This window comes from Burkholderia sp. BCC0322 (assembly GCF_902833045.1).
Taxonomy (GTDB): Bacteria; Pseudomonadota; Gammaproteobacteria; order Burkholderiales; family Burkholderiaceae; genus Burkholderia.
Genome location: NZ_CADFDU010000003.1, coordinates 570,466 through 627,386 on the forward strand (window position 1 = coordinate 570,466; position 56,921 = coordinate 627,386).

A 56,921-nucleotide genomic window follows, 5' to 3' on the forward strand; every position below is an offset into this window, starting at 1 on the left:
ATGCACCCTTTTCAGCCGAGCTCCACCCGCGTGAATCGCCGAAACGTGCCGTCAGTGCGTGACTTCTGTGCCAGATGGGTCGCGCGCGCCCAACCCGTCGCGGCTGCCGCCGTCGCGCGGGTCAAGCCTCTCGCCGCCACCGCGTGGCACCATGTCCGTCACCCGACGCGCCGCGGCGTGCTGCTCGCCGGCGCCGCCGTGCCGGCGCTGTTCGTGGTGTACGTGGTCGTGCTGATCCCGTTCACGCCGGGCATCGGCGACATCCGCAAGGCGCGCGTCGACCAGCCGGCGCAGGTGCTGTCCGCCGACGGCAAGGTGCTCGCCGAATTCAAGCCGTCGAACCGGGAGTGGGTGCCGCTCAAGCAGATCTCGCCGCACATGGTCGACGCGCTGATCGCGACCGAGGATCACCGCTTCTACGAACACCACGGCCTCGACTGGAAGCGCACGGCGTCGGCCGCGCTCCATACGTTCTCGGGCAGCCGCCAGGGCGGCTCGACGATCACGCAGCAGCTCGCGCGCAACCTGTATCCGGACGAGATCGGCCGTGCGCCGACGCTCACGCGCAAGGTGAAGGAGGCGATCACCGCGCTGAAGATCGAGGCGGTCTACAGCAAGGACCAGATCCTCGAGACCTACCTGAACACGGTGCCGTTCCTGTACAACGCGTACGGCGTCGAGATGGCCGCGCGTACCTATTTCGACAAGTCGGCCGACGAGCTCGACGTGCTCGACAGCGCGACGCTCGTCGGGATGCTGAAGGGCAACAGCTACTACAACCCGGTGCTGAATCCCGAGCGGGCGCTGCAGCGACGCAATACGGTGCTCGGCCAGATGGTGAAGTACGGCAAGCTGTCGCCGGCGCAATTCGCGCAGTTGCAGCGCCGGCCGCTGCGGATCGACTTCGAGCGCCAGAAGGAGCCGCCGGGGCCGGCGCCGCATTTCGCGCAGCAGTTGCGCAAATGGCTGATCGCGTGGGCCGACCGCAACGACTACAACATCTACTCGGACGGGCTGATCGTGCGCACGACGATCGACTCGCGGCTGCAGCAGATGGCGACCCAGGCGCTCATGCTGCAGGGCAACCAGTTGCAGGGCATCGCGAACAACGCATGGAGCGGCCGCGACGGCTGCGGCACCGACAACGAGGTGTTCCGCACCTTCATGCGCGAGTCGCCCGAGTACAAGGCCGCGCAGGACGCCGGCAAGGACGACGCGGCCGCGATGAAGCTGCTCGCGGCCGACCGCGGCTTCATGCGCGCGCTGTGCAAGACGAAGACCGACGTCCAGGCCGGCTTCCTCGCGATCGATCCGCGCAATGGGCAGATCCGCGCGTGGGTCGGCAGCCGCGACTTCACCAGCGAGCCGTTCGACCACGTTGCACAGGCGCGGCGCCAGCCGGGCTCGACGTTCAAGCCGTTCGTGTATGGCGTCGCGTTCGCGAACGGGATGAAGCCCGACGACACCTTCATCGACCAGCCGGTCGAGATCCCGTTGAAGGGCGGCGAGATCTGGCGGCCGAACGACGATGTGCCGCCGACCGGCAAACCGATGACGCTGCGCGACGCGGTTGCGCTGTCGCGCAACCGGATCACCGCGCAGGTGATGGAAAAGGTCGGGCCGGCTGCCGTGGCAAGGCTCGCACGCGACATGGGCGTGCGCGAAAGCCCGCTCGAGCGCGTGCCGTCGCTCGCGCTCGGCACGAGCCCGGTCACGCTGAAGGAGATGGTCGCGTCGTACGCGACGATCGCGAACGGCGGGCTGTATGTCGAGCCGCAGATGGTGACGCGCATCGAGAACCGCCAGGGCGACGTGCTCGCCGAATACGCGCCGGCGCCGCCCGAGCGCGCGCTCGACGCCGAAACCGACAAGACGTTGCTCAGCGTGATGCGCGATGTCGTGACGCGGGGCACGGGAAGCAGCATCCGCACGCGCTTCGGGATCCGCGGCGACGTGGCCGGCAAGACGGGCACGACGCAGGACAACACGGACGGCTGGTTCATCCTGATGCAGCCGGGCCTCGTCGCCGGTGCGTGGGTCGGTTTCGACGACGGGCGCGTGACGTTGCGCAGCGACTACTGGGGGCAGGGCGCACACAGTGCGCTGCCGATCGTCGGCGATTTCTACCAGCGTGCGCAGCGCGCCCGGATCGTCGACACGAAGGCGAAATTCGATACCGAGCCGTCGCCGGGCTGGTTCGCGTCGCTGCGTGAGCGCGTGACGGACCTGTTCGACACGTGGTTCCCGCCCGAGGCGAAGAAAGCGCCCGTGCCGGCCAGGACGCAGCGGGTGGAGCGTGCGCCCGAGGCTGATAGCGGCGCGGCCTCGGCCGGTTCGGCTGCATCGGCGCCCGAAGCGGCATCGGGCGGCATCGTCGAGGAATGGGTGCCGGCGTCCGAAGTGGCCGCGTCGGCCGCCGCGCTGTCGGCGGGCGCATCGCAGCCGCAACTCGCACAGCCGCCGGCGGGGGCGAGCACGGCGGGCGGAGGCAGCGCGGGCCTCGGTGCCGCACCGGCTGCCGCCCCTTCGGCCGTACCGTCCCAGGCGCCCGTGCCGGCCGCACCCGACGCACCCGGCGCGTCGCAGTAACGGAGCTGTTCAGATTTCGCGCGAAGCTGCCGTAATCATGTTGTCATGTCAGCTCGCGCGGTCGCTCCGCGCTGCCCCGATGAGGCTATCTATCGACTACGTCTCGCTCACGCGCGACGATCTTGCCGCCGGCGTCCCGCTCGGCTTCGATCTCTACGATGCCGACGGCGCCGCGCTGCTGCCGGCGGGCACGACGCTGCGCGATGCCGCGCAGCATGCATTCTTGTTCGACCATTTCCGGCCGGTACGGCGGCGCGACGACGCCGCAGCCGAGCCGCGCGTGCCTGACGCGGTGCCTCACGCGCCGCGGATGGGGTTGTCGGCGGGGGCTTCGATCGGCATCCGCCGGCGGGTCGGCACGACGCGCGGGCTGCAGCGCTATCGTCTGATCGGCATCGCCGCATCGGGCGCGCTGTTCGTCGAGCCGCAACCGGCGACCGCGATCGACTTCACGCCTGGCGACGACATCGAGGCCGTGGCGATCGGCCGTGCCGCGGTGTCGCGTTTCGGCGCGACGGTCGAGTTGGTGCAGGCGGCGGGTGCCGCGCGGTTCCTGGTGCTGTCGCCGCCCGGCTTCGTCGACCGGCTGCGTACGCGCGCCGAGCCGCGCGTGGCGGTGCGGATCGCGGCATGCTGTGCGGGCGGGTCGGAGGGCGCGGAAGGGATCGGGATGGTGCACGACATCAGTGTCAGCGGGCTGTCGATTGCCGTCGACCGGCCGATCGCCGCAATCGGCGAAACCTTGCGCGTGCAGCTTCCGTATGCGGCCGGCGACCGGGTCGAACTGCTGGCGCTCGACGGCACGGTGCGGGCTGTTCATGCCGATCCGGCGGCGCCCGCGCTGACGCTGCATCACGCGGCGTTCGGCGAGACCGGCGCCGACGACCTGATCCGCCTCAAGGCGCTGCTGTTCGACCGGCTGATGGCGTCGTCGGGTACCGATCGGCGGCGCTGATGCGCGGCCAGGCGCGCCGGGTGCCGTGTCAGGGAATTCAGTTCCTGAATGACGACAATCGTCTGATGGTTTCGGCGATTCCGTGGCGATTGTATGTTTTCCGTCAACAGTGAATTCGCGATTTAAGTATTTACCCTGATAGGGTGGCCTCCTAGACTTCATCTCATGCGCAACGACCCCGAGTCCGAAGCGCCTGACAAAACAATCCTGGAGGTAACGCATCATGAAATCGCTGATCAAGGCAGTTGCACTGGCCGCCCTGGTGGCCGCACCGGTTGTCTCGTTTGCCCAGAGCCAGCAGCCGCTGACGCGCGCGCAAGTGCGCGCCGAGCTGGTCCAGCTCGAAAAGGCCGGCTACAACCCGAACGACTGGATGAACTACCCGGAAAACATCCAGGCCGCACAGGCAAAGATCGCCGCCGCGCAAAACACCGGCGCGCAAGCCGATGCAACGGGCTACGGCGCGAACGCCGCGGCGACGTCGCAATCGGGTCAGCGCGTGGTCGTGCCGGCCGCAACCGACCGTTCGTCGGTGTACTTCGGTCACTAAGCCCTTCGGCCACTGAGCCGATTGCCATGAGGCGGCTTTCGCCGCCGCTGGGCGTGTCACACTGAAATGAGCCCGCACTCGGTTGGAGTGCGGGCTCATTTTATTGGCATGCGGCGGAGCGATGCCTTCTGCCGTGAGGAAAGCGCAGGACATGCGAAAACATGCGACATGAACCCGTGCCGATAATCGTGTCGCCTGCCACGTATGGGCGATATTCGGCCGCGTTGCATCGTTCGAGTAAGATCGCCGGACACGTGGAATTGCGGTTTCAATCAATGGGGAAGCGATGCGCCTTTATTCGGTCAGCGGAACAGTGTCAAATTTGAGCTACTCTCGCGAGGCGTATTCGGCATCCAGATTTGAACAATTCGAGGGAATGGCAGCGGAGTTCGCGCCTTTATTGCTTGAGGCCGTGGGTGAAAATGACAGGGCGACGCTGAACGATCCCGACAGAGTCCGCCCCCAACCAGCCAAAGGTTACTGGATCCAGATGGAGGTGGCGGGGCAAACGCTCAAAGGCTGGTTCGGCAGTATCTCGATCGAGAATGGCGGGCACGTCGACGCCGTCTGTGACAAAAATGGATTGTTGATAGCGATTCACAACCCGTATGCGAGGCTGATTGTATTCAGGCCGCCTTGCCCTGGTGGCCTGAAGCCCGTTTTCAACAGATCCTTGCTTTACGCCTACCTCGCCGTGACGTCGATTCTATTTTTTGGCCAGGCTGTATTCTTTGCGTTCCTGATACCTACATGGGGCCAATTTTTTGAGTGGATGCCGATCCCGCTGGCGATAACGGCGGCTGTTGTGGCGCTCTTCGTGCTATTGGCTTTTCGCGATGAATTGATCAATGGGCGGCGAACCAGAAAGATTCTCAAGTTGCTCGGTTTGTCGGATACGGCGAACAAACTGACGGCGGAATACATCGGCACCGGCTATGCGTATCGCTACTGACGGTTTGGGCCAGCCCCTCCGGCTCCCTTGAGCCGGTGATTGGGGTAGCTGCACCATCCTTCCGTCAGGTGAATCCGGGGCTTCGGCCGCGCGCTAACCGGCAAAAACGTGCGTTGCCGGTATCCCATGAAATGCATGCGACGGGTCCACGCATGGGCTCAATTCCACCCGCCATCACCGCGCAGTACTCGCCTGCCGTGCCCGCGTCGCGAGCACGGCCGCGACCCCGCCGAGGATCGCGGCCGATGCGAGCGCGAGCCGCCATGTCGGCTGTTCCGACAGGAACAGCACGGCGCCGCACGCGGCGACGGGCGGAACGGAGAGCTGAACCGCCGCAGCGCGCATCGCGGTGAGGTGTCGCAGCGCGGCATACCAGACCACGTAGCCGAGGCCCGACGTCAGCGCGCCGGAAAGCGCGGCGAGCGCGACGCCGGCCGGCGTGACGTGAACGCGGGTGGCAAGTACGGCGCTCAGCGCGAGCGCCAGCGGCGCGGCACGCAGGAAGTTGCCGGCGGTTGCCGCGACCGGATCGACGGGCCGACGGCCACGTATCGAATAGATGCCCCATGCAATGCCGGCGGCGGTCATCAGCGCGGCGCCGCGCGGCGTAGGCGCGGCGAGCCCGGGTGACACGAGATACACCAGTCCGCCGAGCGCCGCGCCGAACCCGGCCCATCCGGTCGCGGCAAACCGTTCGCCGGCGTGCCATCCTGCCGCAAACATCGTCAGTTGCACCGCGCCGAACAGGATCAGCGCGCCGGTGGCCGCGCTGACGGTCAGGTACGCAAACGAGAAGCACGTGACGTACACGAACAGCATCGCCGCGGCCAGCCAGTCGGCTCGCGGGGCGGATTGTCGTGCCCCCGCACGTGCGACGATCGCGAGCATCAGCGCGCCGGATACGAGGCGCAGGCTGCCGAAGCTGGCCGCGTCGATCCGGCCGGCCTGCAGCGCGAGCCGGCACAGCAGCGAATTCGACGCGAAGGCGAGCATCGCGATCGACGTCAGCGCGGCGACGCGCACGCCCGGCCGGACATGCAGCGCGAAGGTGGAGGCGGGCGGTCGCATCGCGGGCCTCACGCGTGACTGGCGACGATCAGCACGGCCGCGCCGAACAACGCGGCGCCGAGCGGCGCGGTGAGCGCCTGCCCCCACGACGCATTCTTCTCGAGCGCCATCAACGCGGCGAGCGCCAGCATCCAGCCGAGACTGCCGGCGCCGACGACGAACATCAGCAACATCAGCGCCCAGCAGCAGCCGACGCAGAAGAGCCCGTGGCTCACGCCGAGCGCAAACGCGTGACGCATCGGCGCACGGCCGCGCCAGCGGCTGATCACGAAACTGTAGGGCGTGCGGCACCGGTCGAGGCAGTGCGTCTTCAGTCCGCTGAACTGGAACGCGCCGGCGAGCGCGAAGACGGCCGCGCCGATCAGCCAGCCACGCCACGCGAGCGCCGGCACCCGCGCGACACCGGTCAGCAGCAACCCGTGCAGGGCATGCGCGACGAGCCCAAAGCCGCTCCACGTGGCGACGTAGCCGACGCCGACGAGCGCCAGCAGCCGCGTCCGGTCGGGGCGGCTTGCGACGACGCGGGCGAACGCATCGAACAGCGACAGCGTCGTCGGCAGCATCATGGCGAGGATCATCAGCGTCCAGCCGGCCGCGGCGAACGCGGCCGGCAGCCACAGCGCGCCACCGGGCAGCGCGCGGCACAGCGCGCTGAACGGTTCGGTCAATGCGCGGTCGCCGTGGTCGAGGTACCGCCCGTAAGGACTGCGCGTCCACGCCCACAGGGTGAGCCAGGCGAACGCGACGAGACTCGCGAGCACGAGCGGGAACAGGCGCCGGTGCAGCGACGCAGCCATGACCGTCGGCGCGCGATCGCGCTTCACGCGTCGAACAGGAACGTGCTCTGCAGCGCGTTGTGATTCTTCAGATCGACGTCGATCCCGATCGCCGCATTCTTCGACCGATAGACGGGCGCCTTGCCGACGAACACCGGCGCGCCGGGCACCGTCGAGAACACGGTGTCGGTCAGCGTCGTCTGCGCGCCGCTCGGGCCGAGGTACGGCTCGAGTTCCGCGTGGTAGTCGGTGCCGATCGACAGCGTGCCGCGCGCCCCTTCGACATTGAACGTGATGGGGGCGCGTTCGATCGACACGACCGTGCCGATCAGTTTCGCGAGCTCGGCGATCGGGCCGCCGGCCTGGCCCGTGTAGACCTTGAGGAGCGCCTGCTCCTGCGCGTCGGACGCCGTGTCGCTGAGATAGATCGCGGCGGTCCAGTTGCCTTGCAGGATGTTGCCCGGCACGCGGCACACCGCGGCGATCGTGTTGCCGCCCACATCGATACCGTCGACGGTGCCCTTGTCGACATGCCAGGCGACGATCGTGTCGCAGACCCCGAAATCCGGATCCTCGCCGATCCAGCACGGGCAGAGTACGCGACAGTTGCAGACCTCGAGCAGACGGCCTTCAAGGTGATAGCTCATGATTCCCTCCAGGGAGCGACGGCGATGGCACGTTGGGCTGGGGGAGGAAGCTGACCGACGAATCGTCACCCCGCTCGGCGATGCGAACGCGAAATGCGCTGAGGAATGCGCGGAAGCGGAGACGGGATGGATGCGATAGCGCGGGCCTGAAGCGGCGTATCGATTTTCAAGTGTAGGTGCGGAGGGCCGATATGCAAGCCGTCGCATGCTGCGACGCCGGCTGACAAGCCGGCGCGCGTGCGCTAGCATCGCGATCGGTGTCGCCGCGAGACGGCCGCCGATGCGCGACAGCGCGGCAGGCGCGGCACCGGGTTCCACGACTTCAACGAACAACAAGGAGCATCCATGCGTGTCTTGACCGGTCTGCTGTGCTCGCTGGCGCTGGCGGCGAACCTCGCCCATGCGCAGGCGAATTGTGCCGACGCGACGGATCAGGCGGCGATGACGGCATGCGCCGATCGCGCGTACAAGAAATCCGACGGGGAACTGAACCGGACCTACCAGGCCGTCACCGCGCGCCTGCGCGATGCGCGGCCGTTGGCCGACAAACTCGTGAATGCGCAGCGTGCCTGGATCGCGTACCGCGATGCCGAATGCAACTTCTCCAGCGCGAACGCCGAGGGCGGCAGTGCGTACCCGATGGTCGTGTCGACCTGTCTGGACGATCTGACGAAAGCGCGCACCGAAACGCTGAAGGGTTATCTGTCGTGCGAGGAAGGCGATCTCGCGTGCCCGGTGCCGGCCAAGTAAGCGTCGTGCGCCGCCCGGTCCAACGCGTGCCGCGCGGCCGGGCGACACGCGCCATCCGCTGCCGGACGTCGTCCGTTACACGTCGTCCGTTTCGTCGAGCAGCTTGTGCCGCATCGCGTAACGCACCAGCGCCGCTTCGTGCGGCATCTGCATCTTTTCCAGAATCCGCGTCTTGTACGTGCTGACCGTCTTCGCGCTCACGCACAGCGCGTTCGCGATCTCGGTCAGCGTCTGGCCGGCGGCGATCCGCCGGAACACGTCGAATTCGCGGTCGGAAAGCCGCTGGTGCGGCAGCGTCTCGGCCGGCTCGTTCAGGCTCTGTGCGAACTGCTCGGCCATCGCGAGGCTCACGTAGACGCCGCCCGACGCCACCTTCGTGACCGCGCCGACCAGCTCGGCGCTCGCGCTTTCCTTCGTCAGATACCCCGACGCACCGGCGCGGAACGCGCGCACCGCGTATTGCTGCTCCGCGTGCATGGTCAGCACGAGGACGCGCAACGCGGGCTTCTCGTCCTTGATTTGCTTGATCAGCTCGACGCCGTTGCGGCCCGGCATCGACAGGTCGAGCACGAGCACCTGCGCGGGCGTGGCGCGCACGAGCGCGATCGTCGACGGGCCGTCGCAGGCTTCGCCGGCCACCTCGAATCCGGTGGCGTTCTGGAGAATGTGCCGCAGACCGTCGCGTACGAGCGTATGGTCGTCGGCGATGAGCACCTTGATCATGTGATGAGCGTTTCCTGTTGTACGGTACTGAGCGGGAAGGCGACGGTGATCGAGAAGCCGCGCGCGAGCGCGGTGTCGATCGTCACGGTGCCGCCCAGCATGTGGGCGCGTTCGCGAATGCCGATCAGGCCGAACGATTTGTCTTCGTGGGCCGGGCCGCCGGGCGCCGAGCCGCGGCCGTTGTCCGCGACGCGCAATACGCAGAAGCCGTCCTCGACGTCGAGCCGCAGCGCGACCCGCGTCGCATCCGCGTGGCGCGCGACGTTCGTCAGCGCTTCCTGGACGATCCGGAACAACGTGGTCGCGCCCGCGCTGGTGAACGTGAGGCCGCCGGTTTCGATGTGCCGTTCGACATCGATCCCGTAGCGGTTCGTGAAATCGTTCGCAAGCCATTCGATCGCGGGCACGAGGCCGAGATCGTCGAGCATCACGGGCCGCAGGTCGGCCGCGATGCGCCGCACCGACGCGACCGTCGCGTCGATCAGCCGCCGCATGCCCTGCAGGTGCGACTGCACGACTTCGTCGGGTTGCGTGCGACCGGGCACGCGCAGTTGCTGTTCGACCACCGACAGATCCATCTTCAGCGCGGTGAGCTGCTGGCCGAGGTCGTCGTGCAGCTCGCGCGCAATGCGGGTCTTTTCCTCTTCGCGCACGTTCTGCAGGTTCGCCGACAGTTCGCGCAATTCCTCGCGCGACTGCTTCAGTGCCGTGTCGGCGCGCTGCCGCTCGGTGATGTCGCGCAGCATCACCGTATAAAGCTTGCCGGACGCGTCGCGGATCTGCGAGATCGAGGCCTCGATCGGAAACTCCTCGCCGTTGGCGCGCAGCCCGAACAGCACCCGCTGGCGGCCCATCTGCCGCTCGGACACGCCCGTCACGCCGAACTGGTCGACGTGCTTCGCGTGCGCGGCGCGGAACCGCTCGGGGATGAAGCGCGACAGCGGCGCACCGATCGCCTCCATCGCGGACACGCCGAACACCTGCTCGGCCATCGGATTGAAGATCACGACCGTCTGCTTCTCGTCGATCGTGATGATCGCTTCCATCGACGAACGGATGATGCCCATCATCCGCGCCTCGTTGAGGATGCCGCGGCTGCTCGCGCCGGAATCGGCGGCGCCGGAGCGGCCGCGCAGCAGCGCATGGACGAGCACCGCGAACGCGATCGACGCGATCAGCCCTGCAGCGAGCACGGTGCCGGCCGCGCGTTGCGCGCCGGTCGCGCTCGGGCGGCCATCCGCGGAATACGCGAGCGTCAGCACGGTGCCGCCGAAATTCAGCTCGTCGGTGCGCCGCATCAGGTCGGGCGATGCCGAGGCCTCGTCGGTCGTCGTTTCGACGCTGACGATCGCGCGCCGATCGCCGCCGGCGGTGATCCACACGTCGATCCCGCGTTCCGCGTCGAGCGCGCGCTCGACCAGGCGCCGCGGGCTCAACGCCGCGAACAGCACGCCGTCGGCGCCGGCTTCGCGCAGGCCCGGCGGCGTGGCGGCCGCATGCGGCGGCGACGCGGCAACCGGCAGGAACAGCGTGAAGGTGCGGGCGTCGCGGGACGTGTCGTCGTCGGCAGGGTGGACGCCGAGCGCGACGTCGCCGGTCTGCAGCGCGTGCGCAAGCGGCGCGGCGTCGGACGCGACGAAGCGCACGACCGGCGAATTCGACGCCGGTGCGCTGAGCGCGGCGGTCGCGAGCGTGCCGGCCGGCATCGGCTTCGCGCCGGCGAGGGCGATGCGCGTCGCCGGCGGCAGCGGGGCATAACCGATCTGGCGGACCGGCGAGCGGCCGCTGTCGAGGTCGAGCGTGTCCGCATACCGGCGCCATTGCTCGGGCGTCATGCCCGGGACGAGGCTGAACGCGCCGCGCGCGCCTTCGAGCACGGCCGCGCCGGATTGCAGCTCGTGGCGAAGCATCGCCGTCACGTGCGTCGTGCGGCGTTCGAAACGCGTATGGACGGCGCCTTGCCACTGCTCGCGCACGAGTAGCGCGACGCCGAGCGACAGCGCGGCGCCGGCGCACAGTGCAACGACGCCGGCCGCGAGCGGCTGGCGTAACATGATCTGGAGGCGCGTGGGCCCTCGGGCGTCACGCGTCGGGGTTCCACTTGCGGTCATTCGATGGCCATTCTGTTGTCGGGGGCCGCCCCGTGGCACGAGGGCAGCGCAGCAAAACCGGGCAAAACTCGCACCGGCCGCACGGAACGTCTATTTTCAAAATGAAATTGTGCGCGATTTACATGTTTTTTGTAATGGGGCACTGGAAATTGAGGCAACCGGCGTGAAGCAGTGGGCGCGCCCGCCGCGCTTGACGCGCATCAACGGGCGCGTCGGCACGTGGGGCAGACTGTTCGGCAGGCCACCGGGCACCGGGCCGGGTGGCGATTACGGGCCGCCGTCGCGCAACGCGCGATGCGTGCCCGGTCGGAGGGACGGACCATGTACAAGCGGATTTTCGTCGGGCTGGACGGCAGCCCGAGTGCGCGTCTCGCGCTGAACGAGGCGATCCGGATCGCGGTGGCGTCCGGCGGCGAAGTGACCTGCGCGTACGTCGTCGAGCACCGGCCGCAGCTCGTCGACGTCGACGCGGGCTTCGCGGGCGAGCGCGACGGCGATGCGGCCGCGATCGAAGCCGCGACGCCGGTGCTCGACGATGCGAAAGCGGCGCTCGCGCAGGAGCATGTATCGGGCACCGTGCGCGCGCTCGACGCCTATGGCGAGGATGTCGCCACGGTGCTGATGCGCACCGCGGCCGAAGCCGACGCCGACCTGATCGTGATGGGCACGAGCGGGCGGCATGGCCTGCGCCGGCTGCTGCTCGGCAGCGTCGCCGAGTCGCTGCTGCGCGCGGCCGACCGGCCCGTGCTGCTGGTGCGGCACAGCGAGCCCGGCGCGCCGGCGGCTAAGTGACGCGCGCGGCAAGGCGCTGACGCTGACGCACGGGCGGGCGCGGGCGGCGACTGTCTCGCCCATTCGCCGGATGACGTCCTGACGAAACGGAAACCCACGACGCACGGCGCGTGAGCACGGCCGTCGCGTCCGTCACATCGGCCGGGCGAGGGCGGCACGCGCGCTGCACCCGACGGGCGCGTTTCGCGTGCCCGCAGTTGCATCCCGACACGCAGTTCTGGCAGCATCGACCGGTGTCCGCTTGTTCGCCGCGCGCATGGCCGCGGCGATCGACGCAGCAGCATCCGGCGGCATGCGGCGCGCGTTCGCGATGAGCGAAGCGTGGCCGTGCGCCGGATGCCCGGCTCCTTACCTTACCGACGTCATCCGCCATGCCGATCTCCGCCACCGACCTGATTCGCCAGTTCGACCTGCAGCCGCATCCCGAAGGCGGCTATTTCCGCGAAACCTACCGTGCGACCGATTCGGTCGTGCGTCCGGCCGACGGCGCGTCACGTGCCGCGTCGACCGCGATCTACTACCTGTTGTGCGACGGCGCGTACTCATCGTGGCACCGGATCCGTTCCGACGAAGTCTGGCATTTCTACGTGGGCGACCCGATCGAAGTGTGGGTGCTCGACGAGCGCGACGGGCTGACGATCCATCGGCTCGGCAACCCGCTCACGCATCCGGGCACCGTGTTTCAGGCGGTCGTGCCGGCCGGGAGCTGGTTCGGCGCCCGCTGCGCGGCGCCGGAGCACGTCGCGCTCGTCGGCTGCACGGTCGCGCCCGGCTTCGAGTTCGCGGAATTCGAACTGGCCGACGCAGCCGCGCTGGCCGCCGCGTTTCCCGACTACGCGGAACACGTCGTGCAGCTTGCTCAGCGTCAGCGCACGGATAGGTGACTGTCACGGCGGTGCAACCCGTGGCGCGAAGCCGGTGCAGATGGCACGTGCTCCGCGCGATCGCCGCCAAACCCGTTTAGAATGCCGTGATGCATCAGGTCGGCTGCGGACGTGCCGCGGCGCCCGTTGCGCAGCCGTACCGGCGGGCACCGTCGCGCGGCTGCATGCCTTCCAGGAGCGCCGCCGTGTGGCACTTTCCCATCGCTATTCCGTCATCGCTCGGCCCGTGGGCCGTGTTCGCGAGCGTGTTGATCACGCAGCTCGGCGTGCCGGTGCCGGCCGTCCCGATGCTGATTCTCGGCGGGACCATGGCGGCAATGGGGCAGGCGTCCTGGGTCAGCATGTTCGCAGCGGCGATCGGCGCGACGATGCTGGCCGATTCGATATGGTTCTTCATGGGCCGCACGCGCGGCCGGCGCCTGCTGAACGGCCTCGTGCGCTTCTCGCTGTCGCTCGACACGACGCTGCGTTTCGCACGTAACGTATTCGAAAGATACGGCGCGCCGCTGCTCGTGCTGTCCAAATTCCTGCCGGGCCTCGGCCTCGTATCGGCGCCGCTGCTCGGCACGACGGCGATCGGCGTCGGCGTGTTCCTGTTCTGGGATTTGGCCGGCGCGTCGCTGTGGGCCGCGTTCTGGCTGGTCGGCGGTGCGGCCGTTCACGATCAGATCATCCAGTTCGTGCTGTGGGTGCGTGCGAGCGGCGGCACGATCCTCGATGCGTTCCTCGCGATCTTCATCACGTTCCTGCTGTACCGCTGGGTGCGTCGCGTGCAGTTCCGCCGCTATCTCGCGCAGGTGCGCATCTCGCCGCCGCAGCTCGTCGAGATGATGACGTCGGACGAGCCGCCGCTGATCTTCGACGCGCGGCCGAAAGCGATCCGCGAGCGCGAGCCGTACCGGATCGCCGGCGCGGTGCCGGTCGATCTCGATTCGCCGGATTTGCTCGACCCGGAAATGCTGAAACGGCCGATCGTCGTCTATTGCGTGTGCCCGAACGAGGCCACCGCGAAACGCCTGATCGCGAAGATGCAGCGCAAGAAGATGATCCACAACATCCGCGCGCTGAAGGGCGGGCTCGACGCGTGGGAAAAGCACGGCTATCCGGTCGAGCCGCTGCCGGCCGATCTCGATGCCTCGCGTTATTTCGTGCGGCCGGAACACGGCGCGCTCGAAGGCGAATATACGGTAAGGGCGACGTTGTCCAAATAAATGCGCGCGCGATGTCGCGCGCATTCGAATTCCGCCTCCGGTTTCACGCACCGCGATTTTTACGAAAATCGGCTGGCGCGAAACGTCTGATCATTCTTATAATCCCGCCTGCCTATTGCGTGCGCCTGATAGTGCACACTCGACGCGCGTTCGTTCGCGCCGAAAGCGACTGATCCCGTCGCCGTCCAGCCGCGTCGCACCGGCCGCACGGGCGTATTCCGTGAAAGTCCCGATCCGTTTTCCGGATTGTTCCGGAAAATATCGATAATCCGCGGCGATTCCAATCGGATTGACGCAGCATCCGTGTCGTTTCTTATTCAAGAAGCGACGGCGGAGATTATTTCGTTTTCGGCATGAACGGTCGCGCATTGATATCGACAATGACGGCGGCCCGTTCGCGGCTGCCAGGAGACGGACTTGAAACAACCAGAAGACCAGTTGCACCGCGGGCTGGAAGAGCGGCACATCAACCTGATGGCGCTCGGCGCGACGATCGGCGTCGGCCTGTTCCTCGGCTCGGCCACCGCGATTCGCGTCGCCGGCCCGGCCATCCTGCTGACCTACCTGCTGGGCGGCATCGCGATTTTCCTGATCATGCGCGCACTCGGCGAGATGGCGATCGCCAATCCCGTGGCCGGCGCGTTCAGCCGCTACGCGCGCGACTACCTCGGGCCGCTGGCCGGCTACCTGACCGGCTGGACCTACTGGTTCGTGTGGATCGTCACCTGCATGGCGGAAATCACGGCGGTCGGCGTCTACATGCACATGTGGTTCCCCGGCGTGCCGAACTGGATCTGGGCGCTCGCGGCGCTCATGGCGATGGGCTCGGTGAACTTCATCGCGGTCAAGCTGTACGGTGAATTCGAATTCTGGTTCGCGCTGATCAAGATAGTCACGATCGTGCTGATGATCATCGGCGGCGGGTTGATGATCGCGTTCGGCATCGGCAACGGCGGTGTCGCGATCGGCCTGTCGAACCTGTGGGCGCACGGCGGTTTCATGCCGAACGGCATCGACGGCGTGATCGCCGCGTTGCCGATCGTGATGTTCGCGTATCTCGGAGTCGAGATGCTCGGCCTTACCGCCGGCGAGGCGCGCAACCCGGAGAAGTCGCTGACGAAGGCCGTGAACTCGGTGTTCTGGCGCGTGCTGATCTTCTACATCGGTGCGTTGTTCGTGATCATGTCGCTGTATCCGTGGGACCAGATCGGCACGCAGGGCAGCCCGTTCGTGATGACGTTCTCGCGGCTCGGCATCCCGGCGGCTGCCGGCATCATCAACTTCGTCGTGCTGACCGCGGCGCTGTCGTCGTGCAACAGCGGCCTGTTCAGCACCGCGCGGATGCTCTACAACCTCGCGCAGCAGGGCCACGCGCCGAGCAAGCTCGGCAAGGTCAATCGCAACGGCGTGCCGGTGTACGGCGTGATCGTGTCGGTCGCGCTGCTGCTGATCGGCGTGCTGCTCAACTATCTCGCGCCGCAGCACGTGTTCACGTGGCTCACGTCGGTGTCGACGTTCGGTGCGATCTGGACGTGGTGCGTGATCCTGATCGCACAGATGCGCTTTCGCCGCACGCTGTCGGCTGACAAGATCGCGCGCCTGCCGATCCGCGTGCCGTTCTATCCGCTCGGTTCGTTCGTCGCGCTCGGCTTTCTCGTGCTGGTCGTCGTGCTGATGGCGTTCACGCCCGACACGCGCGTCGCGCTCGTGATCGGGCCGGTATGGATCGTGCTGCTCGGTATCGCGTATGCGCTGTTCTACGCGAACCGTCCGGCGGTATCGGTGCCGACGAAGTCGTAAGCAGCACGGGCAGGGGCCCGAGCGCCCCTTGATCGCGATCATGCACGTGCGGGCCGGACGGCCTATGCTGAACGAATCGATTGTCCGCGCTTCGCGTGGCAACCCGCCGATCCCCGTGACCGCCGCGATCGCGGCGGCTGTGCGGCCGCCGTGCGCCGCTTCCGCGCGAAGCTCCCGTCGTCGTTCCGCGACGACGCGCACGCACGGAGGTCTTCGCCATGCAGCCTGCCCAGCCCATCCCGACGCTTGCGCGAATCGCGCTGGCCGTCGATCCGACGCCCGAATCGCTGTCCGCCGCGCGTTATGCGCGCACGCTGCTGCGTCCCGGGATGCGATTGCGCATCGTCTGCGCGATCGACAACCCGCGCCTCGTGCTGCCCGACATCCCGCGCATCGACGCACTGCTGACGTCCGCGCGCGAGGACCTGATGCGCGAGGCGCAAGCCATCAACGAACGGATCGCGGCGTTGTTCGCCGATAGCGGCATCGAGGTCGAGCAGGTCATCGTCGATACGTCGGTGACGGGCGGCTCGGTGGCCGATGCACTGGTGAGCGACACGTCGGCATGGGGCGCGGACGTGCTGGTGGTCGGCGCGAATCCGCATCACGGGCTGCTGCGGCTCGTCGAAGGCGCGATGTCGGACACGCTGACGTCGCGCGCGCGCTGCGCGCTGCTGATCGTGCCGGCCGCGTATGCGCGGCCGTCGGACGGCGGCCTGCAGCGGCTGATGTTCGCGGTCGACGGCAGCGAGCCGTCGCTGCACGCGGTGCGCGTCGGGCTCGGCTTCGCGACGCCGACGACGTTGCTGTACGCGGCCTATGTGATCGATCGTGCGGTTCGTCTGACGGATATCGTGCCGGTGCGCGCGCTGGAGGATGCCTATCGCGCGGAGGGCGAGGACGCGCTCGCGAAGGTCGGCCCGCTGTTCCATGCGACCGGGAACCCGACCAAGCGCGGCGTCGTCGAGACCCGCCCGACCAGCGACGACGTGGCCCATGCGCTGATGCGCGACGCCGTGCACTGGCGTGCGGAATTGCTGGTGGTCGGCACGCACGGCCGGCGCGGTATCGCCGCCTGGCTGATCGGCAGCGTCGCGCGCCGCGTTGCGCATCTCGCACAGGTGCCCGTGCTGCTCGTGCGCGGTGCCGAATAAATCGTGCGATGTCGAGAGCGAAGCGGGGTTGGGTTGACCTGCATCAGAAACGGTGCGCGTAGCGCGTGAGACATTGACTGACGGAACATCCGGCAACGCGGGCGGTCTGTCGTGCATTGCGCAGCCACGTCGCAGCGTGCATCAAAGGCTGCGATCGACGGTGCATTCACAGCCGTGACATCCATTTCCAGAGCCGCAACGTGCAATGCACGGCGCGTCATCTGATCAAGCACTCTCTGGCACGAGGGTAGGCAGCCGATGGTTGCCTTGGAGGGCGGGCGGGGTGCAAGCCACCCCGCCCGCTTTCCTCGTTCGTGTTGTAGTTGGCCCCGTCTGGTTTGCTTTCCTCGCAGGAATCGTTGTCGTTGCGGCCGTGTGGAACGGCGCGTCATGTTGCGTGATGGCGCGCGGCGGCGCCAATGCGAATCGTCGATGGTTACGACATCCGCGCCGCTGCCGTGCAGTCACGGCATGTGGCAGGCGCTTCCGGCGTTGCGTGGTGCACTTGCCGTTGCACGACCCCGTGCCATGCAACGGCTGCCGAACGCTCAGGTCGCGCGAAGCATCCAGCGCAGGTCGTGTCGTCGGCCTGCGCCGCGGCGCACCCGCGAGCGCTGGTGCGCGACATGCAGCGGCGCGCACGCGCTGCACGTGCGGTTGCGCAGGCGGTTCGCATGCGGCCAGCCGGGGCGCGCCTTGCGGCGTGGCTCCGCAATGGCCGGCGCGTCGGGTGCGGCCCGCGCGCAGAGTGCCGCGGCGAACCGTTGCAACGCGAGAACCGAGCCCGCGACGCTCTGGTACTTTTCGCGGCCGATCTGCCCGTCGAGCGTGACGAGCAACCCGGCTTCGCGAGCGAGCGCAAGCAAGGTGTCGATATTGTCGGACGGACGATTGCCGGCCGGCACGGCCTTGGCGGGCAGGGCGCGCGCGTTGCCCGACGCGCGCCGCTGGCCGTCCCGGCCCGGTAAGTTGCGATGTCCCATGACTGGTCTCCTGCGCCAGGCCCCGCGTACCGGCTCGACGGCCGGCTGAGCGATGACCCGTATGAACGTTTTGTCCATGCCACCAGTATCGTGTGGCGCCCGTGCGCTGCCAAGCAGCGCGCGCTGAAGTCGCTGTCAGGTAATGCGCGGCGCCTATCGGAATCCGCTGACACGCGGGGCGGCCGATCGGCCGTCCCGGCGGCGATCCGTCGCGTTCATTCCGACGAATGGGCCACGCGCGGCAGACGTCGCTTGACGCATGATTTCGGCCGGTCTAAGTTCGCCAATGCATCGGCGTCGAGCGGCGTTCCATCGTTGGCCAGTCGACCGGTGCCGCGCCCCGGGGTGGCGTGGCAGGGCTTCCAGTCTCGTTCGCGGGCAGTTTGCGCCGCGGATAGTGCGCGGCCGGTTCGGGCACGGACCGGCGCGACGGCACGCAACGTGTCGTTGATCGCGCGCAAACACGTGCCGGCGCATCGCACGCCGCGCTGCCGTTCAGTCTATAAGCTTCCGGTACCTTCTTCTTTTCGTTCCTCGACCGTCAGGAGTCCGTCGATGTCCAAGGACAATTTGCTCGATTCACTCAAGGAAGCCGCCAAACAGCGCGCGATCGGTTCGGATGAATTGCGTGCGATGCTCGACGACGAAGTGCGCGTATTGTCGTCCGGCGCACGGGTGCACGACTACATTCACGTGTTCGCGATCCGGCATCTGCGCGACCGGATGCGCCAGCAGGACGATCTCGACAACGACACGCGGGCCGATGCGCCGCCCGCGGGAGCCGATCCGCGTCCGAGCCATCGGCTGTGACGGACGAGCGCCGCGGCTGACGCCGCGGACGTGACACGATCCGTCGCAAGGCCAGGGCCGGATCCCGGTCGACATTCCTGCATCCGTCGACAGCGAACCGGCCTGTTCAACCTTCCTGTCCCGTCGTTGCGCTGTCGTCGCGCCAGGTGGCGGTGCGCGCGCGATGCGCCGGCCGGCTCATTCATCCCGACAATCTCCTGACAGCCGGCGCTGTCTTTTGTCATATATTTCACTGAATTGTCACGGCGGCCTCAAGTAAGTGGCGCGATTGCCGTTTACCCGGTGAATTCGTCCACCGGGCGTTCGCGCTCCCTTACCGAGTCGTTGCCATGTTCTCCTCCATCCGGGCCCGCATCCTCGCCGCGTGCGTCGCCATCGTCGTATTCGCACTCGTCGCGACCACGCTCATCAACTACTTCATCGCGCGCTCGTACAACGACGACGCGATCGACCGCAACCTGACCTCCGTCGCCAGCGGCCATGTGGTCGGGATCGCCGACTGGGTCGCCACCCGGAGCCGGATGATCGCGTCGCTGCAGGATGCCGCGCTGACGCCCGATCCGCTGCCGGTATTCAAGCAGATGGCCACGGCCGGCGGTTTCACGAACGTCTACGCGGGCTACGCCGACAAGGCGTTCCACTTCTCCGACCCGACCGGCATTCCGCCCGACTACGATCCGACCGGCCGCCCGTGGTACAAGCAGGCCGCGCAAGCCGGCAAGCCGGTCGTCACGCCGCCGTACGTCGACGCCGGTACGGGCAACCTCGTCGTCACGTTCGCGGTGCCGATCCTGCGCGACGGCGCGCTGAAGGGCGTCGTCGCAGCGGACGTCTCGATGGACACCGTGATCGCGAACGTGAAGTCGATCCACCCGACGCCCGCGAGCTTCGGGATGTTGATCGACAGCAACGGCCACGTGGTTGCACACCCGGACGCGAAGCTCACGCTGAAGCCGGTGGCCGACGTGTCGCCCGAACTCGGCGCGATGAACGGCGCGACGATCGCGGCCGCGACCGCCCCCGTCGAGGTGACGGTCGGCGGCGACGCGAAGCTGGTACGCGCGCGCCCCGTGCCGGGCACCGACTGGTACGCGCTGGTGCTGCTCGACAAGAACGAAGCGACGGCCGGGATGCGCTCGCTGCTGACCGCTTCGCTGGTCACGCTGCTCGTGATCGTCGGTGTGGCTTCGCTGATCATCGGCGCGATCACCGCGACCGCGTTCCGCCGTCTGTCGCAAGTGCGCCAGGCGATGGCCGCGATCGGCTCGGGTGCGGGCGACCTGACGCAGCGCCTGCCGGCCGAGGGCCGTGACGAAGTGGCCGACATCGCCCGCTCGTTCAACAGCTTCGTCGACAAGCTGAACGACGTGATGCGCGAGATCCGCGATGCGAGCGAATCGGTGCGCACGGCCGCGAACGAGATCGCGGCGGGCAACCAGGACCTGTCGTCGCGCACCGAATCGGCGGCGGCAAGCCTCGAGGAAACGGCCGCATCGATGGAAGAGATCACCGCGACCGTCGGCCAGTCGGCGGCGGCCGCCGGCCAGGCCGACGAACGCGCGGCGGCCGCGTCGCGGATCGCGTCGCACGGCGGCGTGGTCGTGTCGGACGTCGTCGCGACGATGGAGAAGATCGAGGAAGCATCGGGCCGGATCGGCGACATCATCGGCGTGATCGACGGGATCGCGTTCCAGACCAACATCCTTGCGCTGAACGCGGCCGTCGAAGCGGCGCGGGCGGGCGAGCAGGGGCGCGGCTTCGCGGTCGTCGCGCAGGAAGTGCGCAGCCTCGCGCAACGCAGCGCGCAGGCCGCGCGCGAAGTGAAGGTGCTGGTCGAATCGACGGTCGCGAGCGTGTCGGCCGGGTCCGGCCAGGTGCGTCAGGCCGGCGACACGATGCGCGAGATCGTGTCCAACGTGTCGAACGTGACGACGATCATCTCCGAGATCACGCACGCGGCGAACGAGCAGACGCGCGGCATCCAGGAAGTGAATCGCGCGGTCACGCAACTCGACGAAATGGTGCAGCAGAACGCGGCGCTCGTCGAACAGTCGACCGCCGCCGCGACCGCGCTGCAATCGCAGGCGAACGCGCTGGCGACCACGGTCGGGCGGTTCAAGGTCGCTTGACGCGGCTTGTCGAAAAGACGGCCGCGCCGCTCAGGAGCGGCCGTTGTCGCGCATCAGCGCGAGCCGGTTGTAGAGCGTTTTCAGGCTGATCCCGAGCGCTTTCGCGGCGCGCGGCTTGTTGCCGTCGAAGTGGTGCAGCGTCGCGGCGATGAAGCGCTGCTGCGCATGGTGCAACGTCGCGCCGAGCGGCAGCGCCATCGTGTTCTCCGACAGGCGTTCGGGCGGCATCACCGGCTTCGGCAGCGTGACGTCGATGCCTTCGTCCGCCAGGATGTACGCACGCTCGATCGTGTTGTGCAGCTCGCGGACGTTGCCGGGCCACGAGTACGCGCGCAGCGCCGCGATCGCCGCCCCGGTCAGCCGCTTGTGCGCATGGTGCCGTGCGTTGAGGGCTTCGACGAACTCCAGGGCGATCGTCTCGATGTCGCTGTCGCGCTGGCGCAGCGGCGGGACGTACAGCGCAAACGCGGCGAGGCGGTAGAACAGATCCTCGCGCAACCGGCCGTCGCGCACGGCTTCGGCCGGGTTGTGGCGCGTGGCCGACACGATCCGCACGTCGAGCGGAATCGGCTCGGTGCCGCCCACCCGCACGATCACATTCGATTCGATCGCCCGCAGCAGCTTCACCTGCAGCGGCGCGGGCATTTCCGCGATCTCGTCGAGCAGCAGCGTGCCGCCGCGCGCGGCTTCGAAGAAGCCTTCCCGTTGCGCGATCGCGCCGGTGAAGCTGCCTTTCTCGTGCCCGAACAATTGCGATTCCGCGATATCGGGCGGAATCGCGCCGCAGTTCACGGGGACGAAAGGGCCGTCCCGCCGGGCGCTGAGATCGTGCAGCCGGCGCGCGACGATATCCTTCCCGACCCCGCTTTCACCGGCAATCATCACGGTGGCGCGGGTCGGTGCAATTTTCTCGATGCGACCGAGCAGCGTGCGCATCGCAGAGGACCGGCCGGACAACCGACGGCCGTCGGCCCGCTGCTTCATACGATTTGCGATGTCTCCCATTGGCGTTTCGCGGGCCGTTTTGAAAATCGGCATCACGCGTTCCGTTGATTGCAATATTTTCATCGACAGCGAAACGGCCGTGAAGGTGCCGCAAAATAGAAATTTCCAATGTGCGCCGCGGGGACGGAAGAATCAGGCCATCGCGATTCCCGACACGAATCGCGGTATTTCTGCGCCATCCAGGGTCGTATCGGTGCCTTTTTTCATCATTCCGGTAAAAAAATGAGGCCCGGCCATGGTGCACTGATGCAGCCCGCGACACCGGCCGCCGCAGCGCGGCCCGCACGGCTTCCACGCAGCCGGGCCACCCGGCATCGCGCACTATCCGGCCATCCGTAGCCCGAACCGGGTATGCCGCTTGCTGACCCAACCATGCTCGCCCGGCACGCTCCACGGCAGGCCGGATGGTCGACCCGCGGCGTGACGCCGTGCGACCTGAGCCGGCGCGAGGCAAGGATGCAATGAGAACCCTGACCCGTGAGCTGTTACGGCAGGGTGCATGGATCGTGCTGGCCGTCGGGCTGGCGTCCGCGCTGCAGGCGTGGGCGGTTCGCGCCGGCGGCGAGCACGCGCCATTTGCGCCGCTGCCTTTTTACGCAGGCGTTGCGGCTGCCGCGTGGCTGACGTCGTTCGGCGGCGGCCTGGTTGCCGCCGCGTTCAGCATGGTCGCGATCGGTGCGCTCGGGTGGCGTGACGCGTCGCTGGCCACGCTGCTCGCGCAGGCCGGCGCATTCGCCGCGATCAGCGTCGTCGAGTGCGTGCTCGTGATCGCGGTGAAGCCGCTGCTCGTGAACGATCGTCTGCACAAACCCGGTAACGCCGGCAACGCCGATGCGCACGAGCCGACGCCCGGCTCGCGCATGCCCGTACCGGACGACGGCCTGCTGCGCCGCGTGGTCGATGCTTCGCCTGACGCGATTGTCGGGGTCGATGCCGCACGCCGGGTCACGAGCTGGAATCCGGCGGCGCGAAGGATCTTCGGCCTCGACGCAACGCAGGCCGCCGGCCGCGACATCGCCGCGATGATCGCGCCACGCTGGTTGCGACGCCACCCGTTGCCCGCGTCGTTCGCGGATCTGCATGCGCCGGTCGGTCCGTTCGACGTGCTGTGCGTGCGTCGCGACGGCGGCCGTTTTCGCGCGACCTTCGCCGCGTCGCCGATCGTCGATGCGCGGGGCAACTGCACGGGTCTGTCGATGACGCTGCGCGACGCGCACGAACGACGCCGCGACGAGCGGCGCACCATGCGCTCGCTACGCGGCGCGCACGACGCACGCGTGCAGGCTGACACGTCGAACCGGCTGAAGGACGAACTGCTGGCCACGGTGTCGCACGAACTGCGCACGCCGCTGAACGTGATCTACGGCTGGGTCGAGGTACTGCGCAACGTCGACGGACAGGGGCTCGCGCAACAGGCGGTCGACGCGATCGATCGCAGCGCACGGTCGCTGTCGCACATGGTTGCCGACCTGCTCGACGCATCGTCGCTCGCGACGGGCCGGTTGCGCCTCGAGCGTGTACCGGTCGATCTCGTGCGGGTCGTGCGCGATGCTACGCGGGAGCTCGATGCGACCGCACGGGCGAGCGGGCTCGAGCTGTCGACCCGTTACGAGATGCCCGCCTGCGTGATTCCGGCGGACCGCGAGCGCGTGCGCCAGGTCCTGTCGAACCTGTTGTCGAATGCGATCAAGTTCACGCCGCCGGGCGGCCGCATCGTCGTGTCGCTGGCCCGGGCGGGCGAGCGCGTGCGGTTGTCGGTCGCCGATACCGGGCAGGGTATTGCGCCGGAATGCCTGCCGCATCTGTTCGAGACGTTCAGCCGGCCCGAACGCGCCTTTGCGTCGCCGAAGCGCGGCCTCGGGCTCGGCCTGTCGATCGTGCGCAACATCACCCGGCTGCTTGGCGGCGAAGTCGTCGCGACGAGCGCCGGCGCCGGACGCGGGACGACCGTCACGGTCACGCTGCCGGCCGGCTGGGACGTCGACGAACCCGCCGAGAATCTGCCGCACGCGGCGGGCACGCCGGATACGACGACGCTCGACGGCCAGCGTGTGCTCGTCGTCGACGATGATGCGACATCGCGCGCAAGCCTCGCCGCGGCACTCGAAACGATGGGCGCGCAAGTGTCGACCGCGCAATCGGGGCATGACGCGCTCGACGTGGTGGAACGGCAGGCGCCGAACGTCGTGCTGTCGGATCTCGCGATGCCGGACGGTGACGGCTTCTGGCTGCTCGACCGCATCCGGCATTTGCCGGGTGGCAGCGGGCGCCTGCCCGTCGTTGCGATCACGGCGCACGCCGGCCACGCCGACCGGCACCGCGTGATGGCGGCCGGTTTCGACGCGTATCTGCGCAAGCCGGTGGACATGCCGACGCTCGCGAGCGTAATCGCCGATGTCGCGCCCGACACTGCGCACGATCGGAAGGAGCGCGGCCGGTAGACGCCGGGGTGGCCGCTCGCCCGCTCATCGACGAGGAAAGGCAGCGAGATGGACGCAACGGCAACCTGCGCGGCCGGCCTGCTCCGTCGCGCCATACGGAGGTGCGGATGAAAACGAATCGAACCGGCCGGCCGGCGGCGATCGTGCTGGCCGCGACCGTCGGCGCATTGAACGTCGCGTTCGCGCAGGGGCAGGCATCGCCCGCTTCGTCGGCGCAAGTCGCGCCGGGTGTCATCCGCCCCGGCACGACGGCCGACGAGGCCGGCATGACACAGCGGCCGACCGGTATCGATGTTGAATTCGTCGACAAGGCAGGCATGATCGGCAAGGTAGAGCGGCAGGCCAGCGAGCTCGCGCTAGACCGCTCGTCGAACCCGGACGTGAAGGCGTTCGCGCGCAGGATGGTCAACGATCACGGACGGATCGCCGGCGAGTTGCGGCAGCTTGGCGCGGCCAAGGGCGTACCGGTCCAGTCGCGAATGCTCGTTGACCCGGCCGTGGCCGCGATGCGAACCAAGGAGGGCCACGCGTTTGACACGGCCTATGTCGCGCTGGCGGGCCCGCGCGCGCAGGAAGCGGCGATCCGGCTCTACGAAGCCGAGGTGCGGAACGGCCGCGATCCGCAGCTTCGCGCGTTCGCGGCCAACGCATTGCCGATGCTGAACGCGCACCTGGCCGCCACCCGGCAACTCGCGCGGACGGTCGCGGCCGCGCACTGAGCCGCGATCACGCTAGCGCTCGCCGCCTTCAGGGCTTGCAGGGGCTTCGGGGCCGCCCGGCGACGCCTCGTACGGCGGCGAGTCGAGCGCCGTTTCGCCTTCCTCGATCAGCCAGTACGGCGAACTGCCGTAGTACGCATGCAGCGCCTTGGCCCACTCCGGATCGGCCATTGCGGGCCAGCGGTTCCTGTCGAAGCCGGGGGCTTCGCGCACGCGGTCGGTGGCGACGGGCAGCACGAAGCATTGGCGCTCGACGTCAAGCACGAGGACGTTCCACGGCACCGCGAGCAGCTTGTCGCCGATCCCGGGCAGGCCGCCCGACGACACGACCGCATACGCGATCCGGCCGGAGCGCACGTCGAGCATGATGTCGGCGACCTGGCCGATGTCGTCGCCGTCCATCGTCAGGACGCGATCGCCTTCGAGCGTGCGGGCGGCCATCACGTCGGGCCCCGGCCCGCCGCCGGCCGTGCGGCGCTTGCCGCCGACGATACGCGTGTCGTCGCGCGACGGTCTGTCCGTTGTCATCGAACACCTCCTGGTCATAGCGGCGCCCGGGCGGGCCTCGCGGCATGAACGGGCGCCGGTCAGCGCCGGCGTGGCAGCGACACGTCCTCGAGCGTATTGGCCAGCTCGTCCCGCTCGGGGCCGCCCGCGCGGGTCGCGATGTCGCCGAGCGACACGATGCCGACCAGCCGCCGGTTGCGGTCGAGCACCGGCAACCGATGCAACTGCACGTCGGCCATCCGCTGCTGGACGTCGCCGACACCGTCGTCCTCGACGCACCACTGCACGGGCCTGGACGCGACCGCCTGCACGGGCGTATCGGACGAATGGCCGTGCGACAGTCCGCGCACCGCGAGGTCGCGGTCAGTCACGATCGCGACGAGTTCGGGGCCGTCGCAAACGGGCAGCACGCCGATATCGAAGCGCCGCATCAATTCGGCCGCGTGGCGAATCGTGTCGGTCGGCGCGACACACACCACGTCGCGCGACATGATCTCGTTGACGCGAAACATGACCGCCTCCTTCGTGAAGAAGCCGATTCAGGAGCAGATGGCGTGCCGCGCGCGGGCCGCGCACGCCGGGCCTCGACGGCCAGGCGACGGAGAAATTTGCCAGCCCGCTTGTACATCTTCCACGGCGGCAGCCGCGAACGGGTGGGGCAGGACGTCAGTGCCCGATGCCCGTCATCGCGACGATCGCGAGCACTACCGCGCTTTCGATCGCCGCCAGCGCTGCGACGCCGGCGGCGCCGCTGATTTCATGCCATTTGCGTTCAAGGCGTTTCATCGGATCAACTCCGGATTGCTCCGGCGCGCCGCTGCGCCGCCGCGCAGTGCGAGCCGGTTGCCGCCGTCAGCCGTGATCGGGGGGCGGGGAAGGAACGTGCGGCGCGCGGCGTTCGCGCTCGCCGGACGGCTTGGCAGGATCGATACGGGTCGCGCCGCCAACGGCGGGCGGGTCGCTGGCCGGAAACGTCTCCTCGAGTCCCTCGTCGATGCGTTCCTCCGTCTTGTCTTTGGACGGCGGGCGCGACGCGGCGAGCGAGAGCAGTCCGGCAGCCGGTGACACGGCGTCGTGGCGGCCGGGGGCGTGAGCGGTCATGGTCGAACCTCCTTGTTCATCGCAGGGGGCGCAAGCGCGATGCCTGCGCGGGACCGACGGCACGACGCCTGCGCGTCGGCGAAACCGCACGGGGCGCGGCGCAGCCACGCGCGCCGTCGGCGTGGACGAGAGGACATCGTGATGAAGGTATCCAGTGAAAGGATACGTTACGACGCGAACGGTTGCGGCGGCGATTTCTGCCACGTGCGCGAGTGTTTCAACGCGTGGAAGCGCGAGTCGCCGGTCCATCGGCCCGAGGCACGCGGCCTGAGGCCCGAGCGGCGCACGTTCGACGGCAAGGACGAGGTACGCGATCTGAACGACGCCGTGTACGACGGCCCCGAGCACGCGCAGCAGGCGCTCGTCGCGGCATGCACGCCGTCCGACCGATTCGCGCTCGCGGTACGGCTGACCGCCGAGGGGCGCACGTTGTGGCTCGTGATGACGGCCTATGAGGACTCTGAGCACGCGGCAGCGTCCGACCTGGGCGGCCAACCGGGGCACCCGCCTCGGCAATAGGCACACCGCTTGCTCAGGGTTGCAGCGCCATCGAGATGCGCGCGCCGTCGCGCAGGAGAGACATGAATACGCCATTCACGCTGCACCGCCCCGAACCGACGACGCCCGACGTCGACCCGGAGCCGACGCCCGGGCACGACGATCCCGTCGATCCGCCCGTGCCCGACGGGCTGCCGCAGGGTGACCCGCCATCGCACCCGTCACCGATGCGGATGCCGGGAGAAAGTGGTGGATCACACGCGTCCGCGCGAACACTGAAACAGGGAGGACCCTCATGGACATTCACGTGCAATCGCCAGACAAGCGCGCGATCGCCCAGGTGCTGGGCCGCTATTTCGAATCGCGCTCGTTGCGCTATCACATCGAGGAACTGCCGGGCGGCGTGCTGCAGATCGGCTTTCGCGCCAGCGGCCGACCGGTTGCCGTCACCGTTTCGTTCGACGATGCCGCGTACGACACCTATACGCATTGGGACGCGAGCCAGAAGCAGCTCGCGCTCGGACGGCTCGCCGACGGCTTCTCGCGAATGATGTCGACGCGCAGCCCGGCCGCGCTGGCCGGTGACTATCACGTCGAGCGATTCTGATTCGACCACGCTTCACCGGACGATCCCTGCGGATGGCAAAGTGCCCGCCCGCAGCGGGCGCTTTGCGTCCGCGCGCGCGTCGCGTAGGATGTCCGTTAATTCAGCGCACGCTACGTTCGCGCCGCAGGCTGCCCGACGCTGCAGCCGAAGAGGCGCAATGCGCTTTCCTCCAGGTTCGTTTCGCGCATCCGCCGGGGACCGCCGTGATGACTGTTGCTCGCCCTTTGCTGTCACCCGGCGCACGCCGGTTCGTTTCAGGTGTGTCGGCCTGCGCGGTGCTCGCCGCGGCTGGCGCCCGCGATGCGTCGGCCCAGACGCCTTCGCCGCTCGGCGAATGGCAATACTCGGCGGGTGTGCCGCTCCAAAAACTCTACGACCCGAACATCTCCACCTGGGATATCAGCGTGGGCGCCGCGATGACGCTGCAGCCGCGCTATGCGGGCTCCGACCGCTATCGCGTGATGGGCGGCCCGAACGTCGACATCCGCTATCGCGACCTGTTCTTCCTGTCGACGGGCGAGGGGCTCGGCGCGAACGTGCTGCGCGGGCCGAACTGGCGCGTGAGCCTGTCCGTCGGTTACGACCTCGGGCGCCGCTCGGCCGACGATATCCAGCACCTGAACGGCCTCGACAACATCAACGCGGCGCCGGTGATGAAACTGGCGGCCGATTACGTGATCTCGAAGGAATTTCCGCTCGTGCTGCGCGCGGATATCCGGCGCAGCATCGGTGGCTCGAATGGCTGGGTCGGCGATTTCTCCGCGTACATGCCGCTGCCGGGCAGCAACGAGCATTTCTTCTGGTTCGCGGGGCCGACCGTGTCGTTCGCGGATTCGCGCTACATGAACAGCTGGTTCGGCGTGAACCCGGGCGCGGCCGCGCGTTCCGGGTTGCCGGCCTATTCGTCGGGGGCCGGGTTCAAGTCGTACGGCGCGGGCGTGACGATGGCCTGGTTTGTGAACAAGCACTGGTTCGTCACGATCGACGGCGCGATCGAGCAACTCGTCGGCCGCGCCGCGCGCAGCCCGATCACGCAGCAGTCGACCAACGGCGTGTTCGACATGTCGGTGAATTACCAGTTCTGAGCGGGGCCGGGCAGTAGAGGGCCGATCGGGCGTGCGGCACCCGCCGTCACATTTGATATGATTCCGACCTGTACGAATGTACAGTGATCAATCCCGTGACGCCTGCATCGCCGACGCCCCCGGCGTTTTACTACCTGACCAATTTCGAACGCGCGCTGGCCTGGCTCGGCGAGCGTTACGACGACCTGTTCGACGCGCACGAGCACGCGTTCGTCCGCCGGTTCGCGACGCTGCCGCAGGCGTCGCGCGCGCTGCTCGTGCGGATGCTGATGCGCAACGGGTGCGACTTCCGCGCCAGCAAGCTCGTGTACGACGAAATCGGCTGCGCACTCGACGCGGCCGCGCCGCTCGTCGAACTCGGCTGGGTCGATCCGGCGCCCGCGCTGACGCTCGACGAACTGTTCGCGCTGTCGACCAAGGCCGATCTGCTGCGCATCTTCCCGGCCCTCGCCGCGCATGCGGGCGAACGCAAGCCCGAATGGCTCGAACGGCTGCGGCCCGCGCACGGCGTCGCGCAACCGCTCGACGCGTGGGGCGCGCAGGACGGCGACCGTGTGCTGCGCGTGACGGTCGGCGCGCTGTGCGACCGGCTGCGCCTGATGTTCTTCGGCAATCTCCACCAGGACTGGAGCGAGTTCGTGCTCGCCGATCTCGGCGTGTTCCAGTACGAAAGCGTGCCGATCGCGCCGTCGTCGCGTGCGTTCCAGCAGCGCGGCGACGTCGATGCGTATCTCGCGCTGCAGGTGTGCCGCGATGCGCTCGACGCATGGCCCGGCGATCTGCCGTTCGACGACCTGATGCGCGCCATCGACGCGGTCGACTGCGGGCAGCCGTGGCTCGCGACGCGTCGCGCGAAGCTGCTGTTCGCGCTCGGGCAGGCCTGCGAACGCCGGGCCGACTGGGCCGCCGCGCTCGACGCGTATGCGCGCAGCGCATGGCCCGGCAGCCGCCATCGGCGCATCCGCGTGCTCGAACGCTGCGGGCGTGACGACGATGCGCTCGCGCTGGCGCTTGATGCGCGCGGCGGCTTCGAGAGCGACGAGGAGCGCCAGCGCGTCGAGCGCATGCTGCCGCGTCTGCAGCGCCGGCTCGGGCAGCGCGTCGAGCGGGCGGCCGCGGCGACGGACGTGCCGCGCGAAACGCTCGTGCTTGCGCGCCCCGATGCGTCCGTCAGCGTCGAATTTGCGGTGCGCGATCATCTCGCGCAAGCCGCTTCGCCCGTCCATTACGTCGAAAACACGCTGATCAATTCGCTGTTCGGGCTGCTGTGCTGGGAGCCCGTGTTCACCGCGGTGCCCGGTGCGTTCTTTCACCCGTTCCAGCGCGGCCCGGCCGACCTGCACGCGCCCGATTTCGTCGCGCGCCGCGCGGACGCGTTTGCCGCGTGCTTCGCGCAGCTCGATTCGGGCGCCTATCGCGACACGATCCGCCGTCATTTCACGACGAAGGCGGGGCTGCAATCGCCGTTCGTGTTCTGGGGCGTGCTGAGCGACGCATTGCTCGACGAGGCGCTCGCGTGCCTGCCGCCCGAGCACTTGCGGCTGTGGTTCACGCGCCTGCTCGCGGATATCCGCAGCAACCGGTCGGGGCTGCCCGATCTCGTCCGCTTCTGGCCCGGCGAGCACCGCTACGAACTGATCGAGGTGAAAGGCCCCGGTGACCGCCTTCAGGACAACCAGACGCGCTGGCTCGCGTACTGCGTCGCGCACGGCATCCCGGTGCGCGTGATCGACGTCGAGTGGGCGGGTGACGACGTCGCGCACGCCGAAACGGCGAGCCTGTCCGCATGAGCTACGTCGTCGCGGTGCGTGCGATGTGCGAGTTCACCGCGCGACGCGGCGATCTCGACCTGCGCTTCACGCCCGCGCCGACCGCGCTGGAAGGCATTGCCGGCCACGGTGCGGTCACGTCCAACCGCGGCGCCCGCTACGAAACCGAGATCGCGCTTGCGGGCACGTGGGGCACGCTCACCGTGCGCGGCCGCGCGGACGGCTACGATCCGGTCGCAAACCGTCTCGAGGAGATCAAGACCTATCGCGGCAGCCTCGATGCGATGCCGGCCAACCACCGCGTGCTGCACTGGGCGCAGGCGAAGGTCTACGCGCACCTGATGTGCGACGCGCGCGGCTTGCAGGAAATCGACGTCGCGCTCGTCTATTTCGACATCGTGTCCGAGCGCGAGACGGTGCTGACGCAAACGCTGGGGGCGGCCGAGCTCGCGACGTTCTTCGCCGAGCAGTGCGCGTGCTTCGTCGGCTGGGCCGAGCGCGAGACGGCGCACCGCGCGGCACGTGATGCGGCACTGCGTGCGCTTGCGTTTCCGCACGGGCAGTTCCGCAGCGGCCAGCGCGAGCTGGCGGTGGCCGTCTATCGCGCGGCACGCGACGAGCGTTGCCTGATGGCGCAGGCGCCGACCGGCATCGGCAAGACGCTGGGCACCGTGTTTCCGTTGCTGAAGGCCTGCGGTGAGGGCGAGCTCGACCATGTGTACTTCCTGACCGCGAAAACGCCCGGCCGCGCGCTCGCGCTCGAGGCCGCGACGACGCTCGGCGCCGGCTCGCCGGCGTTGCCGCTGCGCGTGCTTGAACTCGTCGCGCGCGACAAGGCATGCGAGCATCCGGACAGCGCATGCCACGGCGAATCGTGTCCGCTCGCGAAAGGCTTCTACGACCGGCTGCCGGCCGCGCGCGATGCGGCAATCGAGGCCGGGCTGCTCGACCGCGACACGGTGCGCGCGGCCGCGCTCGCGCACGACGTCTGCCCGTACTACCTGTCGCAGGAACTCGCGCGCTGGTCCGACATGGTGATCGGCGACTACAACTATTACTACGACGGCAGCGCGATGCTGTACACGCTCGCGCAGCAGAACCAGTGGCGTGTCGGCGTGCTCGTCGACGAAGCGCACAACCTGCTCGATCGTGCGCGCAAGATGTACAGCGCATCGCTCGACCCGTTCGCATTCGCGGCGGCCCGCGAGGCTGCGCCCGCGGCGCTGCGCAAGGCGTTCGACCGGCTCGCCCGCGCCTGGGGCACGCTCAGTCGCGCACAGGCCGGGCGCTATGCCGCGTATCTGGAAATACCGGGCCCGATCGTGTCGGCCGTGCAGAATCTCGTCGCGGCGCTCGGCGAGCACCTGGCCGACGCGCCGCGCGCGAACGGCGACGCGCTGCTGCGGTTTCATTTCGAGGCGATGCAGTTCAGCGTGCTTGCCGAAGCGTTCGACAGTGCGTCGATCTTCGACGCGACGCTGCTCGGCGTACCGATGCCGCGCCAGCCGGCGCTCGATGGCGTTGCGTCGGCGAGCCGCCGGCGCCGCGTCCAGTCGACGCTGTGCGTGCGCAACGTGATTCCGGCGGGTTTTCTCGCGCCGCGCTACGAAGCCGCATGTGCGACCGTGCTGTTCTCCGGGACGCTGAGCCCGTTTCACTTCTACCGCGACACACTCGGGTTGCCCGGCGACACGGGCTGGCTCGACGTCGACGGGCCGTTCCGCGCCGAGCAGCTGACGGTGCGGGTCGCGAGCCACGTGTCGACGCGCTGGCGCGACCGCGACCGTTCGCTCGAACCGATCGTCGACCTGATCGCCGAGCAATACGCGACGCGGCCCGGCAACTACCTCGGTTTCCTGAGCAGCTTCGACTACCTGGGGCGCGTGGTCGCGCTGATGCAGACACGGCATCCGGACGTGCCGGTCTGGGCACAGGCGCCGGGCATGGCCGAAAGCGAGCGCGATGCGTTTCTTGCGCGCTTCGACTTGGGTGGGCGCGGCGTCGGCTTCGCGGTGCTGGGCGGTGCGTTCTCGGAAGGCGTGGACCTGGTCGGCGAGCGGCTGATCGGCGCGTTCATCGCGACGCTCGGGCTCCCGCAGGTCAACGACATCAATGAACAGATGCGGCATGCAATGGACGCACGCTTCGGTAACGGCTACGACTACATGTACCTGTACCCGGGTTTGCAGAAGGTCGTGCAGGCGGCCGGGCGCGTGATCCGCACCGAGCACGACGAGGGCGTCGTGCATCTGATCGACGATCGTTACCGGCGGCGTGAAGTGCGCGACCTGCTGCCGCGGTGGTGGCGGATCGGGTAAGGCGAGGGCTGCCTGAGCGTCGTGTAAGCGAACCTGCCGGCGGCCGTTGCCGCGCATCTTCCGCGTGATCGATCACGGGCGTTTCCGCCCGAGCCGCCTCGTGGATTAAAAAATTCGGAGCGCTCGCGTGGCATCAGACCTGATGCGGCTCGAAATCACGCGTAAAGGATTGCCTCGTAAAGGCGTCGACGGAGTCCATCATCGCATCGGCTTGCCGTGGCGCGCCGCGAGTGGCGGGGTCCTCTTATCCGATCGATGACGGGATCGAGGTCGTCGGCGATTTGCCGAAACGAACCGCCGGGGACGGAGCAATCGGCGGACGTCCCTAGAGTACGTTCAGCATCGCGAGCGCGGCTTCCTGCAGATGCGGCAGCACGCGCCGCACGGCCGCGTCGGTCGTCTCCGCGCCGATCGGCATGTTCGTGCTCAACGCGGCAACCACTTCCCCATGACGGTTCTTCAGCGGCACCGCGATCCCGCGCACGCCGACCTGAAGTTGCTGTTCGATCGCCGCGAAACCGGCGTCGCGTGCGCGGTCGACCTGTTCGAGCAGGCGCGCCTTGTTGGTGAGGGTGTGCGGTGTGAACGGCGGCAGTTCGGTGTCGTCCAGCCACGCGCGCACGGCTTCGCGATCGGGATAATGGGCGAGCAGCACGACGCCCGGCGACGTGAGCGGCGCTGGCACGCGCGCACCGAGCACGAAGCCGGTCGTCATCACGCGCGACACGCCGTTGCGCGCGATGAACACGAGTTCCCAGCCGTCGAGCACGCTCACGTAGGCCGACTCGTTCAACGACGCACTCAATTGCTGCAGATAGGGCTGGACCGTGCGCGGCAGGCGCGCGGAATCGAAGTACGACCAGCCGACCCGCAGCACGCGCGGCGTGAGGCCGTACAGCTTGCCGTCGGTGTACACGTAGCCGAGCGATTCGAGCGTCAGCAGGTAGCGCCGCGCGGCCGTGCGCGTAAGACCGGTGCGCGCGGCGGCCTGGGTGGGCGTCATGCGCGCATGCTGGCTGTCGAACGCCTCGAGGATCGCCAGGCCTTTTTCGAGGCCGGCAATCCAGTCGCGTCGGTCGAGTTCGGGCTTTTTCATCGTCGGAAGGAAGGTGCCGTCTGCGTGCGCGGTAATCGCGCGTGAATGGACGATTATCGCGCAGATCGGATCTGCCGAGATGCATCGCGGGGGCCTGTCTGTTTCGACGCTGGATGCGTGCCCCAAGCCCGGAACGTGACCGTCGCCGATAACCGGCGATACGCCGAACGACCGGATCGGCGTGACGTGCGCGACCCATGTGGAAGACATGCCGAAAGCCTTGCCGCTGTCCCGCAGCATTGCAGGGACGATTTCGCCGGGGAAGCCGGCTAGAATCGCCGCCTCGACTGGGACAGAACCATGAAAATTCGCGAATCCGTGTTGGCCGTGCTCGTCGCGGCCGTGCCGCTGCTTGCCGCGGCGAATCCTTCGTCCGGCACGCCCCTCCCGAAGCCGACCGTCGATGTGCGTGCGTGGCCGCGCATGACGTCGCCGCAATTCGGCTGCTATGTCGAAACAGCCTTCGGCTACCGTGACAAGCGCTTCAATTGCGCGTTGAAGCAGTACAGGAACGCCGGTGACGCGTGCAAGAACACGAAGGCCTACTACGAAGGCCCGGCGTTCCCCGACCGGCTCGCGGCCAGCGTGCATCCGCTCGCGACCAAGGTCGAGCTGGACTGGGAGCACGGCGACCTGCAAATGGTCACCGTCACGCTGAAGGGGACGTGGAACGAAGCGGACGTGCGCAAGGCGTTCGGGCTGCCGCGCGCGGAAGGGCGCAAGCTGACCGAAGCGGAGTTGCGGTCGGAGCCGGGCAACCTGATGGATACGCGTGTCCAGTATCCGTCGGCCCCGCTCGACGAAAGCCTGGCGAAGCGCCCGAGCAACCCCGCGCGCGGCACGACGGCCGTGATGCTCTACGGGTTCGACCACATGGGTGCAGGTGACGCCGATTGCGGGGGAGGCGAGTAACGCGCGAGGAGGCGGCCGGCGCGGCCGCCGACCGGGTGCGGAGACGGTACGGCGCCCGGATGGGCGTGCGCCGCACCGTCAGGGTCTTACTCGCTGCTCGTCCACTCGACGTTCGCGCCGACCGAGCGCAGGTTCTCGACGAAGTGCGGGTGCGCGCGGCGGATCGGCAGCGCGTTCATGATTTCCGAGCGGCCTTCGATGCTCGCGGCCACCATCAGCAGCGCGATCGCGACGCGAATGATGTACGGGCTCTCGACGCGCGCCGGCGTCAGTTGCAGCCCGCCGAACGTGATCAGACGATGCGGATCGGACAGCAGCACGTGCGCGCCGAACTTCGACAGTTCGCCGGACCAGCCGAGCGCGCCGTCGTACACCTTGTTCCAGAACATCGCGCTGCCTTCCGCGCGCACGCCGAGCGCGATGAAGATCGGCAGCAGGTCGACCGGCAGGTACGGCCAAGGCGCGGCTTCGACCTTGGTGAGGATGTTTTGCGTGAACGGCCGGCGCACGCGCAGCGGGCCGTCGCGTTCCGCGCGCGACCAGCCGTCGCGGTGCGTGACGTTGACGCCGAACTTCGCGAACGTGCGGTCGATCAGCGGGAAATGCTCGGGTGACGAGTTGCGCACCGTGATGTCGCCGCCCGTGATCGCGCCGAGCGCGAGGAACGTCGCGATCTCGTGGAAATCCTCGGCGAAGCGGAACTCGCCGCCGCCGAGCTTGCGGCCGCCCGTCACGCAGAGCCGCGACGTGCCGATGCCCTCGATCGCGACGCCGATCATCGCCAGGAACTGGCAGAACTCCTGCACGTGCGGCTCGGACGCGGCGTTCATCAGCGTCGACGTGCCGTTCGCGGCGGTCGCGCATAGCGCGAAGTTTTCGGTGGTCGTGACCGATGCATAGTCAAGCCAGTGGTCGTTGGCCGTCAGCGGGCCGTCGGTGCGCACGATCAGCGAATCGGGCGTGCGCTCGATGTGCGCGCCGAAGCGCTCGAACACCTCGACGTGCGGATCGATCTCGCGCACGCCGAGCGTGCAGCCCTTCACGTCGTTCTCGAGGCGCGCGACGCCGAAGCGCGCGAGCAGCGGCGGGATCAGCATGATCGACGAGCGCATCGCTTCGGGCAGCCGATGGACGGACGGATCGAATTTCGTGTTCCGATGGTGGAGTTCGAGCAGGCCCGTCGTGAAATCGACCGACACGTCGCTGCCGAGCGTGCGGAAGATGTCGAGGATCTTGCGCACGTCGGTGATATCCGGCACGCCGATGAGGCGCAGCGGCTGATCGGTCAACAGGGTGGCGCACAGAATCGGCAGGACGGCGTTCTTGTTTGCGGACGGCTTGATGTCCCCGCGCAGCGGAGTGCCGCCGTGGACGATGAGATTCGACATGATATGGGGGCGTATCGGTGACTGACGTAGGCCCATATGATGCCATTGGTCGGCGGGCGGCGTGGAATGTTCGGAGGCGAAAAAGGGGAATCGGGGCGGGCAACTGACAGTGTTTGACGTCGCGCGCACGAACGAGAGGCGGGGGGCGTGCCGGTCGACGTCGAGCAGTGCGTGATGGCCGGCCACGGGCGGGCCGGCCATTCGGTCAGGTTGTTACTGCGCCGCCCGCATCCGCGCGGCGACCACCAGCGAAATCAGGCAACCCACCGCGAGGTAACCGGCGACGAGGTGCCACGAGCCGCCGGCCAAGCCGACGAGGCCGACCGCGATGAACGGCGTGAACCCGCCGCCGACCACGCTCGCGAACTGGTAGCCGACGCCCGCGCCGCTATAGCGGTATTCGGCGCCGAACAACTCGGTGAACAGCGGCTGCTGGACGCTCACGACCATGTCGTGCGCGGCGTTCGCCAGCAGGATCGAGAAGATCACGATCCACGCGATCGACCGTGCCTCCAGCGCGACGAAGAACGGCACCGCGGACGCGAGGCCGATCAGCGCGCCGATCAGGTAGATGCGGCGCAGGCCGTAGCGATCGGCCAGCCACGCGAAACACGGGATCGTCACGCAGCTCACCGCGCCCACCAGCAAGCCGATGTTCAGGAACAGGTCGCGCGACATACCGAGGTTCGTCGTCGAATAGCTGAGCGCGAACGCGGTGACGATATACATCGTGAACAGTTCGGCGAGCCGCAGCGCGATGATCAGCAGGAATGCCTTCGGATGGCGCGTCAGCGCTTCCAGCACCGGCAGGCGCAGCTTGCGGTTGCCGTGTTCGACCTTCTCGACGAATTCCTGCGATTCGTCCATGTTCTTGCGCACCCACAGCCCGATCAGCACGAGCACGATGCTGAATACGAAGGGCAGGCGCCAGCCCCACGACTTGAACCCGGCCTCGCCCAACGTGTGGCTCAGGATCGACACGATGCCCGTGGCGAGCACGAGGCCGACGCCGTAGCCGACCTGCACGCCGCTGCTGTAGAACGCCTTCTTCTGCTTCGGCGCGCTCTCGACGGCCATCAGTGCCGCGCCGCCCCATTCGCCGCCGACCGCGAAACCCTGGATCGCGCGCATCAGCACCAGCAGCACGGGCGCCCACCAGCCGATCGCCGCGAAAGTCGGCAGCAGGCCGATCGCGACCGTCGACAGCCCCATCAGCATCACGGTCAGCACCAGCATCCGCTTGCGGCCGAGCCGGTCGCCGTAATGGCCGAACACGACGCCGCCGAGCGGCCGGAACAGGAAGCCGACGCCGAACGTCGCGAAAGCCGCGAGCGTGCCCATCGTCGGGCTGACTTTCGGGAAGAATTCGGAATTGAATACCAGCGCGGCGACGATCCCGTACAGCAGGAAGTCGTACCAGTCGACAACGGCGCCGACGAAGCTGCCGATCGCGGCCTTGCGGGCCTGGCTGCGTATGCGGGCACTGGCGGCGGCGTCGAGGGTGTCGAAGGTGGGGGTCATGGCGATGTCTCCTGGCACGGCGCATCGTGGAATCGTGGCGGCGCCGCGTCCGATGCTGCATTGAAGTCGATGGGTGAACGGAGAATAGGGCGCGCGCCGCATGGCGGCAATTGGCCAATCGGACAATGTGCGCGATTATCGTTCAAGTTCGTGCGATTATCGAACGCTTTCCGGGTTTGCACTGAGCGGCGTAACGATATCCCGTTTGGCCAGGGTGTGCCGCCGTGAACGATCTGGTTAAAATTGGAACCATTGAAAATTCGCCCGTTCGGGGCGGATGCGCGGTCGCCAACTTGGCAGCGCATGCCGCACGCGACGGGCACCATCCCCATCGACCGCATGCCCCCGGAGACTGGAATGCCCGGCAATTCCCACCCCCTGTCCAGCGATACGCCGCCCGTTACCGATCCGGCTGCCAATCCGCTCGGGATGGCCGGCCTCGAATTCGTCGAATTCGCGGCGCCCGTGCCGGAAGCGCTCGCGCAGCGCTTCGAGCAGCTCGGCTTCAAGGCGATCGCGCGGCACGTCAGCAAGAACGTCACGCTGTACCGGCAAGGGCAGATGCATTTCCTGATCAACGCCGAGCCCGATTCGTTCGCCGCGCGCTACGCGGAGGAATACGGGATGGGCGTCTGCGCGATCGGGCTGCGGGTGGCCAGCGCCCGGCGCGCGTTCGAGCGGGCAATCGAGCTCGGCGCGTGGGCGTTCGAGGGCGAGAAGGTCGGGGTCGGCGAGTTGAAGATTCCGGCGATCCAGGGCATCGGCGATTCGCACCTCTATTTCGTCGACCGCTGGCGCGGGCGTGATGGCCAGCGCGGCGGCGTCGGCGACATCTCGATCTTCGACATCGATTTCCGGCCGATCGACATCGCGACCGCGCATACCGATCTCGACTGCGCGGGCGTCGGCCTGCGGCAGGTCGATCATTTCACGCAGACCGTCGGCGCGGGGCGCATGCAGGAGTGGCTGGATTTCTACCACGACCTGCTGCATTTTCGCGAAATCCACGAAATCGACGCGCACTGGCATGTGTCGGAGGAATCGCGCGTGATGGTGTCGCCGTGCGGCGCGGTGCGGATTCCGGTCTATGAAGAAGGCACGCGGCGCACCGAGCTGATGCATGCGTATCTGCCCGACCATCCGGGCGAGGGCGTGCAGCACGTCGCGCTGGCCACCGACGACATCCTGTCCTGCGTCGATGCGCTGCGCACGAACGGCGTCGAATTCATCGAGCCGCCGGCCCGTTATTACGACGACGTCGACGCGCGGCTGCCGGGGCATGGTGTCGATCTCGACGCGCTGCGCCGCCGCGCGGTGCTGATCGACGGCGAGATCGGCAGCGACGGCGTGCCGCGCCTGTTCTTCCAGACCTTCGTCAAGCGCCGGCCCGGCGAGATCTTCTTCGAAGTCGTGCAGCGCAAGGGGCACCACGGGTTCGGGGAAGGGAATCTCTCGGCGCTCGCCCGCGCGCGCGACGCCGGCTAAGTGGCACCGGCGCCCGCCTCGGGCGCCACGCGCTGCACGTCGAGCCTCACGCGCCGGCGGCCGGCACGCGGTTCGGCGCGGGGTCGTTCGGCTTGCGCAGCACGCATGCGGTGCCGCCCGGCGTGTACATCGACACGACACAGCGGTTGCACGACGTGCAGCCCGACTGCGTGAGCCGGCCGTCGTGCAGTTCGTTGACGAAATCCGGCGCGAACACGAGCGCGCGTGCGAGCGCCACCGCGTCGAACCCTTCACGCATCGCCCGCTCGACGTTCCCGCGTGAACGTACGCCGCCGATGTAAGCGAGCGGCATCCTGACGGCCACGCGCACCTTCTTCGAGTGCACGAGAAAATACATCTCGCGAGACGCGCCCAACTTCGGCTCGGTGAGCTTCTGTAGCGCCATTGTGCGTCACCCGCACCGCCGCGCATCGTCCCGGTGGATGGCCCGCACGCCACGCATGTCGCTGGCTGCCCGGCGCGGGCACGGTGCTTGACGATCACGTCCGTCGCCATGTCACACTGCGGCCATGCGCGAAGATCGTTACCCGCCGATCGCCCCGTTCGCCTCCGGGCTCCTTGCGGTCGCGCACCGGAATCGAATCTGGTGGGAACTGGCCGGCAACCGGGCGGGAAGCGCGCCCTGTACCTGCATGAGACGGCGGCCCATGCCATTCGTGTGCAGGCGACGTTGCCGGTTTGCAGGCAGGCATCGTTCGATGGCACCGTGACGAAGCGGCATGCCGCGCACGACTCGAACAACTCGAACAACATCAGGAGAACCGCATGAGCAGCCAGTCGCAGCAGAAGCAGAAGCGCTTGCCGAAACCCGCAGGGCGCCAGGCGATCCTGACCGAGCAACGTCGCCGGAAGATGGCGCGTTCGCCTCACGCGTATGTCCGCGGCAATACGGCCCGGTTCTACGAATGGCTCGTCGAAACCAACGGCAGCGCACTGCCGCACGGCCCGTCGATCTGGATCTGCGGCGATTGTCATACCGGCAATCTCGGCCCGGTTGCAAACCGCGAAGGGAAGGTCGACGTGCAGATCCGGGATCTCGACCAGACGGTCATCGGCAATCCCGTCCATGACCTGATCCGACTCGGGCTTTCGCTGGCGACGGCCGCGCGCGGGTCGGCGCTGGCGGGCCTGACGATCGTGCACATGATGGAGGCGATGACGACCGGTTATGCGTCGGCGTTCGGCAGCCGCAACGCGAAGCTGCCCGAGCGCCCCGAACCGGTCCATCTCGTGATGAAGCAGGCCATGCGCCGTTCATGGCGGCAACTTGCCGTCGAACGGATCGAAGGGCTCGCGCCGACGATTCCGCTCGGCCGTCGCTTCTGGCCGCTGAGCGCGAAGGAATCGCGTGCGATCGGCGAGTTGTTCCGCGACGAAGCGATCGCGATGCTCGCCACGAGCCTCAAGGGCCGCAACGACGCGGGCAAGGTCGACGTGCTCGACGCGGCGTACTGGGTGAAGGGCTGCAGTTCGCTCGGACGGCTGCGCTATGCGGTGCTGCTCGACATCGACGGGGACGTCAGCGACGGCGACGACCTGTGCCTGATGGACATCAAGGAGGGCGTGACAGCCGCCGCACCGCGCGACGAAACGGCCGCGATGCCGCGCGACAACGCCGAGCGCGTCGTGGAAGGCGCGCGGCATCTGTCGCCGGCCCTCGGGGAGCGGATGCGGGCAGCACGCCTGCTCGATCGCGCGGTCGTGATCCGCGAACTGCTGCCGCAGGACCTGAAGCTCGACATCGATCGGCTTGCCGAGGACGATGCGCGCGACGTCGCACGCTATCTCGGTGCGGTGGTCGGCGCAGCCCACGCGCGCCAGATGGACAAGCCGACGCGCGCGGCGTGGCGCGCGGAGCTCGGCCGCAACCGCGCGAAGACGATCGATGCGCCGATGTGGCTGTGGAACAGCATCGTCCAGCTCGTGAGCAACCACGAAGCGGGGTATCTGGAGCATTGCCGGCGCTTCGCCGCGGGGAACTAGCGCCTGTTCGCGCTAATAACGGGCTTGCGCTGGCCACCAGAAGGGCCGAACGCACGGATTGCGACGAAGCGAATACTCGACGTATTCGCAAGAAACATGTCGCGGCGATCGGCCCTTCTGGTGGCCAGCCCCACGACTGATTTTTCCAAACAGGGGAACGTGCGTCGCCGGCCGCATTGCGGCGTTGCGCGTCGCTTGTTTAGCTCGGCCAAACGACGCTCCTTGCTTCTTGCACGCCAGCCGGCAACGCACGTTCGCAAGCCCGCTATCAGCGTGAACAGGCCCTAGCATATCGCCGCGTGCGACGGCCGAGGCTATCCGGCTGCGTCCGGCTTGTGGCTCTGCCGACGCATGCCGTCGAGGATCGCGTCTACCACGTCCGCCTGAAAATAATCCGCCAGGATCTCCGCGTCGCGCCTCGACGATCGTGGATTCCGTGCGCGGACGACGACTGCGATCGCGGCGCACACGTTGTTCTGGGTCGAATCGACGCGCCGAACCTGCGCGATCCGGTAGCCCGGCTGGATCTCGCCGTCATGTGAGCGCCGGGCGCGCTCGGCACCTTGACGAGCTGCTCGATGCTGGCTGCCGACGGGCGCGCAGGATTGCCGCGTGACGCCAGTACAGGCCGCATGTATCGACGAAAACAACCGATAGCCTGCCCAGCGAAGAGCCGCCCCGTCCGTCATCCCGCGTCAACGCCTTACGCTGCTCGCAACGGATGCGGGTGCACGCCCCGTGCGCTTTCCGGATCGTCGTCGCCGAGCGGAATGAACGCCATGATCTCGAGGTCGTGTCCCGACAGCGCAGGCAGCCGGAACGGGCTCGACAGCACGTTCAGCCGCCGTACGCCAAGCTCGCGCAGGATCTGGGAGCCGATCCCCGTCACGCGTCCGTCACGGCGCGCATGGCCGGGGGGCGCCCGCATCGCGTCGCCGCGCATGTCGCAGTCGAGCAGCACGGCCACCCCGCAGCCGGCCGCGTCGATCCGCTGCAGCGCGGCGTGCAGCGGCCACGAATGCGCGGACGGTTCCGCATCGAGCAGATCGAGCAGCGAATGGCATTCGTGCACGCGCGTCAGCACGGGCGTCGACGGATCGGGCTCGCCGCGCACGAGCGCGAGATGCGGCGCGCCGTGCACGGTGTCGCGATACTCGATCGCGCGGAATCGTCCCCACGGCGTATGCAGCGGCCGCTCACCGACGCGTTCGACGAGCGATTCGTGTTCGCGCCGGTAATGGATCAGGTCGGCGATCGTGCCGATCTTCAGCCCGTGATGCGCGGCGAACGTCTTCAGCTCGGGCAGCCGTGCCATCGTACCGTCGTCGTTCATCACCTCGCAGATCACCGATGCGGGCGTGAGCCCGGCGAGCGCCGCGAGATCGCAGCCGGCCTCGGTGTGCCCCGCGCGCACGAGCACGCCGCCCGGACGAGCGGCGATCGGGAACACGTGGCCGGGCTGCACGAGATCGTCCGGGCGGGCGCCGGCCCGCACCGCCGCACGGATCGTATGCGCGCGATCGGCCGCCGAAATGCCGGTCGTCACGCCTTCGGCCGCCTCGATGCTGACGGTGAACGCGGTGCCGAACGGCGTGCCGTTGCGATCAGCCATCGGCGGCAGCTTCAGCTGCTCGCAGCGCTCGGCGGTCAGCGTCAGGCAGATCAGCCCGCGCCCGAAGCGCGCCATGAAATTGATCGCGTCGGGCGTCACGTGATCGGCCGCGATCACGAGATCGCCTTCGTTCTCGCGATCCTCCTCGTCGACGAGCAGGACCATTCGGCCCGCCCGCAGTTCGTCGACGATCTCCAGCGTGCCGGCGAGCGTCATGGCGCCACCGTCGGGTCGAACGCGCGGCGCAGCGCGTCGGCGCCGAACGTCAGCACGCGGTCGGCTGCATCGATCGCGCCGAGCATGCTCGCGAAACCGTGAAGCTGGCCCGGCCAGCGCACGAGCGTCACCGGCGTGCCGGCCTGCGCGAGGCGCAGTGCATACGCTTCGGCCTCGTCGCGCAGCGGATCGAATTCGGCGCTGACGATCGTCGCCGGCGCCGCGCCCGTGACGTCCGGCGCAACGAGCGGGCTTGCCAGCGGCGACGCGCGATCGGCGCCGGCGTCGAAATAGTGGTGCTTGAACCAGCGCATCATGTCCGCCGTCAGGAAATAGCCATTGCCGAGCGTTTCGTACGACGGATGCTCGGTCGCGCAATCGACGACCGGATACAGCAGCAACTGGTGCGCGATCGCGATACCCGAGCCACGCAACTGCAGTGCGGCGACCGCCGCCAGATTGCCGCCCGCGCTGTCGCCGGCCACGGCAAGTGCGCCGGCGCGTGCGCCGAGATCGCGCGCGCTAGCGGCGGCCCAACGCACGGCGTCGCATGCGTCGTGCGCGGCGGCCGGGAAGCGCGCCTCGGGCGCGAGCCGGTAGTCGACCGAAAGCACGAGCGTGCGCGCACGGGCCGCGAGGCTGCGGCACAGGTTCGCATGCGAATCGATCCCGCACGACACGAAGCCGCCGCCGTGGAAGAACACGGTCAGCGGCAACGGCCCGTCGGCGGCGGGCCGATACAGCCGTGCGCACAACTGACGGCCCGACGCGGGAATCTGCCAGTCCTCTTCGGCGGCGACGGCATCGCCCGGCGCAAACGCGCCGCCGGCGGCAAGACTCGCGCGATACGCGGGAACGGTGAGCTGCGCGAAATCGATCGCGGGTGCCTGGGCGAACGCGGCGAGCAGCGCGTGCGCCTGTGGGTCGAGCGGCATGGGGACTCCTGTCTGAATCGGATGCGGTTTGAATCAGGTAAACCCGTGTCGCGGTTTTCCCTGAGTCCGCACCGGACGCTTGCCGGCACGGCCTGACGGGCATTCCAGCGCAGCGGGCAGCGCGCCACATCATCCGATCGGACGATGGTTCGTCCGGTCGGATGGCCAATCCTCACCATTCAGTGAATCTCCCGATGACGCCGGAATTTAGACGCGTCTTAATCATGGCGGCGCGGTTGGGTCGTGCCGGAAACATGTCGTATGGAGGATGGAGCGTGCTGATGGAGACGAGATGGGCTCCGCAAGAGAGCCAGGCAACCAGTGACGAGGCCGACATCGGCGTCGCGGATTTCAGCGAGCTGATGGCGCGCATTTACCAGGGGCCTCTGGAAACGCCGCCGTGGGCCGGTGCGCTCGAACTGGTTCGTCGCTGGCTGCAGGCCAACTACGTGACGCTGATCCTGCGCGCGGCCGCGAGCGACCGCCGCGCGCCGCTGTCCGTGCATGCGTCGGAATTCGGCCCGGTGGTGCCGGGCGACGGCGAGGCGTCGTACAACAACTACTACTATTCGCTCGACCCGTTCGTCGGCCTGCCGGCCGATCGCGTGGTGACGGTCGACGACGTGTTCGGCGACACCGGCTGGCTGTCGAGCGAGCTGTACAAGCAGTTCCTGAAGCCGCAGGACGTGCGCTATATCCTCGGCGCCGACCTGCGTACGCCGTCGGGCGTCGAGTGCCGCTTCCGCGTGTGCCGCAACCATGCGTCGAAGCAGTTCTCCGCGCGCGACAAGGCGATCTGCGCGTTGCTGCTGCCGCATCTGAAGCGCGCGGTGGAATTGCATTCGCGGCTCGACACGGCCGAGGTCGAACGCTCGATCTATGCGAACGCGATCAACCGGATGCAGATCGGCACGATCACGCTCGACGAGAACGGCACGATCATCGACCTGAACAGCGTGGCCGACGAGATCCTCAAGCAGAACAACGGTCTGACGATTGCGCGCGGCACGATCGAGGCGACCGATGCGCAGGAGAACCGGACGCTGAAGCGGTTGATCCGCCATGCGGTGATGGGGCACCACGGCACGGCCACGGCGACCGTCGAGGCGATGCCGATCACGCGCAGCTTCGACAAGCCGCGCCTCGGGCTGCTGGTGCGCACGGTGCTGCTGTCCGACTGGTCGGAGGACAACAAGCGGCGGCCGGCCGTCACGCTGTTCCTGCGCGATCCCGACCGCAAGCCGCAGGGCGCGCAGGAAATCATCCGCAAGCTGTTCGACCTGACGCCCGCCGAGACGTCGCTCGCGCTGCTGCTGACGAACGGACTGACGCTCGAGGAAGCCGCGGAGGAATCGGGGATCAGCAAGAACACGGCGCGCACGCATCTGCGCGCGATCTTCTCGAAGACGGGTGTCACACGCCAGGCGACGCTCGTGCGGATTCTGCTCGGGAGTGTCGTGCCGCTCGGGTAAGCGGCTCACCGTGTCGATTCATCGGAACCGGCCCTATTCGTTTGGCGAACCATCGACAGCGGTCAACGCATGACGATGACGGCATCATGCAAAAGAGGCTCGCACAACGCGAGCCTCTTTGTCGTTCCGCCCAGCCGATAACCGATAGCGGGTATCGGAGGGGTCACGCGTCGGCGCCATGTACGACGGTGCCGGCCGCGTTCACGAACTGCGCGTAAACGCGATGAACGGCGAAGGTGCCGGCCGTCCGGGTTCCCGGGAAGCGCGCGCGGCGGACGTTTTCGCCCGCGGCTCCTCGGTTTCGGCTCACAGCGTCTCGATTGCCAGCGCGATACCCTGGCCGCCGCCGATACAAAGCGTCACGACGCCGCGCCTGATTCCGTCACGCTGCATCGAATGGATCAGGCGTGTTGTCAGCACCGCGCCCGTCGCGCCGATCGCATGACCGTGCGCGATCGCACCGCCTTCGACGTTGACGATCTCCTCGGCAATGCCGAGCTGACCCGCCACCGCGATCGGCACGACCGCGAACGCTTCGTTGACCTCGAAACGCTCGACGTCCGCCAGCGCCCAGCCTGCACGTTCGAGCGCGATCTTCACGGCCGGAACGGGGCCGAGCCCGAACATGCCGGGCTCGACGGCGGCGACGCCGAACGCAACCAGCCGGGCGCTCGGCGCGATGCCGTGCGCATCGGCGAACGCGCGATCCGCAACCAGCATCGCTGACGCGCCGCTGTTCAGGCCCGGCGCGTTGCCTGCGGTAATCGTGCCGTCCGGGCGAAACGCGGGTTTCAGTCTGGCGAGTGCTTCGAGCGTCGTCTCGGGGCGCGGTGTCTCGTCGCGAGCAAACGCGACGCGCGCCTTGCGCTGCAGGACGTCGACCGGCACAAGCTCGGCGTCGAACTTGCCATCCGCGAGCGCGGTGGAGAAACGCTGCTGCGAGCGGAGCGCCCAGCGATCCTGGCGGTCGCGCGAGATGTCGAGCTGCGCCGCGAGATCTTCCGTATGCCATCCCGAATGCTGGTCGGAAAACGCATCGACAAGGCCGTCGCGCAGCATGCTGTCGCGAATCGGCGCGTCGCCCATCCGGTAGCCCCAGCGTGCGCCGTCGAGCAGGTACGGCGCACGCTCCATGCTTTCCATGCCGCCGGCGACCGCCGCGTTCGCGTATCCCAGCAGGATCTCCTGCGCGGCATTGACGACCGCCTGCGCACCGGAGCCGCAGACGCGGTTGACCGTCAGCGCGGGCACCTTGACCGGCAAGCCGGCGCCGATGGCGGCTTGCCGGGCCGGGTTCATCTTGTTGCCGGCCTGGATCACGTTGCCCAGCACGACCGTGTCGATCGCCGCGCCGTCGAGGCCGCTGCGCCTCAAGGTTTCGCGCACGGCGATCGCCCCGAGTTCGGTGGCCGATGTGTCCTTCAGGGACCCGTTGAACGTGCCGATCGGCGTACGGACGGGGTGGCAAATGACAACTTCACGTGTACTCATGATGCGTTCCTGGATCGCGTTGCAAGGTGCGCGGGCGAGTTTGTCGCGAACGGGGCACGCCGCGCGATTCGCGTCGCCGTTTCGATTGCGCCGTGATGCGGGCAGGGCCGCCGACGCCGTGCAGGGCGACTGATCCGATGCCAGGCTCGCGAGCCGCTACGTGAGGGAAAGGTATCTATGCATATGCATACTGTCAACGGGGCTATTGCGCACGATTGGGGAAGCGTGGCGACTCCGGCAGGGGCATACCGATATTCCACGATCTCGACATTATAGAAATAATGTCAAATATCGATGGTTGTATAATTGGATATTTAACGGTTTACGTTATATTATTTACTAAATCATCCGCGAAACCCCGCCATGTCCGATCTCGCTGCCGACGATTCCCGCCTGACCGCCGAAATCGAACGCCTGAAGGCCGACTTCCCGAAAACCCGCGAGTTGTATCGCGAAGCCTGCGCGCTGCTGTTCTTCCGCTTCGGTATCACGCCCACTGCGAACCGCCTGTACCAGCTCGTCCGCAAGGGCAGCATGAGCACGCCGACGGCCGTCCTCGGCGAGTTCTGGGCGGAGCTGAGGGAAAAAAGTCGCGTCCGCATCGAGCATCCCGATCTACCGGCCGATCTGCAGGCGGCCGCCGGCGAACTGGTTGCAACGCTGTGGAATCGGTCGAGCGCCGACGCGGCCGCCGCGCTCGACGCCTTGCGCGCGGAAGTCGAAGCCGAACGGACGGCGGCGAAGGCGGAAGTCGCGGCACTACAGGCCGAACTGGCCCGCACCGAAACCGCGCTGGAACAACGCACGGCCGCACTCCTGGCCGCGCAGGTGCGCATTCAGGAACTGGAGCAGGCGAGGGCGGCTGACGACGCATCGCGACAAGCGCTGCAAGCGGATATCGAACGCCTCACGGCCGACAACGCGGAAGGCGACCGCGCACTTGCGCAGGCACGCGCGGATTTCACCACCCAACTCGACCGGCTGCGCGACGACGCCGGCCGGGCCGAGGAACGCTTGCGCGCGTCGGAGAAGCGCGCGCTTCAAGAGATCGATCGCGAGCGGCTCGCCGCCGCGCGGCTGCAGAAGGAGCTCGATGCGCTGGCATTGCGCACGGAGCAGCGCGATACGCAGCAGCGCAAGGAGGTGGCCGCGCTGCAGGCGCAACTCGGCGATGCGCTGCATCGATGCGGCGTGCTTCAAGGGCAGCTCGACGGCGCGCAGGCGGCCAATGCGGCACGAGGCAACGAACTCGACGCGCTGCGGCGGGAAATGACGGCGCTCTCGCGCCGGTCGGCGCTGCGTGGCGCCAAGGCGGCGCCGGCCGCGCAACGCGACGAGCGGAGGGCTCGCACGCGAAAGCGCGCAGCCGAAGCGCCGCCGCGCTGACTGAGGCGCCCTCAAGCGTGCGTCAGCCAAAGGCGGCGCGCGCCTGAAGCCTGAAGCCGGCAGGCAGGCAAGCGACCGAGCCCCCTAAACCCCCTATCGCCGGCCCATCTTCCGATACCAATCAACTCGACACATACCTCGACGGTAGCGCCGGCGCGTCCGCCGGAATCGTGACGAGCGACGTATTCAGCCAACCCTGCGGCGAGCCGTTCGACTGCGCATAGGCGCCGACGTACGGCATCATCCGCGTCGTCTGATAGACCTGCGGCGTCCACCCGGCGGGCGCGAGGAAGATCGACGTCGCGCGCTTTTCGCTATAGGCGGACGCACCGTACGTCGAGATGTTCCACAGCGTCTGCTGATACGTCGCATAGTCGGCGTTGTGCCGCGAACCGCCAGCCTGCCAGCCTTCGAGCTGGATAAACGTGTTGTACGTGCCCGCGCCCGCGAGCAGGTTGTTCACCGTGCGCCCGTACAGGAACGACAGGATCAGCCCGCAGCCTGCCGGCGCGAAATCGCTGCCGACGCTCAGGTAATAGCGGCCCGTCGTGTTCAAAACCGATGCGTAGTGCGAGTTGCCGATATCCGTCGACGTCGTCAGCCCGCTCGCGCCCATGAAGCTGTCGAACGCCTGCATCGTGACGCCCGCCGGCAGGTCGCTCGTCGCGCTGATCGCGACGATATGGGAACCGGCCGCCAGCTGCGTCAGGAACGCGGCCAGCGTGCCCGCGACCCAGTTGCGCTGCGCATCGACGAACGGAAACGCGCGATAGCCCGTCAACGCAAACACCGCAGGATCGGAGCCGGCTTGCCATGCGATCTGCGGCACCCACATCGTCAACGGGCCCGCGTTCGATGCAGTGGATACGTACTGCTTCAACGCGTCGATCAGTTGCGCATCGGCAGCGGGCAGCGCGCCATAAGCGGCGCCATTCTGCCAGCGCTGCACCCATTGCGCGACGAAGCCCGCGAGCTGACCGCCGGTGAAGTCGGCCGGCGGCACGTAGCCGAGCGGGCCGGTACTTTGGTACGCGGACTGGATCGCCGCGGCCGTGCGCACGTTGGTGCCGAACATGCTGTTCGCGAAATCCTGGCAGTTGTTGGCCGGCGGCGTCGCGAGCTGCGCGAGCGGGACGACCCACGCGCCGTTCGCGGTCGGGACGCCGCGATACAGCGTGAGATTCGCGATCGAGTCGTGACCGGGAAACGTGGCGGCGTCGGCGCCCGACACGTAGCCGGCCGACGGCGTGACGCTGACGGTGGTCGGTTGCGACCCGAACGGATGCGTGTACGAGATCGCAAACGATGCATCCCCGCCGGCCAGGCTGAACGATCCCGTGCAGTCGCCCCAGCTGTTCGACGCGCTGACGGCAGTCGATTGCCCGGTTGCGACCTGCGCTTGCGACGCCTGCGGCAGCGAGCCGCTCTGGCTCGCCGCGTTGCCGTACGCGAGTGTCGTCGACGGGATCGCATTGACGACGTTGATCGTGATCGAGCGGTCGGCGATGCCGTAGCTGCGCACGGACGCATCCGCGGCGCCGGTGGCGGCGAACGACGACGCGGACGTCGGGTTGCCGTCGCCGCCGCAGGCAGCCAGCGTGCCGACGAGCGGCGACAGGGTCAGCGCGGCGCCGCGCTGGATGAAGCGCCGGCGGTTCGGCGCGGACGGACGTTCGGGTTTCGAAGCGGTCATGGGCGTTCCTGGTCACGGGTTCGGGAGGTGACAACGGCGATCCGGCGCATTGCACACGTGTGCAATACCGGTCGATATGAGTCGATTGCCGGCACATGCGCCGCGCGTATTTATGCGGGAGATCGATGAAACGCCCGCGACGAAACCGAGTCGTGCATGTGACGCCGCGCACGCGGCAGGGGGGAACGGAGCGAGGAATGCCGGCGCGACGTTTGGGCGCCCGGCGGGGATCGGGTAAAGTGCCGCTCAACATGCCGGTTCGACGTTACTAGACGACCGGTCTAATCGTTGCTAACATACGTCATCATGAATGCATCTTCAGGCGCGGAAGTCCGCCAGCACATCCTGGATATCGCCAAGCCGATCATGCTCCACAAGGGGTTTTCGGCGGTCGGTCTGAACGAGATTCTCGCTGCGGCGGGCATCCCGAAGGGCTCGTTCTACCATTACTTCGGCTCGAAAGAGGCATTCGGCGAAGCGCTGCTCGAATCGTATTTCGACGGCTATCTCGCGCATCTCGACAACCTGTTCAAGCATCAGGCCGGCACGGGCGCCGAGCGCTTGATGACGTACTGGCGCAACTGGCTGCACACGCAATGCGCGGACGATCCGGAAGGCAAGTGCCTCGCGGTGAAGCTCGGCGCGGAAGTGTCCGACCTGTCGGAAGCGATGCGCACGGTGCTGCGGCACGGCACGAGCCAGATCATCGAGCGGCTCGCGGGCGGCATCGAGGCCGGGCTGGCCGACGGTTCGCTGAGCGGCGTCGCCGATCCGTCTTACACAGCCGCGATCCTCTACGAGCTGTGGCTGGGCGCAACGCTGCTGGAAAAGATCCACCGCAACCGCCAGCCGCTCGAAAGGGCGATGGTCGAAACGCGGCGCATGCTGAACCTGCCGCCGGCCGCGCATGACGGAGCGCAGTCGTAACCCGGGCGCGCACTGGCGCGCCTTGTTTTTGCCCCGATTCTAGACGACTGGTCTACTTACACGCGCATGACGAACGCATCGCTCCGCGTTACGCTGTCCCGATTGCTCCAACTGCACGCGTGCGACCGTGACGGCCTGGCGTCGGCGCTGACACACGTGCGTGCCTTCTGCTGCCTCATCCCTGATCCGATCGTGCCCACGAAGCACGCTTATTCCTGTTGACGGAGACTCACATGCCGCAAACCAAGACCGCAAACCGCCAGATCATCCTGAATTCGCGCCCGGTCGGCGCGCCGACGCCGGACAACTTCCGCACCGAATCCGCTGACGTGCCGACGCCCGGCGCCGGCCAGGTGCTGCTGCGCACGGTCTGGCTGTCGCTCGACCCGTACATGCGCGGCCGGATGAGCGACGCACCGTCCTATGCGCCCCCGGCCGAACTCGGCCAGCCGATGGTCGGCGGCACCGTCAGCCAGGTCGTCTCGTCGAACCTGCCCGCGTTCCGCGAAGGCGACCTCGTGGTAGCGGGCGCCGGCTGGCAGGACTATGCGTTGTCCGACGGCCGCGACCTGATTCCGCTCGGCCGCGACTTCGCGCATCCGTCATACGCGCTCGGCGTGCTCGGCATGCCGGGTTTCACCGCCTACACGGGGTTGCTGAAGATCGGCGAGCCGAAGGCCGGCGAAACCGTGGTGGTCGCGGCGGCGAGCGGAGCGGTCGGCGCGGTGGTCGGCCAGATTGCCAAGCTGAAGGGCTGCCGCGTGGTCGGCGTCGCGGGCGGCGCCGACAAGTGCGCGTACGTGACCGACACGCTCGGCTTCGACGCGTGCGTCGATCACCGCGATCCGGCGTTTGCCGCGAAGCTGAAGGACGCGTGCCCGAACGGCATCGACGTCTATTTCGAGAACGTCGGCGGGGCCGTGTTCGACGCGGTGTGGCCGCTGCTCAACGATCATGCGCGCGTGCCGGTGTGCGGAATCATTGCGCATTACAACGACGCGGCATACGACGACACCGCGGTGTCGACCGGCCGCGATCGCGTGCCGGCGCTGATGGGTGCGATCCTGCGCAAGCGCATCCGCGTGCAGGGTTTCATCATCCTCGATCACTATGCGACCGGTTATGCGCCGTTCCTGAAGGACATGAGCGAATGGGTCGCGCAGGGCAAGGTGAAGACGCTGGAAGACGTCGTCCCCGACCTGGCCGACGCACCGGAAGCGCTGATCGGCCTGCTGGCCGGCAAGAACTTCGGCAAGGTCGTGGTGCGCGTGGGCCCGGACGAACTGGCCTGATGCCGCGGCACGGCAACACACCGCGGTTGCACGCTGGCGTCGCGCGACGCCGGCTTGTGGCATGCTCGATTCCGTTTCGATAGGAGTGACAAGATGGCGCTTCACGTGATTGCTTCCCTGTTCCTGAAACCCGAATACGCGGAGGCCGCCGAGGCCGTACTGCGCAGCATGGTCGCGAAGACGCGCGCCGAGCCGGGCAACCGGCGCTACGACCTGTTCCGCGAGCGGGACGGCTCGCCGAACCTGCACCTGTACGAGATCTACGACGACCAGGCTGCGTTCGACGCGCACCTCGCGAGCCCGCATTTCGGTGAGTTCCGCACGAAGTCGGTCGACTGGTTTACCGCGCCGCCGATCATCAAGGTGCTATCGGGTATCGACGTCGCGGAATAACCACGCAGCACCACCGTCGCAGCCCGCTCCCACCCGGGCCGCACGGCACCCGCCGCACAGCGTGCGGCGGCGATGACGACACCACGCGGCGCATCGTTCGCGCCGCCTCCCCAACACACCGGCCCCGGAGGCTGAATGATCACCCTCAACATCAACGGCGAAACCCGCTCGGTCGACGCCCCCGACGACATGCCCTTGCTCTGGGTGCTGCGCGACGTCGTCGGCCTCACAGGTACGAAGTTCGGCTGCGGGATCGCCCAGTGCGGCGCGTGCACGGTGCACCTCGACGGCGTCGCCGCGCGCTCGTGCGTACTGCCGGTTGCGGCCGTCGCGGGCCGCAAGATCACGACGATCGAAGCCGTCGGCGCAACGCCGGCCGGCCACAAGGTTCAGCAGGCATGGCGCGAGCTCGACGTCGTCCAGTGCGGCTACTGTCAGTCGGGGCAGGTGATGGCCGCCACCGCGCTGATCGCGTCGAACCCGAACCCGAGCGACGCCGACATCGATGCGGCGATGGCCGGCAATATCTGCCGCTGCGGCACCTACAACCGGATTCGCGCGGCCGTGAAGCAAGCCGCGAAGGGGGCCTGACATGTCGCGAGGACTGATCGAAGCCGGCCGGGCCGGCACGGGCGTATCGCGCCGTTCGTTCCTCAAGCTCGGCATGTCGCTGGGCGCGGCGGCCGGTGGCGGCCTGTTGCTCGGCTTCAGCCTGCCGGCCGCGGGCGACGATGCACGTCGTTCGGTGATCGGCGGCGACGGCGATGAAACCGCGCGCGCCGGCGTGTTCGCACCGAACGCGTTCGTGCAGATCGACCGCGCCGGCAAGGTCACGCTGGTGATGCCGAAGGTCGAGATGGGGCAGGGCGTCTATACGGCGCTGCCGATGCTGATCGCGGAAGAGCTCGAAGTGCCGCTGTCGAGCGTCACGCTCGACCATGCGCCGCCGAACGAGAAGCTGTTCCTCGATCCGCTGCTCGGCGGCCAGCTCACCGGCGGCTCGACGTCGGTGCGCTATGCATGGGAACCGCTGCGCCGTGCGGGCGCGACGGCGCGCACGCTGCTGGTCGCGGCCGCCGCGAAGCAATGGAACGTCGATCCGGCATCCTGCCGCGCCGTGAACGGCGAAGTGCAGCATTCGCCGAGCGGCCGACGCGCGTCGTACGGCCAGCTCGCCGATGCGGCGGCGAAGCTGCCGGTGCCGAAGGACGTCGCGCTGAAGAAGCCGGAGGATTTCAAGCTGATCGGCACGCCCGCGAAGCGGCTCGATTCGCCGGAGAAAGTCGACGGCACCGCGCAATTCGGGCTCGACGTGCGCCTGCCCGGCATGCTGTACGCGGTGATCGTGAACAGCCCGGTGTTCGGCGGCACGGTGGCGAGCGTCGACGATACGGCCGCGAAGAAGATCCCCGGCGTGCGCCAGGTCGTGCGTGCGGACAACGCGGTCGCGGTGGTCGGCGATCACACATGGGCCGCGAAGCGCGGCGCATCGGCGCTCGTCGTGAAGTGGAATGAAGGCGCAGGCGCGAAGGTGTCGATGAAGGACATCGTCGCCGATCTCGCGCAGGCGGCGGCGAACGGCAAGGGCGCGGTCGCGCGCAAGGAGGGCGACGTCGGCCGCGCGTTCGCTGGCGCGAAGACGCGCATCGACGCCGTCTACGAACAGCCGTTCCTTGCGCACGCGACGATGGAACCGGTGAACTGCACGGTGCACGTGCGCGGCGACGGCTGCGAAATCTGGGTCGGCACGCAGGTGCCGACGCGCGCGGTCGACACCGTGCAGCAGCTCACGAGCTTTCCGCCGGAGAAGATCGTCGTGCACAACCACCTGCTCGGCGGCGGTTTCGGCCGGCGGCTCGAAACGGACATGATCGGTCAGGCGGTGAAGATCGCCAAACAAGTCAACGCGCCCGTGAAGGTGATCTGGACGCGCGAGGAGGACATCCAGCACGACATGTACCGGCCGTACTATTACGACCGGATCTCGGCCGGCCTCGACGCGAACGGCAAGCCGGTCGCGTGGCAGCACCGGATCGTCGGCTCGTCGATCATCGCGCGCTTCGCGCCGCCCGCGTTCAAGGACGGCGTCGATCCCGACGCGGTCGAGGTCGCGGCCGAGCTGCCTTACGACCTGCCGAACCAGCTGGTCGACTACGTGCGCCAGGAGCCGCGCCACGTGCCGACCGCGTTCTGGCGCGGCGTCGGCCCGACGCGCGGCACGTTCGTGGTCGAGAGCTTCATCGACGAACTGGCCGCGCAGACCAAGACCGACCCGGTGCAATACCGCCGCGCGCTGCTCGGCAAGACGCCGCGCGCGCTCAACGTGCTCGACGTCGCGACGAAGGCGGCCGGCTGGGGTGGCCCGGCGCTGCCGACGGGGCAAGGGCGCGGCGTCTCGGTGATGCACGCGTTCGGCAGCTTCTTCTCGATCGTCGTCGATGTCGCGGTGGATAACGGCGAGGTGCAGGTCAAGCGTGTCGTGTGCGCGGTCGATTGCGGCATGGTCGTCAACCCGAACACGATCGAGGCGCAGGTGCAGGGCGGCATCATCTTCGGGATCACGGGCGCGCTGTACGGCGAGATCACGATCGAGGACGGCCGCGTCGTGCAGAACAACTTCACCGACTACCGGATGCTGCGGATCAACGAGACGCCACCGATCGACGTGCATCTGGTGAAAAGCGGTGAAGCGCCGGGCGGGATCGGCGAGCCGGGCACGGCCGCGACGGCCGCGGCGCTGTCGAACGCGATCTTCGCGGCGACCGGCAAGCGGCTGCGCAAGCTGCCGGTCGGCGACCAGCTGAAGACGGCGTGAGGGGAGGCGACGACCATGCAAAACCTCACCCTGAAGATGCTCGGCACGTCGTTGTTCGCCGTGTCTGCGCTGCTGGCCGGCACGGCCGCGCATGCCGCTCAGACGGCACCGGCCGACAGCGCGCTCGTCGCGCGCGGCGCGTATCTCGCGAAAGCGGGCGACTGCGTCGCGTGCCACACCGCGCCGCGTGGCACGCCGTTCGCCGGCGGCCTGAAGATGATCACGCCGATGGGCGCGATCTACACGACCAACATCACGCCCGATCCGGAAACGGGCATCGGCGGCTATACGGAAGCCGAATTCGCGAGTGCGCTCCGCGCGGGCGTCGCGAAGGACGGCCATCACCTGTATCCGGCGATGCCGTACCCGTCGTACGCGAAGCTGAAGGATGACGACGTGAAGGCGCTGTACGCGTATTTCATGCACGGCGTCGAACCGGTGAAGCAGGCGAACCGGCCGTCGGAGATCCCGTGGCCGCTCAACATGCGCTGGCCGCTCGCGTTGTGGAACATGGTGTTCCTCGACACGACGCCCTATGCCGACAAGCCGGTGAAGGACGCGATGTGGAACCGCGGCGCGTATCTGGTGCAGGGGCTCGGGCACTGCGGGTCGTGCCACACGCCGCGCGGCGTCGGCTTCCAGGAGAAGGCGCTCGACGAAGGCGGCGCGGCGTTCCTGTCGGGCGCGCCGATCGACAACTGGTTCGCGTCGAACCTGACCGGCGAGCCGAACACGGGGCTGGGCCGCTGGAACGAGGCCGACGTCGCGCAATTCCTGAAGACCGGCGCGAATCAGCACGCGACCGCGTTCGGCTCGATGGTGAGCGTGATCAACCACAGCACGCAGGCGCTCTCCGACGACGATCTGGCGGCGATTTCGCGTTACCTGAAATCGCTGCCGGCGGCGGGCGGCACGGGCGCGCCGCCGTACAGCTATGATCCGAAGGCGACGCAGGCTGCGCTGGGACGGCCGGCAGCCGATCCGGGCGCGAAGGTGTATAACGCTTACTGCCTGCATTGCCACGGCGCGGACGGGCGCGGCTACGCGCCGCTGCTCGCGCCGCTCGCCGGCAATCCGAACGTGCTCGAAGCCGACGCCGCGTCGCTGATCAACGTGACGCTGAACGGCAGCGAGACGCTCGTGATCGATGGTGTGCCGTCCGCGTATCCGATGCCGGCGTTCTCGAACCAGTTGAACGATCGGCAGATCGCCGACGTGCTGACGTTCATGCGGGCCGGCTGGAACAATGGCGCGCCGGCCGTGCAGGCGGCGGACGTCGCGAAACTTCGCAAGGCGACGGCGGCCGCACGCTGAGCGCGGCCCCATGCGGAACGATGGCGGGCCGGTGT

The 56,921-nt window shown here is 68.0% G+C and carries 48 protein-coding genes and 2 pseudogenes; 31 read left to right on the forward strand and 19 right to left on the reverse strand.

Going from position 1 to position 56,921, the window contains the following annotated elements; all coding sequences use genetic code 11:
- The 4 genes from HWX39_RS12925 (at nt 1) to HWX39_RS12940 (ending at nt 5,046) form a co-directional block, all read left to right on the forward strand.
- A complete protein-coding gene (locus HWX39_RS12925; protein ID WP_175968460.1) occupies nt 1-2,589 on the forward strand; it encodes a transglycosylase domain-containing protein in 2,589 nt (862 codons plus the stop codon).
- Nucleotides 2,590-2,668: 79 nt separating this feature from the next.
- Nucleotides 2,669-3,544 carry a PilZ domain-containing protein gene (locus HWX39_RS12930; protein WP_175968526.1) on the forward strand — a complete coding sequence of 292 codons (876 nt, stop codon included), beginning with the start codon at nt 2,669-2,671 and terminating at the stop codon, nt 3,542-3,544.
- Between the two features lie 223 nt (nt 3,545-3,767).
- Nucleotides 3,768-4,094, forward strand: coding sequence for a DUF4148 domain-containing protein (locus HWX39_RS12935; RefSeq protein ID WP_175968461.1), 327 nt, complete (start codon nt 3,768-3,770; stop codon nt 4,092-4,094).
- A 286-nt stretch (nt 4,095-4,380) separates the two neighbouring features.
- A complete protein-coding gene (locus HWX39_RS12940) occupies nt 4,381-5,046 on the forward strand; it encodes a hypothetical protein (protein ID WP_175968462.1) in 666 nt (221 codons plus the stop codon).
- Between the two features lie 174 nt (nt 5,047-5,220).
- On the opposite strand, the gene HWX39_RS12945 is transcribed toward HWX39_RS12940, so the two are convergent.
- Genes HWX39_RS12945 through HWX39_RS12955 form a run of 3 tightly spaced genes read right to left on the reverse strand, consistent with a single transcriptional unit; the run spans nt 5,221 to nt 7,537 of the window.
- Nucleotides 5,221-6,114, reverse strand: coding sequence for a DMT family transporter (locus tag HWX39_RS12945; protein ID WP_175968463.1), 894 nt, complete (start codon nt 6,112-6,114; stop codon nt 5,221-5,223).
- An 8-nt stretch (nt 6,115-6,122) separates the two neighbouring features.
- Nucleotides 6,123-6,911, reverse strand: a complete 789-nt coding sequence (locus tag HWX39_RS12950) for a DUF2182 domain-containing protein (protein WP_175968464.1) — start codon at nt 6,909-6,911, stop codon at nt 6,123-6,125.
- 23 nt (nt 6,912-6,934) lie between these two features.
- Entirely contained in the window at nt 6,935-7,537 is a 603-nt protein-coding gene (locus tag HWX39_RS12955; RefSeq protein WP_175968465.1) for a DUF1326 domain-containing protein, read from the reverse strand.
- A gap of 345 nt (nt 7,538-7,882) precedes the next feature.
- Here HWX39_RS12955 and HWX39_RS12960 point away from each other — a divergent pair, with 345 nt between their 5' ends.
- Nucleotides 7,883-8,287, forward strand: coding sequence for a lysozyme inhibitor LprI family protein (locus HWX39_RS12960; RefSeq protein WP_175968466.1), 405 nt, complete (start codon nt 7,883-7,885; stop codon nt 8,285-8,287).
- Between the two features lie 75 nt (nt 8,288-8,362).
- On the opposite strand, the gene HWX39_RS12965 is transcribed toward HWX39_RS12960, so the two are convergent.
- A complete protein-coding gene (locus tag HWX39_RS12965) occupies nt 8,363-9,010 on the reverse strand; it encodes a response regulator transcription factor (protein ID WP_006483707.1) in 648 nt (215 codons plus the stop codon).
- Nucleotides 9,007-11,121 (reverse strand): PAS domain S-box protein, encoded by a 2,115-nt coding sequence (locus tag HWX39_RS12970; RefSeq protein WP_175968467.1) that lies wholly within the window; start codon nt 11,119-11,121, stop codon nt 9,007-9,009. The genes HWX39_RS12965 and HWX39_RS12970 overlap by 4 nt, the downstream gene beginning before the upstream one ends.
- 321 nt (nt 11,122-11,442) lie before the next feature.
- Between HWX39_RS12970 and HWX39_RS12975 the strand changes: the two genes are divergently transcribed.
- From HWX39_RS12975 to HWX39_RS12995, 5 genes are all read left to right on the forward strand, one after another.
- A complete protein-coding gene (locus HWX39_RS12975; protein ID WP_175968468.1) occupies nt 11,443-11,913 on the forward strand; it encodes a universal stress protein in 471 nt (156 codons plus the stop codon).
- Between the two features lie 371 nt (nt 11,914-12,284).
- Nucleotides 12,285-12,797, forward strand: a complete 513-nt coding sequence (locus HWX39_RS12980) for a cupin domain-containing protein (RefSeq protein ID WP_175968469.1) — start codon at nt 12,285-12,287, stop codon at nt 12,795-12,797.
- Nucleotides 12,798-12,982: 185 nt separating this feature from the next.
- Nucleotides 12,983-14,008 carry a DedA family protein/thiosulfate sulfurtransferase GlpE gene (locus tag HWX39_RS12985; protein ID WP_175968470.1) on the forward strand — a complete coding sequence of 342 codons (1,026 nt, stop codon included), beginning with the start codon at nt 12,983-12,985 and terminating at the stop codon, nt 14,006-14,008.
- Between the two features lie 417 nt (nt 14,009-14,425).
- Nucleotides 14,426-15,808 carry an amino acid permease gene (locus HWX39_RS12990; RefSeq protein WP_175968471.1) on the forward strand — a complete coding sequence of 461 codons (1,383 nt, stop codon included), beginning with the start codon at nt 14,426-14,428 and terminating at the stop codon, nt 15,806-15,808.
- A gap of 218 nt (nt 15,809-16,026) precedes the next feature.
- Nucleotides 16,027-16,962, forward strand: coding sequence for a universal stress protein (locus HWX39_RS12995; protein WP_175968472.1), 936 nt, complete (start codon nt 16,027-16,029; stop codon nt 16,960-16,962).
- Between the two features lie 548 nt (nt 16,963-17,510).
- Here the strand turns inward: HWX39_RS12995 and HWX39_RS13000 are convergent.
- Entirely contained in the window at nt 17,511-17,945 is a 435-nt protein-coding gene (locus HWX39_RS13000) for a hypothetical protein (RefSeq protein ID WP_175968473.1), read from the reverse strand.
- Between the two features lie 555 nt (nt 17,946-18,500).
- Between HWX39_RS13000 and HWX39_RS13005 the strand changes: the two genes are divergently transcribed.
- Complete coding sequence (locus tag HWX39_RS13005; protein ID WP_175968527.1) at nt 18,501-18,755, forward strand: DUF3562 domain-containing protein; 255 nt, start codon at nt 18,501-18,503, stop codon at nt 18,753-18,755.
- 329 nt (nt 18,756-19,084) lie between these two features.
- Complete coding sequence (locus tag HWX39_RS13010) at nt 19,085-20,884, forward strand: methyl-accepting chemotaxis protein (protein WP_175968474.1); 1,800 nt, start codon at nt 19,085-19,087, stop codon at nt 20,882-20,884.
- A gap of 30 nt (nt 20,885-20,914) precedes the next feature.
- On the opposite strand, the pseudogene HWX39_RS13015 reads toward HWX39_RS13010, so the two are convergent.
- Nucleotides 20,915-21,952, reverse strand: a pseudogene (locus HWX39_RS13015) (sigma-54 dependent transcriptional regulator).
- Here HWX39_RS13015 and HWX39_RS13020 point away from each other — a divergent pair.
- The 3 genes from HWX39_RS13020 (at nt 21,879) to HWX39_RS13030 (ending at nt 25,049) form a co-directional block, all read left to right on the forward strand.
- Nucleotides 21,879-22,115, forward strand: a complete 237-nt coding sequence (locus HWX39_RS13020) for a hypothetical protein (RefSeq protein WP_175967689.1) — start codon at nt 21,879-21,881, stop codon at nt 22,113-22,115. The pseudogene HWX39_RS13015 and the gene HWX39_RS13020 overlap by 74 nt on opposite strands.
- A gap of 235 nt (nt 22,116-22,350) precedes the next feature.
- Nucleotides 22,351-24,330 carry an ATP-binding protein gene (locus HWX39_RS13025; protein ID WP_175968476.1) on the forward strand — a complete coding sequence of 660 codons (1,980 nt, stop codon included), beginning with the start codon at nt 22,351-22,353 and terminating at the stop codon, nt 24,328-24,330.
- Between the two features lie 107 nt (nt 24,331-24,437).
- On the forward strand, nt 24,438-25,049 hold the full coding sequence (locus tag HWX39_RS13030; protein ID WP_175968477.1) for a DUF4142 domain-containing protein: 612 nt from the start codon (nt 24,438-24,440) through the stop codon (nt 25,047-25,049).
- Between the two features lie 12 nt (nt 25,050-25,061).
- Here HWX39_RS13030 and HWX39_RS13035 read toward each other — a convergent pair whose 3' ends face one another.
- From HWX39_RS13035 to HWX39_RS13045, 3 genes are all read right to left on the reverse strand, one after another.
- Nucleotides 25,062-25,577, reverse strand: a complete 516-nt coding sequence (locus tag HWX39_RS13035; RefSeq protein WP_175968478.1) for a PRC-barrel domain-containing protein — start codon at nt 25,575-25,577, stop codon at nt 25,062-25,064.
- 59 nt (nt 25,578-25,636) lie between these two features.
- Entirely contained in the window at nt 25,637-26,068 is a 432-nt protein-coding gene (locus HWX39_RS13040; protein WP_175968479.1) for a CBS domain-containing protein, read from the reverse strand.
- Nucleotides 26,069-26,408: 340 nt separating this feature from the next.
- Complete coding sequence (locus HWX39_RS13045; RefSeq protein WP_175968480.1) at nt 26,409-26,657, reverse strand: hypothetical protein; 249 nt, start codon at nt 26,655-26,657, stop codon at nt 26,409-26,411.
- A gap of 141 nt (nt 26,658-26,798) precedes the next feature.
- Here HWX39_RS13045 and HWX39_RS13050 point away from each other — a divergent pair.
- The 5 genes and pseudogenes from HWX39_RS13050 to HWX39_RS13070 form a co-directional block, all read left to right on the forward strand.
- A pseudogene (locus HWX39_RS13050) lies at nt 26,799-27,116 on the forward strand (hypothetical protein); the annotation flags it as partial.
- A gap of 334 nt (nt 27,117-27,450) precedes the next feature.
- Entirely contained in the window at nt 27,451-27,762 is a 312-nt protein-coding gene (locus tag HWX39_RS13055) for a hypothetical protein (protein WP_041492268.1), read from the forward strand.
- A 206-nt stretch (nt 27,763-27,968) separates the two neighbouring features.
- Nucleotides 27,969-28,847, forward strand: a complete 879-nt coding sequence (locus tag HWX39_RS13060; RefSeq protein WP_175968482.1) for a MipA/OmpV family protein — start codon at nt 27,969-27,971, stop codon at nt 28,845-28,847.
- 95 nt (nt 28,848-28,942) lie between these two features.
- Nucleotides 28,943-30,637 (forward strand): VRR-NUC domain-containing protein, encoded by a 1,695-nt coding sequence (locus HWX39_RS13065; RefSeq protein ID WP_175968528.1) that lies wholly within the window; start codon nt 28,943-28,945, stop codon nt 30,635-30,637.
- Complete coding sequence (locus HWX39_RS13070; protein ID WP_175968483.1) at nt 30,634-32,934, forward strand: ATP-dependent DNA helicase; 2,301 nt, start codon at nt 30,634-30,636, stop codon at nt 32,932-32,934. Before HWX39_RS13065 ends, HWX39_RS13070 begins: the two co-directional genes overlap by 4 nt.
- A 325-nt stretch (nt 32,935-33,259) precedes the next feature.
- Here HWX39_RS13070 and HWX39_RS13075 read toward each other — a convergent pair whose 3' ends face one another.
- On the reverse strand, nt 33,260-34,030 hold the full coding sequence (locus tag HWX39_RS13075) for an IclR family transcriptional regulator C-terminal domain-containing protein (RefSeq protein ID WP_175968484.1): 771 nt from the start codon (nt 34,028-34,030) through the stop codon (nt 33,260-33,262).
- Between the two features lie 300 nt (nt 34,031-34,330).
- On the opposite strand from HWX39_RS13075, the gene HWX39_RS13080 reads away from it, so the two are divergent.
- Nucleotides 34,331-34,942, forward strand: coding sequence for a hypothetical protein (locus tag HWX39_RS13080; protein ID WP_175968485.1), 612 nt, complete (start codon nt 34,331-34,333; stop codon nt 34,940-34,942).
- Nucleotides 34,943-35,028: 86 nt separating this feature from the next.
- On the opposite strand, the gene HWX39_RS13085 is transcribed toward HWX39_RS13080, so the two are convergent.
- Together HWX39_RS13085 and shiA are read right to left on the reverse strand one after the other, a co-directional pair.
- On the reverse strand, nt 35,029-36,330 hold the full coding sequence (locus tag HWX39_RS13085) for a UDP-N-acetylglucosamine 1-carboxyvinyltransferase (RefSeq protein ID WP_175968486.1): 1,302 nt from the start codon (nt 36,328-36,330) through the stop codon (nt 35,029-35,031).
- Nucleotides 36,331-36,543: 213 nt separating this feature from the next.
- Nucleotides 36,544-37,851 carry a shikimate transporter gene (gene shiA / locus HWX39_RS13090; RefSeq protein WP_175968487.1) on the reverse strand — a complete coding sequence of 436 codons (1,308 nt, stop codon included), beginning with the start codon at nt 37,849-37,851 and terminating at the stop codon, nt 36,544-36,546.
- A gap of 357 nt (nt 37,852-38,208) precedes the next feature.
- Here shiA and HWX39_RS13095 point away from each other — a divergent pair, with 357 nt between their 5' ends.
- Nucleotides 38,209-39,336: a VOC family protein gene (locus HWX39_RS13095; RefSeq protein WP_175968488.1), complete on the forward strand. Its 1,128-nt coding sequence runs from the start codon at nt 38,209-38,211 to the stop codon at nt 39,334-39,336.
- 46 nt (nt 39,337-39,382) lie between these two features.
- Here HWX39_RS13095 and HWX39_RS13100 read toward each other — a convergent pair whose 3' ends face one another.
- Complete coding sequence (locus HWX39_RS13100) at nt 39,383-39,742, reverse strand: hypothetical protein (RefSeq protein WP_244134982.1); 360 nt, start codon at nt 39,740-39,742, stop codon at nt 39,383-39,385.
- A gap of 380 nt (nt 39,743-40,122) precedes the next feature.
- Between HWX39_RS13100 and HWX39_RS13105 the strand changes: the two genes are divergently transcribed.
- Entirely contained in the window at nt 40,123-41,340 is a 1,218-nt protein-coding gene (locus HWX39_RS13105; RefSeq protein WP_175968489.1) for a DUF2252 family protein, read from the forward strand.
- A gap of 314 nt (nt 41,341-41,654) precedes the next feature.
- Here HWX39_RS13105 and HWX39_RS13110 read toward each other — a convergent pair whose 3' ends face one another.
- The 3 genes from HWX39_RS13110 to HWX39_RS13120 are packed head-to-tail and all read right to left on the reverse strand — an operon-like array spanning nt 41,655 to nt 44,103.
- Nucleotides 41,655-42,029 (reverse strand): hypothetical protein, encoded by a 375-nt coding sequence (locus HWX39_RS13110; protein ID WP_175968490.1) that lies wholly within the window; start codon nt 42,027-42,029, stop codon nt 41,655-41,657.
- A gap of 14 nt (nt 42,030-42,043) precedes the next feature.
- The gene (ribBA, locus tag HWX39_RS13115) at nt 42,044-43,168 is read right to left on the reverse strand and encodes a bifunctional 3,4-dihydroxy-2-butanone-4-phosphate synthase/GTP cyclohydrolase II (protein ID WP_175968491.1); all 1,125 of its coding nucleotides are present in this window, start codon (nt 43,166-43,168) and stop codon (nt 42,044-42,046) included.
- Nucleotides 43,165-44,103 (reverse strand): alpha/beta hydrolase, encoded by a 939-nt coding sequence (locus tag HWX39_RS13120; RefSeq protein WP_175968492.1) that lies wholly within the window; start codon nt 44,101-44,103, stop codon nt 43,165-43,167. Before HWX39_RS13120 ends, ribBA begins: the two co-directional genes overlap by 4 nt.
- 281 nt (nt 44,104-44,384) lie before the next feature.
- Between HWX39_RS13120 and HWX39_RS13125 the strand changes: the two genes are divergently transcribed.
- A complete protein-coding gene (locus tag HWX39_RS13125) occupies nt 44,385-45,575 on the forward strand; it encodes a helix-turn-helix transcriptional regulator (RefSeq protein WP_175968493.1) in 1,191 nt (396 codons plus the stop codon).
- Between the two features lie 306 nt (nt 45,576-45,881).
- On the opposite strand, the gene HWX39_RS13130 is transcribed toward HWX39_RS13125, so the two are convergent.
- Nucleotides 45,882-47,066 carry a thiolase family protein gene (locus HWX39_RS13130; protein ID WP_175968494.1) on the reverse strand — a complete coding sequence of 395 codons (1,185 nt, stop codon included), beginning with the start codon at nt 47,064-47,066 and terminating at the stop codon, nt 45,882-45,884.
- A 363-nt stretch (nt 47,067-47,429) separates the two neighbouring features.
- Between HWX39_RS13130 and HWX39_RS13135 the strand changes: the two genes are divergently transcribed.
- Complete coding sequence (locus tag HWX39_RS13135) at nt 47,430-48,452, forward strand: DNA-binding protein (protein WP_175968495.1); 1,023 nt, start codon at nt 47,430-47,432, stop codon at nt 48,450-48,452.
- Between the two features lie 121 nt (nt 48,453-48,573).
- On the opposite strand, the gene HWX39_RS13140 is transcribed toward HWX39_RS13135, so the two are convergent.
- Nucleotides 48,574-50,145, reverse strand: coding sequence for a hypothetical protein (locus HWX39_RS13140; RefSeq protein ID WP_175968496.1), 1,572 nt, complete (start codon nt 50,143-50,145; stop codon nt 48,574-48,576).
- 306 nt (nt 50,146-50,451) lie between these two features.
- Here HWX39_RS13140 and HWX39_RS13145 point away from each other — a divergent pair, with 306 nt between their 5' ends.
- The 6 genes from HWX39_RS13145 (at nt 50,452) to HWX39_RS13170 (ending at nt 56,886) form a co-directional block, all read left to right on the forward strand.
- Nucleotides 50,452-51,072: a TetR/AcrR family transcriptional regulator gene (locus HWX39_RS13145; RefSeq protein ID WP_175968497.1), complete on the forward strand. Its 621-nt coding sequence runs from the start codon at nt 50,452-50,454 to the stop codon at nt 51,070-51,072.
- 233 nt (nt 51,073-51,305) lie between these two features.
- Nucleotides 51,306-52,364, forward strand: coding sequence for an NADP-dependent oxidoreductase (locus HWX39_RS13150; protein ID WP_175968498.1), 1,059 nt, complete (start codon nt 51,306-51,308; stop codon nt 52,362-52,364).
- Nucleotides 52,365-52,457: 93 nt separating this feature from the next.
- The gene (locus HWX39_RS13155; protein WP_175968499.1) at nt 52,458-52,757 is read left to right on the forward strand and encodes a putative quinol monooxygenase; all 300 of its coding nucleotides are present in this window, start codon (nt 52,458-52,460) and stop codon (nt 52,755-52,757) included.
- 135 nt (nt 52,758-52,892) lie between these two features.
- Nucleotides 52,893-53,348: a (2Fe-2S)-binding protein gene (locus HWX39_RS13160; RefSeq protein ID WP_175968500.1), complete on the forward strand. Its 456-nt coding sequence runs from the start codon at nt 52,893-52,895 to the stop codon at nt 53,346-53,348.
- 1 nt (nt 53,349) lies between these two features.
- Nucleotides 53,350-55,572 carry a xanthine dehydrogenase family protein molybdopterin-binding subunit gene (locus HWX39_RS13165; RefSeq protein WP_175968501.1) on the forward strand — a complete coding sequence of 741 codons (2,223 nt, stop codon included), beginning with the start codon at nt 53,350-53,352 and terminating at the stop codon, nt 55,570-55,572.
- Nucleotides 55,573-55,587: 15 nt separating this feature from the next.
- Nucleotides 55,588-56,886 (forward strand): cytochrome c, encoded by a 1,299-nt coding sequence (locus HWX39_RS13170; protein WP_175968502.1) that lies wholly within the window; start codon nt 55,588-55,590, stop codon nt 56,884-56,886.
- Nucleotides 56,887-56,921: the final 35 nt, after the last annotated feature.

Excerpts from the sequence above, each read along its gene's own strand:
- HWX39_RS12965 (WP_006483707.1), bottom strand. The coding sequence starts at position 9,010 with ATGATCAAGGTGCTCATCGCCGACGACCATACGCTCGTACGCGACGGT.
- HWX39_RS13060 (WP_175968482.1), top strand. The coding sequence starts at position 27,969 with ATGACTGTTGCTCGCCCTTTGCTGTCACCCGGCGCACGCCGGTTCGTT.
- HWX39_RS12955 (WP_175968465.1), bottom strand. The coding sequence starts at position 7,537 with ATGAGCTATCACCTTGAAGGCCGTCTGCTCGAGGTCTGCAACTGTCGC.
- HWX39_RS12950 (WP_175968464.1), bottom strand. The coding sequence starts at position 6,911 with ATGGCTGCGTCGCTGCACCGGCGCCTGTTCCCGCTCGTGCTCGCGAGT.
- shiA (WP_175968487.1), bottom strand. The coding sequence starts at position 37,851 with ATGACCCCCACCTTCGACACCCTCGACGCCGCCGCCAGTGCCCGCATA.
- HWX39_RS13035 (WP_175968478.1), bottom strand. The coding sequence starts at position 25,577 with ATGACAACGGACAGACCGTCGCGCGACGACACGCGTATCGTCGGCGGC.
- HWX39_RS13155 (WP_175968499.1), top strand. The coding sequence starts at position 52,458 with ATGGCGCTTCACGTGATTGCTTCCCTGTTCCTGAAACCCGAATACGCG.
- HWX39_RS12930 (WP_175968526.1), top strand. The coding sequence starts at position 2,669 with ATGAGGCTATCTATCGACTACGTCTCGCTCACGCGCGACGATCTTGCC.
- HWX39_RS13000 (WP_175968473.1), bottom strand. The coding sequence starts at position 17,945 with ATGGGACATCGCAACTTACCGGGCCGGGACGGCCAGCGGCGCGCGTCG.
- HWX39_RS13135 (WP_175968495.1), top strand. The coding sequence starts at position 47,430 with ATGTCCGATCTCGCTGCCGACGATTCCCGCCTGACCGCCGAAATCGAA.
- HWX39_RS13130 (WP_175968494.1), bottom strand. The coding sequence starts at position 47,066 with ATGAGTACACGTGAAGTTGTCATTTGCCACCCCGTCCGTACGCCGATC.
- HWX39_RS13140 (WP_175968496.1), bottom strand. The coding sequence starts at position 50,145 with ATGACCGCTTCGAAACCCGAACGTCCGTCCGCGCCGAACCGCCGGCGC.
- HWX39_RS12975 (WP_175968468.1), top strand. The coding sequence starts at position 11,443 with ATGTACAAGCGGATTTTCGTCGGGCTGGACGGCAGCCCGAGTGCGCGT.
- HWX39_RS13125 (WP_175968493.1), top strand. The coding sequence starts at position 44,385 with ATGGAGACGAGATGGGCTCCGCAAGAGAGCCAGGCAACCAGTGACGAG.
- HWX39_RS13045 (WP_175968480.1), bottom strand. The coding sequence starts at position 26,657 with ATGACCGCTCACGCCCCCGGCCGCCACGACGCCGTGTCACCGGCTGCC.
- HWX39_RS12940 (WP_175968462.1), top strand. The coding sequence starts at position 4,381 with ATGCGCCTTTATTCGGTCAGCGGAACAGTGTCAAATTTGAGCTACTCT.
- HWX39_RS13055 (WP_041492268.1), top strand. The coding sequence starts at position 27,451 with ATGGACATTCACGTGCAATCGCCAGACAAGCGCGCGATCGCCCAGGTG.
- HWX39_RS13150 (WP_175968498.1), top strand. The coding sequence starts at position 51,306 with ATGCCGCAAACCAAGACCGCAAACCGCCAGATCATCCTGAATTCGCGC.
- HWX39_RS13075 (WP_175968484.1), bottom strand. The coding sequence starts at position 34,030 with ATGAAAAAGCCCGAACTCGACCGACGCGACTGGATTGCCGGCCTCGAA.
- HWX39_RS13010 (WP_175968474.1), top strand. The coding sequence starts at position 19,085 with ATGTTCTCCTCCATCCGGGCCCGCATCCTCGCCGCGTGCGTCGCCATC.
- HWX39_RS12980 (WP_175968469.1), top strand. The coding sequence starts at position 12,285 with ATGCCGATCTCCGCCACCGACCTGATTCGCCAGTTCGACCTGCAGCCG.
- HWX39_RS13165 (WP_175968501.1), top strand. The coding sequence starts at position 53,350 with ATGTCGCGAGGACTGATCGAAGCCGGCCGGGCCGGCACGGGCGTATCG.
- HWX39_RS13120 (WP_175968492.1), bottom strand. The coding sequence starts at position 44,103 with ATGCCGCTCGACCCACAGGCGCACGCGCTGCTCGCCGCGTTCGCCCAG.
- HWX39_RS12945 (WP_175968463.1), bottom strand. The coding sequence starts at position 6,114 with ATGCGACCGCCCGCCTCCACCTTCGCGCTGCATGTCCGGCCGGGCGTG.
- HWX39_RS12960 (WP_175968466.1), top strand. The coding sequence starts at position 7,883 with ATGCGTGTCTTGACCGGTCTGCTGTGCTCGCTGGCGCTGGCGGCGAAC.
- HWX39_RS13110 (WP_175968490.1), bottom strand. The coding sequence starts at position 42,029 with ATGACGGACGGGGCGGCTCTTCGCTGGGCAGGCTATCGGTTGTTTTCG.
- HWX39_RS13145 (WP_175968497.1), top strand. The coding sequence starts at position 50,452 with ATGAATGCATCTTCAGGCGCGGAAGTCCGCCAGCACATCCTGGATATC.
- ribBA (WP_175968491.1), bottom strand. The coding sequence starts at position 43,168 with ATGACGCTCGCCGGCACGCTGGAGATCGTCGACGAACTGCGGGCGGGC.
- HWX39_RS13020 (WP_175967689.1), top strand. The coding sequence starts at position 21,879 with ATGTCTCCCATTGGCGTTTCGCGGGCCGTTTTGAAAATCGGCATCACG.
- HWX39_RS13170 (WP_175968502.1), top strand. The coding sequence starts at position 55,588 with ATGCAAAACCTCACCCTGAAGATGCTCGGCACGTCGTTGTTCGCCGTG.
- HWX39_RS13100 (WP_244134982.1), bottom strand. The coding sequence starts at position 39,742 with ATGGCGCTACAGAAGCTCACCGAGCCGAAGTTGGGCGCGTCTCGCGAG.
- HWX39_RS13025 (WP_175968476.1), top strand. The coding sequence starts at position 22,351 with ATGAGAACCCTGACCCGTGAGCTGTTACGGCAGGGTGCATGGATCGTG.
- HWX39_RS12935 (WP_175968461.1), top strand. The coding sequence starts at position 3,768 with ATGAAATCGCTGATCAAGGCAGTTGCACTGGCCGCCCTGGTGGCCGCA.
- HWX39_RS12995 (WP_175968472.1), top strand. The coding sequence starts at position 16,027 with ATGCAGCCTGCCCAGCCCATCCCGACGCTTGCGCGAATCGCGCTGGCC.
- HWX39_RS12970 (WP_175968467.1), bottom strand. The coding sequence starts at position 11,121 with ATGACCGCAAGTGGAACCCCGACGCGTGACGCCCGAGGGCCCACGCGC.
- HWX39_RS13085 (WP_175968486.1), bottom strand. The coding sequence starts at position 36,330 with ATGTCGAATCTCATCGTCCACGGCGGCACTCCGCTGCGCGGGGACATC.
- HWX39_RS12925 (WP_175968460.1), top strand. The coding sequence starts at position 1 with ATGCACCCTTTTCAGCCGAGCTCCACCCGCGTGAATCGCCGAAACGTG.
- HWX39_RS13160 (WP_175968500.1), top strand. The coding sequence starts at position 52,893 with ATGATCACCCTCAACATCAACGGCGAAACCCGCTCGGTCGACGCCCCC.
- HWX39_RS13005 (WP_175968527.1), top strand. The coding sequence starts at position 18,501 with ATGTCCAAGGACAATTTGCTCGATTCACTCAAGGAAGCCGCCAAACAG.
- HWX39_RS13030 (WP_175968477.1), top strand. The coding sequence starts at position 24,438 with ATGAAAACGAATCGAACCGGCCGGCCGGCGGCGATCGTGCTGGCCGCG.
- HWX39_RS13070 (WP_175968483.1), top strand. The coding sequence starts at position 30,634 with ATGAGCTACGTCGTCGCGGTGCGTGCGATGTGCGAGTTCACCGCGCGA.
- HWX39_RS13105 (WP_175968489.1), top strand. The coding sequence starts at position 40,123 with ATGAGCAGCCAGTCGCAGCAGAAGCAGAAGCGCTTGCCGAAACCCGCA.
- HWX39_RS13080 (WP_175968485.1), top strand. The coding sequence starts at position 34,331 with ATGAAAATTCGCGAATCCGTGTTGGCCGTGCTCGTCGCGGCCGTGCCG.
- HWX39_RS13040 (WP_175968479.1), bottom strand. The coding sequence starts at position 26,068 with ATGTTTCGCGTCAACGAGATCATGTCGCGCGACGTGGTGTGTGTCGCG.
- HWX39_RS13095 (WP_175968488.1), top strand. The coding sequence starts at position 38,209 with ATGCCCGGCAATTCCCACCCCCTGTCCAGCGATACGCCGCCCGTTACC.